Here is a 57,671-nt window from a genome sequence, read left to right as displayed (position 1 = left end):
GAGCCGGCGGCCGACACCCCGGCCGGCGCGGTCCGGATCGACGAACATCGTGTAGACCTTGTTGCCGTCCCGGGACACGGTGCCGACCACCCGCCCGCCCTGCTCCGCGACGAACACCTCCCGGACGGCGGCGAGTTCGTGGAAGCGGGCGGCGTCGAAGTGCGCGCACATCCGCTCGATCAGGTCGGCCGGGTAGTCGCGGCTGTTGACCTCCCGAAGGCACCTGGCGACGAGTACGGCAAGCAGCTCGGCGTCGGTTTCCCGGAAGGGCCGCACGGTCACCTCGGTCATACCCGTCCTCTCCTCCGGCCGCCATCGCCCCGCGTCGATCCTAGGTTGCCCTCCGACCGGCCGCCGCACCCGGAGCCGCCGCCGCGGCACGCCGGAGTGCCGGCCCGTGCCCGACCCGGCCGTGACTGTCGGTAGGCTTTGCGCACATGAGCCTGCCTCGCCCCGTCCTCGTGGTGGACTTCGGAGCCCAGTACGCCCAGCTCATCGCGCGCCGGGTTCGCGAGGCGAAGGTCTACTCCGAGATCGTGCCGCACTCGATGCCGATCGCCGAGATGCTGGCGAAGAACCCCGCCGCGATCATCCTCTCCGGTGGCCCGGCCAGCGTCTACGCGCCGGACGCGCCGCAGATCGACGCGGGCGTGTTCACCGCCGACGTGCCGGTCTTCGGCATCTGCTACGGCTTCCAGGCGATGGCCCAGGCGCTCGGCGGCACGGTCGCGCGGACCGGCAACCGGGAGTACGGCGGCACGCCGCTGCGCCCCCGCCTCCTCGACCCGGGTGTGCTGCTGCGTGACCTGCCGGCGGACCTGCCGGTCTGGATGAGTCACGGCGACGCCGTGACCGAGGCGCCCGAGGGCTTCACGGTGACCGCCGAGTCGGCGGGCGCTCCGGTGGCCGCCTTCGAGGACCTGGCCGGGCGCCGGGCCGGGGTGCAGTTCCACCCGGAGGTCGGGCACACCGCGCACGGCCAGGAGATGCTGACGCGCTTCCTGTACGACATCGCCGGCATCGAGCCGACCTGGACGCCCGAGAACATCATCGACGAGCAGATTGCCCGGATCCGCGCCCAGGTCGGCGACAAGGAGGTCATCTGCGGCCTGTCCGGCGGGGTGGATTCCGCGGTCGCCGCCGCGCTCGTACACAAGGCGGTCGGTGACCAGCTCACCTGCGTCTTCGTCGACCACGGCCTGCTGCGCGCCGGTGAGGCCGAGCAGGTGGAGAAGGACTACGTCGCCGCCACCGGCATCAAGCTGAAGGTGGTCGACGCCACCGACCGGTTCCTCGGCGCGCTGGCCGACGTGACCGACCCGGAGCAGAAGCGCAAGATCATTGGTCGGGAGTTCATCCGGGTCTTCGAGGCCGCCGCCCGCGAGATCGCCTCGCACGGCGACGTGGAGTTCCTCGTCCAGGGCACCCTCTACCCCGACGTGGTGGAGTCCGGCGGCGGCACCGGCACCGCCAACATCAAGAGCCACCACAACGTCGGCGGTCTGCCGGAGGACCTGAAGTTCGCGCTCGTCGAGCCGCTGCGCACCCTGTTCAAGGACGAGGTCCGCGCGCTCGGCCTCCAGCTGGGCCTGCCCGAGGCGATGGTCTGGCGGCACCCGTTCCCGGGTCCCGGCCTGGCCATCCGGATCATCGGCGCGGTCAACCAGGAGCGCCTCGACCTGCTCCGCGAGGCCGACCTGATCGCCCGCGAGGAGCTGACCTCCGCCGGCCTGGACCGGGGCGTCTGGCAGTTCCCCGTGGTGCTGCTCGCCGACGTGCGCAGCGTCGGGGTGCAGGGAGACGGGCGCAGCTACGGGCACCCCGTGGTGCTGCGCCCCGTCTCCAGCGAGGACGCCATGACCGCCGACTGGTCACGGCTGCCCTACGAGATCGTGGCCCGGATCTCCACCCGGATCACCAACGAGGTGGCCGAGGTCAACCGGGTGGTGCTGGACGTGACCAGCAAGCCACCGGGCACCATCGAGTGGGAGTGAGCGCCGCTCACACGGCCGGCGGCGGGCTGCTGTCGTGCGGGTTGTACGGCGGGCTCGGCGGCGCGTCGAACGGGGTCGTCGGCGGGTAGGGCGGCGTCGGGGCGTACCCCGGCATCGGCCCGCCCGGCGCAGGCCCGGCGGTCGGCGGCGGACCCGCCTGCGGCGCGACGCCCGCCGCGTGCGGCCAGGCCGGCGCGCCGGTGGGCTCCTCGGGCATCAGGAACCACATGATCGGGTACGCGAGCAGCGCGAGCCCGCCGGTGAGCAGGCCGGTGACCGCGAAGGCCACCCGGACCAGTGTGGGGTCGACGGCGAAGTAGCGGCCGACGCCGCTCGCGACCCCGGCCACCATGCGGTCGGTGGTGGGTCGACGGAGCTGCTTGTACGGGGCGTGGGGAGCGGTGGTCGATGTCATGCCTCCACGGTCCGCGCCGGTGCCCGCCCCGCCCTCGGTGACCGCCCGGATCCTTACCCTGACCAATCCCTGATCGGGGCCAGACAGTCAGGAATCCGACTCTTTTCCGTTCCGGTAACCCGGCGCGGGGAGAATTTGCTTCCGTGACCACCTTGCTGGAGCCGCTCCGCAGGATCGCGGCATACGCAGTCTGTGCTGATTCGACAGGCCGAGTCCTGCTGGTTCGCGCCTCGGAGCGCTCCGGCACCCCCGGCACGTGGTCCCTGCCCGGCGGGGCGGTCGACCACGGCGAGGACCCCAACCACACGGTGGTCCGCGAGACCGCCGCCGAGACCGGCCTGTCGGTCGCCGTCTCGGGCCTGGCCGACGTTCTCGCCGACATGCGGGCGCTGCCGGAGCGCGGCATCACCATCCACACCGACCGGCTGATCTACCAGGTGGCGGTCCGCGGCGGCACCCTCGCCGACCGGGTCGGCGAGCGTCCCACCGACCTGGCCCGCTGGTACACCCTCGACGAGGCGCGCGAATTGCCGCTGCGCTCGTTCACCGCGCGTGCGCTCGGGTTGCCCACGTCCTCCGCCGACGTGGTGCCCGACGAGGCGCCCGAGTTCCCCTCCTTCTACGCGGTGCCCGGTCCGGACGGGCTGCACCGGGCGCAGCGCTTCGCCGCGTACGCGGTGTGCACCGACCCGGCCGGTCGCGTGCTGCTCACCAGGGTTTCCGACGGCTACCCCGGCGCTGGCTGCTGGCACCTGCCCGGCGGCGGCACCGACTACGGCGAGCAGCCCGGTGCCGCGCTCATCCGTGAACTGGTCGAGGAGACCGGGCAGACCGGCCGTCTGGTCGAGCTGCTCGGCGTGGCCAGCCACCGGGACGCCGCGTCGCTCGGCCCGGAGGGCTACCCGATCGACTGGCACGGGGTGCGTGCCTTCTACCGGGTCGTGGTCGACCAGCCCAACCCGCTCACCGTGATCGACGTGGGTGGCTCCACCTGCGAGGCCCGCTGGTTCGCCCGCGAGGAACTCGGCGCTCTCCCCACCCACCACCTCACCGAGGTGACCGCCGAAGCGGTCCAGGCCGCCCAGCTCACCTGACCAGCCGGCCCCGTTCCACTCGGAGCGGGCTGACGGCCGCGGTCGGTTGGCCGGTGGGGTGGTGCGTGCTGGGCGGGCGCTCGGCCGGTGGGGTGGTGCGTGCTGGGCGGGCGTTTGACCGGTGGGGTGGTGCGGGCTGGGCGGGCGCTTGACCGGTGGCGCGTGGGGGCGGGCTTGGACGCTGGTGGTGCGTGCTGGCGGGCGCTTGACCGGTGGCGCGTTGGCGGCGGGCTTGGACGCTGGTGGTGCGTGCTGGCGGGCGCTTGGTTCGTAGCGCGTTGCCGGCGATGGTGTGTCTGGTGGTGGGCGTGCTGGCGGGGTAGGTCTTCGCCGGTAGTGGTCGCTGACAGCAGCGCGTCTGGCCCGGGTGCGAGTGCCGAGCGCCGGGCGTTGGATGGTTCGGCGGCAATCCGGACCTCGGAGAGACGTGGCTCGCGAGAAATCCCGACGAGCGGTACAAGCCGGATGATCACCCCCGTTTTGCTGATGTCGGGGTGTCCCAAGCTCCCGAATACCCCGACATCAATGAACCCGAGTCGATCATCGCTAGACGAGTCTTCCGCGGTGCGCCCCGCTGCCGGCAGAGCGACCTAACGCCCAAAACGGACAGCACTCGCGCGTTTCCTCGGACCCCGAGCGTCGATCATGAAGTTATTGTCAGGACACGCCGAGACGGACGGCAATAACCTCATGATCGACGCGGCTGGGCGGCTGGGCGGCTGGGCGGCTGGGCGGGGCGGCGGGTTGGCCGGGGCGGTCGGGTGGGTTGGCGGGGGAGCGGAGTTGGTGGGGATGGACTTTCTGCGGCGGGTTGGCGTTTTCGGAGTTTTGTGGGATTCGGACCGGGTCCTGGTGGTCCGGGACGGGGTCGGGGGTGAGTTCCCGGGGATCTGGCGGCTGCCCGGTGACGCGGTGGCGCATGCCGAGCACCCGGAACGCGCCATGGTCCGTGCGGTAGCCGAGCAGACCGGGTTGACCGTGGTGGTCGGCCGGCTCCGCACGGTGGTCGCCGACGTGGTCACCTATCCGGAGGGCGACGTCGCGCTGCATACCGACCGGCTGCTGTTCGAGCTTGCTGCGCAGCACGGCGCACTGCGCGACGGCGTACAGCCTCACGGCGTACCGGGCGACGCCGTATTGCGTGAAGGTGCGCCGGGCGACGGCGTTCTGCCTGGCGACGCATCGGGCGACGGCGTGATGGGCGACGTCGGTGGTGGCGCGGTGGACCGGGTGTGCTGGCTCACCCTGGCTGAGGCGGCGCGGGTGCCGCTGACACCGTTCACCGCCGGGGTGCTCGGTCTGCCGGTGACCCCACTGGCGCCCGGGACGCCTCAGGCGCGTGTGCCGTTTTCGCCGCCGCATCCCGACCGCAGGCTGCGCTTCGGGGCGTACGGGCTGGTCACCGACCCGGCTGGGCGGATCCTGCTGACCGAGATCGCGGCCGGTTATCCGGGGGCTGGCCTGTGGCACCTCCCGGGCGGGGGGACCGATCACGGCGAGCAGCCGGCCACCGGTCTGCTCCGGGAGTTGGTCGAGGAGGGTGGCCAGCGGGGCCGCGTGGAGGAGATCCTCGGCGTGAACAACCTGCACAACCCTGCCGCGCTCGGCCCGGAGGGTCGACCTCTGGACTGGCACGGCGTACGGGTGACCTATCGGGTGCTGGTGGACACACCCAGCGATGCGGTGGTCACCGAATCGGCCGGAGGTTCGACGGCGCGGGCTGGATGGTTCACCCGCGAGCAGGCCCTCGACCTGCCGTTGAGCGATATCGCTGCCTTGGCAATCGGACAGAGTGGCCGATAGCACTCCGCTCGATGAGCCGAGTTGGTGACCCTCCGGTACAGTCAATGGCGGGAATGATGGAGGAAACGGGCGATGAAGCCCGGGATGGGAATAAGCGAGCGGTTCGAGCGGTTTAGACCAGTTACAAGCACCGCCGGCAGCTATCGCCAAGCCATGTCCCCCTATGCGATGGTGTACTCCGCGCAAAACGGCTGCCGGGCCACGCACGGTCCGGCACGAGACAGCCGGACACCCGCCCCGTGGCGGCCAGCCGATCCGGTGATGGAGGAAACGTGCCGAGAGCCCCATGGCGCCGGCGTCGTACTACTGACAGTCCGCGCCCCGCAGGGCGTCGCTGGGCGGGCCCGTTGCGCCGCAGCAGCACATTCGCCCGCCAGGTGCTGTTGGTCCGGGTCGGTCGCCGTGACGGTGACCTGCACGTGACCGACCTGACCCCGACCGAGCACCGGTACGCCGACCGGCAGCGCCGCCGCTACGGCCTGGACCGGCTCAGCCGCCCGGCGTCCGGCGTCGGTCGAGCGGAGATCGAGGCGATCGTGCCGGTCAGTCCGGCGATGCCGCCCCTGGCGCACGCCGACGAGGCTTCGTCGCACTCGATCCCGCTGCTCCCCGGCGACCGCACAATTGCCCGCCGGATGAAGTTCGGCCTGGTCAACGCCTGCACGCTGGCCAGCCTGATGCTCGGCATGCTGGCGATCTTCCTGGCCATGCAGGGTGAGGTGCGCATCGCCGCGCTCTGCCTGATCGCCTGTGTCGCCTTCGATGGCCTGGACGGCGCACTGGCCCGACGGCTGGGCGTCGCCAGCCCGTTCGGCGCGCAGATGGACTCCCTGGCCGACATGTGCTCGTTCGGCCTCGCCGCGCCCGTGGTGGTCTACGCCTCACTCGCCGGCTCCGTCTCCACGGCGGCGGCGGCGGTGGCGTGTGCCCTGGTCGCGGCGTGCGCCGCGATTCGACTGGCCCGCTTCAACGTCTCGCCGAAGGACGGCAGGTTCTTCTGCGGCGTGCCCACCACCATGGCGGCCGCGGTGCTCGCCGTGACGGTGGCGATCGGCCTTCCCGTGCCCGGTGCTGTGCTGGTCGCGGGGGTCGCGCTGCTTGCCTTCGCGATGGTGTCGAGCTTCCCGTACGCCAAGCTCGCCCGCCTGGTGAAGCTGCCGCCGTGGCTGTGGCTGGCCCCGGTGATCGGCGCACTCATCGACATCCGGCTCACGTTCGCACTGATCGTGGTGGGCTACCTGGTCAGCGGGCCGGTGCTCTGGCTGCGGCAGCGTCGTACCGCCTGATTTTTCCGGCAACGAGAACGGGGCGCCGCGGTCAGCGGCGCCCCGTTTCCACGTTCGTGGGTCAGCGCCAGCGGGCGATGACCGTGGACCCGCCCACCACCTTGTCGCCCGGCCCGACCAGCGGGTCGGCGGCGTCGGCCGGAAGGTAGACGTCGGTCCGTGAGCCGAAACGGATCAGCCCGAAGCGCTCACCCTTGGCCAGCAGCGCGCCGATCGGCGCGCGCTGCACGATCCGACGGGCGATCAGCCCGGTGCGCTGCGCGACCACCACCGTGCCACGGGCGGTGTCCAAAACGGTGTACGCGGCGACGTTGTGCTCGGCGTCCGGCTTCATGGCGTTGACGAAGCCGCCGTCGGCGACGAAGTAGTCCACCACCTTGCCGGCGACCGGGGCACGGTTGACGTGCACGTCCAGCACCGACAGGAAAACCGCGACCCGCAGCCACTCGCCGTCGCCGAAACGCTCGTCGTGTAGTCGCTGCACCGACAGAACCTTGCCGTCCGCGCTGGCGACCACCGCGGTCGGATCTTCCGGTACGTCGCGCTCCGGGTCCCGGAAGAACGCGGCCACCGGCCCGGCGGCCAGCGCCGGTAGCAGCCAGAGCTTCGACGACGGGCGCACCACCCGGGCCAGCGCCGCGAGGCCCAGCGTGATGCCGGCAGCGGCCACGCCGTTGGAGTCGATGTGCATGCCGCGGGTCAGCGGCACGCTCGACGGCCGGTGCGCGGGGGCGAGCCTCTCGGCCGTGGCGGGGCTGGCCGGGGTGAAGCGCAGTCGGTAGACCCGTACCGGCGGCGAGTTGCGCAGCACCAGGTCGGCGCCGACGCCGTAGAGGGCGTCCTGGCGGGCCAGCTCCGCGGCGGCCCCGGTGGTCCGGCCGGGCGTGGCGGTGGTGGCCACGCTCAGGACCGCACCGTCGGACAGGAACTTGGCCAGGCCCTCAATGCCGCTGCGGGTCTCCTCGGCGGTGCCGCTGAACACCTCGCCGGCGATGACGACCCCGGCGGATTCGGCCTCCGCCAGGGAGTCGACGACCCCCACCCGGTCGGCGACCCAGCGGCCCTGGGCGTTGACGTGCTCGCGGAGCGCGGCAGCGCCGAGCGGCTCGGCGGGCACCACGGTTAGCCGGTCACCGGGGAGCAGCGCCTCGATCGCCGCGGCCAGCACCGCGGATTCCGGGCCGACCCCGACCAGCAGGGCGGCCTTGGGATCGTTGATCCGGGCCAGCTCGGCGACGAGCGTGCGGGCGGCTCGCTCGCCGATGCGGACCGGACCGGATCGGCCGGTCGTACGCACGGCGGGGGACTGGGTCATGTCGGGCGGGCTCCTGACGGGGGTAGAGACGGGAATCGCGGCGGGACCGCCATGGCGGGACGGGCCGGCCGGCGGAGGCGAGATCTCCACCGGCCAGCATATGCGTCCGTCCGGGCCATCGGCACCGCCGTGGCGGTGGAGCCGGCCTTGGCCGGGCCGCGCCCGAGGTCAGACCTCTCCCCGTCGGCCCTCCCGCCCGTCACCCGGTTGGTCGCCGGCCGGCTCGTCCGGATGGTCGGACCGGGCCGGCTCGTCCCCCTCCGGCGCTCGGTTGACGAGCGGGAGCGTCGGGTCGTCGGGCTGACCGGTGATCGGGGCGGTCTCCGGTTCCGCCGGCTGGTGAGCCAACCAGGCCGGGTGGATCACCTCGGTGGACGGCGCCTGCGGTGCCCGTACCTCGGTGGTGGCCGTCTCCGGGGTCGCTGGCGACGCGGGAGCGTCCCAGGTGGAACGTTCGGCCTCCCAGACCGGCAGTGCCGCACCGGAGGTCGGCATTCCGGGGACCGGAGCGGACACGCCGGAGACGGGCGCGGCAACCTCGGTGGCACCGACCTCGGCGGTCTGCTTCGGCGGGCCCGACTGACCTGAGCGCAGTGCGCCGACCAGCCCGAAGACCCCGATCAGGATGAGGGCGCTGGCCAGGAACCAACCGACCGCCGGTAGCGCGAACCCGAGTATCTGGGCGAGCAGCCACCAGGCCGACAGCGCCAGGAACACGAGCCCGAAGGCGAACGACACCAGATCCGTGCGGTGAGCCTTCACCGGGTCACCTCCAGGTTGCCAGCGTTGACGTGGATGTACAGGCGCAGCTTGCCGCCGCCGGCACCGTCGATTCCGAGGTCGGTGGTCTCCTGTAGGCGACCGTCCAGTCCGCCGGAACGGTTGCCGAAGATGGTGGCGTCGCCGGCGTTGACGTCGGCCACCGTGGTGACGTCCACGTTCGGTGGGACGACCACTGTCGCCTTGCCGAAGTTGATCGCAACCGTCACCTGGCTGTCCCGCTTCGTGAAGTCGATCCCGCGCAGGTCGAGTACGGCGTCACCGAAGCTGTTCTCGTACCGGTCGGCCAGATCGCGGTAGTCCGTGGGTGCCCAGGTCACCGCGCCGTCGACCCCGCGGATCCGGTCGTAGGACTCGGCGACCGTCCCCGTGCCCAGCGCCGCCGCGGTCACCAGACCGAGCGCGATGAGCCAGCGGGCCCGCCCGAACCAGGTGCCGACCAGCAGACCCAGCCCGATCGTGGCCAGCGCGGCCGCGAAGTACGCCGAGGCGCTGATGGCGAAGACGTCGAGCAGGTCGAGCAGGGCGACCACACCGAGGACCAGGAAGATCAGGGAGAAGGTCACCGCACCGAGCGGCGAACGCTCCTTGGGGCGCTTCGGCGGCTTCGGTGGCTTCGGCGGACGGGCAGCGGGCGGGGCCGGCGTCGCGTACGGGCCGTGCGGCGCGAACGGGGGACGGTATCCGGACGCCGGGGCGGCGGTCGGATAGCCGGACGGGTCGGCGGGTGCTCCGGTCACCGGTGCCGACGGCCACCCGGCCATGGTCGGGGCGGTGCCCGGCCAGTCCGTGGCGGGCGCCGGCCAGCCCGCAGCGACAGTCGTCGGGTCGGCCGGTTGCCCGGACACCGGGGTCGTTCCGGGGACCGGCTGCGCCGTGGCGGTGGACTGCGGAACGCCGGTCGGTGGCAGGCCGTACGCCGGGGTGGTGACGGTGGGCGCTCCTCCCGTGGTCGCGGTGGCGAATGCCGGAGCGCCGCCGGCCATCGGTGCGGTCGCCGGTGGGCCGCTTGGCGGTGCCACGCCGTACGAGGGCGCGGGCCAGGTCACCGGTGGGACCGGGCCGGGCGGGTTGCCGGAGGGTGCCGGCCCGGCCGGGGTGCCCGGCTGTGGGGTGCGGCTGTCCCGATTGAGCAGAAGCGCGCCGGCGACCAGGATGGCCGCGCCGAGCAGCACCGCGCGGAAGGCGTCGGTGACGATGTAGCCGAAGCTGGCGGCGACCAGGATGCCCAGGATGATGACGGTCACCGGCGACATGCTGGAGCGGCCGCGGCCGAGCATGGACTCGATCGGGGACGCGGTGTCGCCCTCGTTCGGGATGATCAGCCAGGCGGCGACGTACACCAGGATGCCGATGCCACCGAAGAACCCGAGCACCGCGAGCAGCACCCGCCAGAGCACCGGGTCGGTGTTGGTGGCTCGTCCGATCGCCGCGCAGACGCCGGCCAGATACCGGCCCTCGCGCGGTCGGACCAACCCGTACCGCGAGGTGAAACCGGTGCCGGCGAACGGCGGTGGCGGCGCGGACGGACCCGGACCGCCCGGTCCGGGTGGCGTGCCCGGAGCTCCGTAGCCGGTGCCGGCCGCGAACCCCGGCCCGTGGCCGCCGGTGGGCGGCGGGTAGCCGCCGGCCGGATCGGCGGGTGTGCCGCCGCTGTCCGGGCCGTAGCCGGTGGGCGGACCGAACGTGCGGGGCTCGGTCCATTCGGCGGGCGTCGTGGCTGGTGGGGGCGGTGCTGAACCACCCGGCTCCGCCGACCCCGGTCGGGGTGGCGGGGCAGCTTCCTCGGTCATGCTTCGATCCTGCTGCCAGGTGAACCCGAACGACCTCAGGACCCGACCCTGACCCCACCCTGAGATCCGGCCGCCGGAATGTCCGGGGCGTCCCCGTGGTCGTCGACGCCGCAGCGTGTGACGATCAGATCACCGACCTGCACCGACCCGCCACCGCGACCAGGGAGCATCCGATCAGCACCGTGATTCCGCCTCCGCGCCTCTACCGTGCTCCCGAGCACCGGATGGCCGCCGGCGTCGCCGCCGGTATCGCCGATCATCTCGGCATCTCGGTGCTGCGGGTGCGCGTCGCGTTCATGGTGCTCCTCGGCCTGAGCGGGCTCGGCCTGCTGCTCTACGCGGCCTTCTGGGCGGTGGTGCCGTTGCGGCCCGGTGACACCGCGATACCGCCCCGGCGCGACGTCGCCCAGCTCCTCCCGTTCGTGGGGATCGGGCTCGGCGTCCTGTTGATCCAGGTAATGGTCTTCGATTCGGTGGGCGCGGCCGGCACGGCCGGTTGGCTGGTGGCCATCATCGCGGTCGGTGCCGGGGTCATCTGGCACCAGTCCGCGCCGGAACGGCGGCGGCAGTGGGGTAACGCCATGCCGGTGCCCTGGCTCGGCGCGGTCGTCGAGGAGAGTGACCGGCGGGCGTTCGTGCTCCGGTTCATCGGCGGTGGGGTGCTGGTCGCGGTCGGCATCATCGGCGTCGCGGCGGTCTACTCGCCGGCACAGAACTTCGACGCGGTGATCAACGGCGTGATCTTCGCGCTGGTCGGATTGGCGGGGGTCGGCGTGGTCGCCGCGCCCGTGCTCTGGCGGACGTACAGCCAGCTCCGCTCGGAGCGCGAGGGGCGCATCCGTGAGCAGGAGCGGGCCGAGTTGGCCGCCATGGTGCACGATCAGGTGCTGCACACGTTGGCCCTGATCCAGCGCAACGCCAGCGACGTCAAGATGGTGCAGCGGCTGGCCCGAGGGCAGGAGCGTTCGCTGCGCAACTGGCTGTACAAGCCGACCGCGTCGCCGAGTGAGCGCTTCGCCGCCGCGCTGGAGCAGGCCGCCGCCGAGGTCGAGGACACCTACGCGATCACTGTGGAGGCGGTCGTGGTGGGGGACCGGGAGACCGACGAGAAGGTCGGGGCGCTGGTCGCGGCCGCGCGGGAGGCGCTGGTGAACGCGGCCCGGCACGCCGCCGTGCAGACCGTGTCGCTCTACGCCGAGGTGGAGCCCGATCAGGTCAGCGTCTTCATCCGGGACCGGGGCAAGGGCTTCGATCCGGATACCGTGGAGGACCACCGGCACGGCGTACGCGGCTCGATCATCGGGCGGATGAAGCGGCACGGCGGACGGGCCGAGATCCGGTCCGGCCCGGGGGAGGGGACCGAGGTCCGGTTGATACTGCCGATCTCCCGGGACTCGTCCGCAGCGGAGAGGAACAGATGACCATGGCCGAGCAGCCGACCGAGCACCTCGACCCGGCGGAGTCCCGCCCCGAGCGGCTCCGGGTGTTTCTGGTGGACGACCACGCCATGTTCCGGGCCGGGGTGCGCGCGGAGTTGGGCGCCCACGTCGAGGTGGTGGGCGAGGCGAGCACCGTGGCCGAGGCGGTCACCCGGATCGCGGCTGTCGGCCCGGACGTGGTGCTGCTCGACGTGCACATGCCCGACGGCGGCGGGCGCGCGGTGCTGGAGGCGATGCGGCGTACCCACCCGCAGGTCAAGTTCCTGGCGCTGAGCGTCTCCGACGCGGCGGAGGACGTGATCGGGCTGATCCGGGCCGGTGCGCGGGGGTACGTGACCAAGACCATCTCCCCGGATGAGCTGGCCGCGGCGATCCGCCGGGTGGCCGACGGCGACGCGGTGTTCAGCCCTCGGCTGGCCGGGTTCGTGCTGGACGCCTTCGCGGCCCGGCCGGACGCCCCGGTGGCCGACCCCGAGCTGGACCAGCTCACCAACCGGGAGCGGGAGGTGCTGCGGTTGCTGGCCCGGGGGTACGCGTACAAGGAGATCGCCAAGGAGCTGTTCATCTCCATCAAGACGGTGGAGACGCACGTGTCGAACGTGCTCCGCAAGCTGCAGATGTCCAACCGATACGAACTCTCCCGCTGGGCGGCGGACCGCCGGCTGGTGTGACCGCGCGTCACCGCGGCCGAGGATCAGACAAACGATCTCCGCGCACTCGTCCACCCAGCCGGTGATCGTGCCCGTGCAGTCGTAGTCGACCTGTCCGGACGGGTCGAAATGCGAGCGGGTTTGGGCGCCCTGACGGGCAGAGGTGGGCTTGGAGGCTGAGCGCGGGCCGGGACCGCTTCTGCGGGTGGCGCAACGTATTTCCTGCTCAGTGCTACCTCCGCCGACCGTTTTATGATCATTTTTCAAGTATCGGCAACGTGGCGGGCAACTAACGGCTTGATAACGGCACCTTCACGGAAGAGGCCAGTTGGTGTCACAGTGGCAGCACCTCACCATCGGTGTGTGGCACTCCGTACGGCCCATGACCATGTCCCCGCCCTTCGCGGCGGCTCGTGGCCGTGCCCTCCGCGTCGTGTCACGCCTCGTTGGCGGGGGAGCCCGGCGGATCGGAACATCAGGGGTGTCCCCAACTTCCCTGTGGTCCCGGCGACCCGCGCCCCGGGGTGGTCGGGCGGTGTCACCCCCAAAACGTGCGTGAAACCCACGACGGAACCTGGTTAGAAAGAGGAGGCCCCTCGGAATGAGAGTCTCGAAGCGGGCGACGAGCGCGATCGCGCTCAGCGCGGCTGCCGCGCTTGTCGCGAGCGGTTGCTCGAGCGGTGGCGAAGGCGAAACTGCCGCCAGCGGCGACGGCGCGATTGTCATCCACGGTGTCCAGCCGGAGAACCCGCTGGTCCCGTCGAACACCACGGAGACCGGCGGCGGCAAGATTGTCGACTGGCTGTTCACCGGCCTGGTCGAGTACCCGAACGACGGTGGGGCCCCGCGGAACGCGCTGGCGGAGTCCATCAACACCACGGACTCCAAGGTCTTCACGATCAAGATCAAGAAGGGTACGAAGTTCCACGACGGGACCGAGGTCAAGTCGAAGAACTTCGTCGACGCCTGGAACTGGGCCGCCTACTCGCCGAACGGCGCGCAGAACGGCAGCTTCTTCTCTGACATCCAGGGTTTCGAGCAGACCTACACCAGTGACCCGGATGGCGCGGACGGCCCGAAGAAGGCCCCGGCGCCGACGGCTGAGAAGATGTCCGGCCTGAAGGTCGTCGACGAGCAGACCTTCGAGGTCACCCTGTCGGCGCCGACCGCGGTCTTCCCGACCAAGCTCGGCTACAGCGCCTTCATGCCGCTGCCGGACGCCTTCTTCACGCAGAAGCCCGACGAGTTCGGCAAGAACCCGATCGGCAACGGCCCGGTGAAGTTCGTGTCGTGGGCCGACAACTCGCTCATCAAGCTGACGCGCTTCGACGACTACAATCTTCGCGACAAGATGAAGATCAAGGACGTCGACGTCAAGCTGTACCAGGACGAGACGGCCGCCTACGCGGACGTGCTCTCCAACAACCTGGACTTCCTGGAGTCCCTGCCCACCTCGGCGCTCGCCGGTGACAAGTGGAAGACCGACCTCGGTCCGCGGGGCCGCAACACCGTCACGCCGACGACCGCGCTGATCGCGTTCCCGATGTACGACAAGCGTTTCCAGAACGCGAAGCTGCGTCGGGCCGTGTCGCTGTCGATCAACCGGCAGGAGATCTCGGACAAGATCTTCTTCGGCACCCGTAAGCCGGCCGACAGCTGGGCGAACCCGCTGACCCCGGGCGCCAAGCCGGGTAACTGCACCGCCTGCAAGTTCGACCCGACCACGGCCAAGCAGCTGCTGACCGAGGCCGGCGGCTTCACCGGCGAGATGGTCTTCTACTACAACTCGGACTCCAGCCACAAGGACTGGATGGACGCGGTTGCGCAGCAGGTCAAGACCAACCTCAACATCGAGGCTCGGGCCGAGGGCGTGCCGACCTTCGCGGTCTTCCGCCAGAACGTCAACGCCCACGCGATGAAGGGCCCGTACCGCGCTGCCTGGCAGCAGGACTACCCGGACGTCGAGAACTGGATCAACCCGCTGTACGTGACGGGTGGCTCCTCGAACGACGGCCTGTACAGCAACCCCGAGGTCGACGCCCTGGCCAAGCAGGCCAGCGCCGCGCCGAGCCTGGAGGCCTCGCACGAGGCGTTCACCAAGGCCGTCGAGAAGATCGACCAGGACGTCCCGAGCATCCCGATCTACTTCTACGGCCAGCAGTCCGGCCACTCGGAGAAGATCAAGAAGCTCGAGCTGAACAACGTCGGCGAACTCGACATCACCTCGGTCGAGCTCTGATCCGAACGGTCTGACCCCGGGTCGGGCTCGCCACATCCGGTGAGCCCGACCCGGGGCCGTTCCGCGATTGGGTGTTACAACACTCCACTCGCACGTTGTCACCACCGTGTCGGCCGTCCGACGCGCCCCCTGTCTGGAGGACCACCCCATGGGCCGTTATCTGTTGAGACGGCTGCTCCAACTCGTGCCGGTGTTCATCGGCTCGACGTTCCTGATCTACGCCCTCGTCTGGGCCGTACCGGGCGACCCCTTCGCCGGTAAGTGCGGCGAGCGCCGCTGCCCGGACCAGTACGTGGCGTTCATGACCGAGAAGTACCACCTGGACCAGAACGTCTTCGTGCAGTACTTCAACTACATGAAGAACCTGCTCCAGGGTGACTTCGGTCAGACCTTCTCGCAGCGCGACATCGGCGGCATCATCGCCACGGCGTACCCCAACACGCTGAAGCTGGCCCTGGTCGCGCTCGCCATCGAGGCCGTGATCGGTCTCGGCGCCGGCGTCCTGACGGGCCTGCGCCGCAACGGTTTCCTGGACAACCTGGTCCTGGTCTCCACGCTCTTCCTGCTCGCGCTGCCGGTGTTCGTGGTCGGCTTCGTGCTGCAGTGGCTGCTGGGCGTGCAGTGGGGCATCATCAAGCCGACCGTCTCCTCCGAGATGCGGTGGTCCGAGCTGATCGTGCCGGGCTTCGTGCTCGGCAGCGCGTCGGTGGCGTACATCGCGCGGGTGGCACGAACGAGCATCGCGGAGAACCGCCGTGCCGACTACGTGCGCACCGCCATCGCCAAGGGTCTGCCGATGCGCCGGGTTGTCGGGGTGCACCTGCTGCGCAACTCGCTCATCCCGGTGGTCACCCTGCTCGGCACCGACCTCGGTGCCCTGATGGGCGGCGCGATCATCACCGAGGGGATCTTCGGCATCAACGGCATCGGCCGCGAGGTCTACCGCGCGATCATCACCAAAGAGAGCGCCACCGTGGTAGGGATCGTGGTCGTCCTGGTGCTGGTCTATCTCGTGATGAACCTGCTGGTTGACCTGCTCTACGCCGCCCTGGACCCGAGGATCCGCTATGAGTGACCCGAGTACCGCATCGATTGTCAGCACCCCTGCCGCGCACCCGACCGACTCTCCGGCTCCCGCCACCGCGGGCGCGCCGCAGAGCAACGAGAAGCCGCGTGGTCTGCTGGGTGACGCCTGGCGCGACCTCCGGCGTAAGCCGCTGTTCTGGGTCTCGGCCACGCTGATCGTGTTCTTCCTGCTGATGGCGGCCTTCCCGGCGCTGTTCGCCCCGGGTGACGCGGTCAACGGATCGCTGTCCCGCAGCCTCGACAAGCCGTCCGCCAATGGTTGGTTCGGCTACGACGTGCAGGGCCGGGACGTCTACGCCCGGGTCATCTACGGCGCGCGGGCGTCCATCATCGTGGCCATGCTCTCGGTGATCGGCACCCTGCTCCTCGGCGGAGCGATGGGCGTCATCGCCGGCTACCGGGGTGGCTGGGTGGACGGGCTGCTGAGCCGGATCGGCGACGTGTTCTTCGGTGTGCCGTTCGTGCTCGGCGCGATCGTCATCCTGACCACGTTCAACGGCTCGGGTTCCGGCAACAGCAAGGCCCAGATCATGGCCCTCGTGATCATTTCGCTGATCGTGTTGAGCTGGCCGGTCGTGATGCGGCTGATGCGCTCCTCGGTGCTCGCCACCAGGGACGCCGACTACATCATCGCGGCCCGCGCGCTGGGTGCCGGCAGCGGCCGGATCATCCTCAAGCACCTGCTCCCGAACTGCCTGGCTCCGCTGCTGGTCTACGGCACGATCATGGTCGGCTCGTTCATCGGTGCCGAGGCCACCCTGTCGTTCCTGGGTGTCGGCCTGAAGTCGCCGGTGGTGTCCTGGGGCATCATGATCAGCGAGGGCAAGGATTTCATCCGGGTCGCGCCGGGGCTGGTGTTCTTCCCCGCCGCGTTCCTCGTCGCCGCAGTGCTGAGCTTCGTGATGCTCGGTGAGGCGGTCCGCGAGGCCCTCGATCCGAAACTCCGCTAGGGGAGATCCAGTGTCCGACATTCTCGTGTCCGAGCAGTCCGCGCCGGGATCCGGCGGGTCCGGACGTCCCTCTGGCCGGCTGCTCGAGGTCGACGATCTGCGGGTGGAGTTCCGCACCCGGGACGGCGTCGCAAAGGTCATCAACGGAGTCACGTACCACGTCGACGCGGGGGAGACCCTCGCCGTGCTCGGCGAGTCCGGCTCCGGCAAGAGCGTCACCGCGCAGACCATCATGGGCATCCTCGACACGCCGCCCGGCTTCGTCACCGGCGGTCAGGTTCGCTTCAACGGCAAGGACATGCTCCGCATGTCCGACGAGGAGCGTCGCCGCATCCGCGGCGAGGGCATCGCGATGATCTTCCAGGATGCGCTCTCCGCGCTGAACCCCGTCTTCACCGTCGGGTTCCAGATCGCCGAGCAGTTCCGGGTCCGGCGGGGCATGGGTCGCGCCGAGGCCAAGAAGCGCGCGATCGAGATGCTCGACCAGGTCAAGATCCCGAACGCCAAGGGCCGGTTCAACAACTACCCACACCAGTTCTCCGGTGGTATGCGGCAGCGCGCGATGATCGCGATGTCGCTGGCGCTCGACCCGGAGGTGCTGATCGCGGACGAGCCGACCACCGCGCTCGACGTGACCGTGCAGGCCCAGATCATGGACCTGCTCGCCGAGCTCCAGCGTGAGCGGCAGATGGGCATGATCCTGATCACCCACGACCTCGGCGTGGTCGCCGACGTCGCGGACCGGATCGCGGTCATGTACGCGGGCCGGATCGTCGAGGAAGCCGACGTGTACGAGCTGTACGCCAAGCCGGCGCACCCGTACACGTTGGGTCTGATCGACTCGATCCCGCGCCTCGACGAGAAGGGGCAGCAGCTCCGGACGATCAAGGGCCTGCCGCCGAACCTGATGAACATCCCGCCGGGCTGCCCGTTCAACCCGCGGTGCCCGATGGCTCAGCCGGTGTGCCGGGAGAAACTCCCGCCGCTGCTGCAGATCGGCCCCGCCCGGGCCAGCGCCTGCCACTTCGCCGAGGAGCTGGTGAACCGTGTCTGAGAACATCCTCGAGGTCAAGGACCTGGTCAAGCACTACCCCGTCACGCAGGGTGTGGTGTTCAAGAAGACCGTCGGTCAGGTCAAGGCGGTCGACGGGGTCTCGTTCGGTCTGCGCGCTGGCGAGACGCTCGGTGTGGTCGGCGAGTCCGGCTGCGGCAAGTCGACGCTCGCCCGGGTGCTGATGAACCTGGAGAAGCCGACCGCCGGCAACGTGGTCTACAAGGGCCAGGACATCTCCAAGCTCTCCGGTGGGGCGCTGCGACGTCTGCGCCGGCAGATCCAGCTGGTGATGCAGGACCCGTACACCTCGCTGAACCCGCGGATGACGGTCGGTGACCTGCTCGGCGAGCCGTTCGAGATCCACCCGGAGGTGGCGCCGAAGGGCAGTCGCCGGGCCAAGGTCAGGGAACTGCTCGACCTGGTCGGGCTCAACCCCGAGCACATCAACAGGTACCCGCACCAGTTCTCCGGCGGTCAGCGGCAGCGCATCGGCATCGCCCGCGCGCTCGCCCTGCGGCCCGAGATCATCGTCTGTGACGAGCCGGTGTCGGCGCTGGACGTCTCCATCCAGGCTCAGGTGATGAACCTGCTGGAGCGGTTGCAGGGCGAGTTGGGGCTCTCGTACATCTTCATCGCCCACGACCTGTCCGTGGTTCGCCACCTGTCGGACCGGGTCGCGGTGATGTACCTCGGCAAGATCGTCGAGATCGGCACCGAGGACGAGATCTACGAGCGGCCGACCCACCCGTACACCCAGGCTCTGCTGTCGGCGGTGCCGGTTCCGGACCCGACGCAGCGGAACAACAAGACGATCATCCGGCTCACGGGTGACGTGCCGTCGCCGATCAGCCCGCCCTCGGGCTGCCGGTTCCGGACCCGCTGCTGGAAGGCGCAGGACGTCTGCGCCGAGCAGGTCCCGCTGCTGGAGATCCGGCGGGACTCGGACCACCCGAGCGCCTGCCACTTCGCGGAGCGGCGCGAGATCGTCGCCACCCACGAGGTCTGAGTCACCCGAGACCGCCTGCCGACGTCACCACGACGACGGCAGGCGGTTTCGTCTGTCTGTGACCCGACCAGACCGCTTCCCGGCCGGCTCGGGCGCACGCTCGCCATCGGGCTCAGAGGGGGCCGCGGCCGGCGCGGAGCAGCAGCAGGGCCAACTGGGTGCCGTCGGCACCGAGCGCGACGCGGAACCGCTCCAGGATCTTCCGCTCCCGGGAGAGCACCAGGCGCGTGCCGCCGGACGCCATCCGGGTCGCACCGACCTCCTGGGACAGGGCGGCCCGCTCCTGCCAGAGCGCGATCATCGCATTGTCGATCTCGTCGATCCGTTGCCTGATCTGCACGATTCGCGCCGAGGCGGTTGGTTCCTCGGTGCCGGTCCGCGCCTCGACCGGCCTGGCGTTGTCGACCGCCGCCGACGCGGGCACTGTCGCCTCGGTCCCGTTCGGCACGGGTTGCTCCGCCTCGGGCCGGGTCGGGCCGCCGCTCTGCTCCATCACGTCTGCCATCATCGGGTACCTCTCGCACGGTGGTGCCCGGTGCCCGGAACTCGGGACGGAAAAAGCCCCGGACTCCAGGAGCCCGGGGCTTTTGCAGGTCTGAATCGATCAGGCGCGACCTACGGCAGCCGGACTCCCGGTGCCATAGTAAAAGTGGTAGCGCGCAGCGATCACGCTGACGAGTATGCCGGCGTCGGCGCCGGCTGCGCAAGCATCCAGCGGTCCTTGCCCGCGCCTCGGCGCAGCGGTCGGGGGAGTGTCCGACCGGCGGCATAGACTTGTCGGGCGATGCATCCTCTCTTCGACATTCCCGCGTCCCCGCCTGCGCCGGAGTCCGCGCCGGCCCGCCCGCACCGACCCGGGCCGGCCCCCGCGCGCCTCGATCCGCAGCAGTTGCTCGCCGGGCTCAACGGGCCACAGCGCGACGCGGTCAGCCACGCCGGCTCGCCGCTGCTGATCGTGGCCGGTGCCGGATCCGGCAAGACCCGGGTGCTCACGCACCGGATCGCCTACCTGCTCGCCGCGCGGGACGTGCACCCCGGTGAGATCATCGCGATCACCTTCACCAACAAGGCCGCCGGCGAGATGAAGGAGCGCGTGGCCGCGCTCGTCGGTCCGCGGGCGCGCCTGATGTGGGTGTCGACGTTCCACTCGGCCTGCGTGCGGATCCTGCGTGCCGAGCACGAGCACGCCGGCCTCAAGTCGACGTTCTCGATCTACGACGCGGACGACTCCCGCCGGCTGATGCAGTTGGTGACCCGCGAGCTGGATCTCGACCCGAAGCGCTACCCGGCGCGGGGGCTGGCCGCCCAGGTCTCCAACCTCAAGAACGAACTGGTCGATCCGGAGCAGTTCGCCGCACGGGCCACCGGGCCCAACGAGCGGGCGCTCGCCGAGGCGTACACGCTCTACCAGCGCCGACTGCGTGAGGCGCACGCGCTGGACTTCGACGACCTGATCATGACCACGGTGCACCTGCTCCAGTCCCACCCGCACGTCGCGGAAAGCTACCGTCGGCGCTTCCGGCACGTGCTGGTGGACGAATACCAGGACACCAACCACGCCCAGTACATCCTGATCAAGGAGCTGGTCTCCGGCACCGAGGGGGTGGAGCCGGCCGAGCTGTGCGTGGTCGGCGACGCCGACCAGTCGATCTACGCGTTCCGGGGCGCGACGATCCGCAACATCCTGGAGTTCGAGCGCGACTACACCGACGCGCGGACGATCCTGCTGGAGCAGAACTACCGCTCCACCCAGACCATCCTCAACGCGGCCAACGCGGTGATCGACCGCAACACCTCCCGCAAGCCCAAGCGGCTGTGGAGCGAGGCCGGCGCCGGTGAGCAGATCGTCGGTTACGTGGCCGACACCGAGCACGCCGAGGCGGACTGGGTGGCCCGGGAGATCGACCGACTGGTCGACGCCGACGAGACCCGCCCCGGCGACGTCGCGGTCTTCTACCGCACCAACGCCCAGTCCCGCGTGTTCGAAGAGGTGTTCATCCGCATCGGCCTGCCCTACAAGGTGGTCGGCGGGGTGCGCTTCTACGAGCGCAAGGAGGTCCGCGACGCACTGGCGTACCTGCGTTCGGTGGTCAACGACGACGACACGGTGAGCCTGCGGCGGGTCCTCAACACCCCTCGCCGGGGGATCGGCGACCGCGCCGAGGCGTGTGTCGAGGCGCTCTCCAGCCGGGACCGGATCTCGTTCGGCGCGGCGTTGCGCCGGGCCCGGGAGGCGCCGGGCATCTCCAGCCGGGCGGCCAACGGCATCGCCGACTTCGTGGCGCTGCTCGACGGCGCCCGCGAGCTGTCCGAGACCGGCACCCCGGAGGAGGTGCTGGAGGCGCTGCTGACCCGCTCGGGCTACCTCACCGAGCTGGAGGAGAGCCTGGATCCGCAGGACGCCGGTCGGGTGGACAACCTCCAGGAGCTGGTGAGCGTCGCCCGGGAGTACACCGAGCGGATCGAGTCGCAGGGCGAGGAGGGGGAGCGGGCCACCCTGGCCGGCTTCCTGGAGCAGGTGGCGCTGGTCGCCGACGCCGACCAGATCCCCTCCGACGACCCCGACCACCAGGGCGTGGTCACCCTGATGACGCTGCACACCGCCAAGGGGCTGGAGTTCCCGGTCGTCTTCCTGACCGGGCTGGAGGACGGCGTCTTCCCGCACCTGCGCTCGCTGGGCGACACCCGCGAGTTGGAGGAGGAGCGCCGGCTGGCGTACGTCGGCATCACCCGCGCCCGACAGCGGCTCTACCTGTCCCGCGCGGTGACCCGCTCGGCCTGGGGGCAGCCGTCCTACAACCCGCCGTCGCGGTTCCTGGAGGAGTTGCCGACCGAGCTGGTGCACTGGGAGCGCACCGAGGGGTCGTACACCTCGTGGGCCGGCGGGGGCGGCGGCGTCGGCGGCCGCGCGGACCGCGCGCCCGGCGCGCGTGGCAACTTCACCGGGGGTACGCCGAAGGCGGCCCAGTTGGCACAGCGGCTCGGCGTGGACGCCAGCCGGCTGACCACGGCCAGTGAGCTGCCGCAGGGGCCGAAGGTTTCCGCGGGTGACCGGGTCAACCACCAGCGGTACGGGCTGGGGCGAGTGCTCGCCGTCGAGGGGCACGGCCCGGGTGCCCGTGCGCAGATCGACTTCGGCGACCAGACGATGTGGCTGGTGCTCCGGCACGCCCCGGTCGACAAGCTCTGACCCACCCGACAGCGCCGAAGGTATCGGGATGTGAACCAAGGTCTATTTTCGCTCCTGGACCGTGGCCGACACCGTATCCGGGCCGGATAGTGGACAGCGTGAGCCTGGAGATCAGAGGTATCTCGTACGTCGCTGGCCATACCTCCGGCGCGGCGCTGCGCCGGGACATGCGCGCCATCCGCGAGACCCTGCACTGCACGACGGTGATGGTGATCGGCACCGATACCCGGACGCAGATGGAAGCGGCGCGGAGCGCCCTGGACGTAGGGCTCGATGTCTACATCCGGCCGTATGTCGCCGACCGCCCGCGCCGCGAGGTCCTGGCCCATCTCACGGCGACGGCCACCGCGGCCGAGGAACTACGCGTCGAGTACCCGGGTCGAGTCACGCTGCTGGTCGGCAGCGAGTTCTCCCTCACCTCCCCGGGGATGGTCCCGGGACCGCGTGTCTTCATCCGGCTCCAGGTGCTGGTGCGGTGGCGACGCTTCTTCGACCGCCGGATCACCCGAAAGCTCAACGCCCTGCTCGGCGCCGCCCTGCCCATCGCCCGCGCCGCATTCCACGGGCCGGTCACCTACGCCGCGGGCTTCTGGGAGAAGGTCGACTGGTCCGGCTTCGACCTCGTCGGCGTCAACCTCTACCGCTTCGGCACCGACCCCGCCGTCTACCAGCAACGGCTGCGCGCCCTGCTGCACGAGGCGGACAAACCGGTGGTCATCACCGAGTTCGGGTGCGGCGCCCACCTCGGTGCCGAGCGCCGCGGGCCGGGCTCGTTCCGGATCGTGAACTGGTTCGCCCAACCGCCCCAGGTCAGGGACGGACACGTACGCGACGAGCCCACCCAGGCGGCGTACCTGGCCGAACTCATCGACCTCTACGCCGCGCACGGCGTACACGGCTGCTTCGTCTTCACCTTCGTCATGCCGGACTTCCCGCACCACCCGGACCCGCGTCGAGACCTGGACATGGCTGGCTTCGGCGTGGTGCGAATACCGTCCGATGACCCGTCCCGCTGGGAGCCGAAGGAGGCGTTCCACCAGGTGGCGCGGCGTTACGAGGCAGTCGAGCGCGGCGTCGCAGCCAGCGGCACGAGCTGACCGATGGATCTCTGCCTCAGCAGCCCAGGTCCACGCCGTGCGAGCGCATGAACGGGGCCGGGTCGATCTGGTTCCACATGCCCTGGTGCACCTCGAAGTGCAGGTGTGGGCCGGTGGCGTCGCCGGTGGCGCCCTCGTAGCCGATGACCTGGCCGGCCTTGACCGCCTGCCCCACGGTGACCGCGATGCGGCTCTGGTGGGCGTAGTGGGTCAGGTATCCGTTGCCGTGGTCGATGAAGACGGAGTTGCCGTACCCGTCGGAGGCGTCACCGGCCTGGGTCACGGTGCCGGCGGCCGCAGCGCGGATCGGCGTACCGGAGGGCAGCGCCAGGTCGATGCCGGCGTGCAGGGTGCCCCAGCGCTGCCCGTAGCAGGAGGTGACCTCGGCTCCCGGCATCGGGTTGACCCAGGCGGGCGTGGGCTTGGTGGTCTTCTTCGGCTTCGGCTTGGCCTTCGCGGCGGCTGTCTTCGTGGGTGCCGGACTGGCGCTGGTTGCCGAGGGGGTCGGTGTGGGGCTGACCGAGGGAGCGGCCGGGGTGCTCGACTCGCGAGTCGAGCGGTCGGCCCGGCTGGCGGCCTCGTTGCGGGACTGCGCGTCGAGGGAGACGGCGGCGGGTGCCGGCTGGTCGGTGCCGGTGGTGGCGACGACGACGCCACCGACGCCGAGGGCGAGCAGAGCGGCGGCGCCGAGCACGATGAGGCGGTTGCGCCGGCGGGGGAGTTCCGGCTGCCCGGTGGGAGCGGTGTCGGGGGTGTTCTCGTTCTGGACGGGGCTGTCTTCCTGCACGGCGGACCTTCACAGTCGAGGGGCACTTGACCTCGAAATACTGGTGTCGGGCCGGCCTGGAGGCGGGATGGGGACCGGGTGGCCGGGTGATGGAGGGCGGCTCACCTGCCCGGATATGACCCGCTCTGGGGCGCTAAGACCGGAAAAGTGATCATGCGGTCCAGTGTCGCCGCTCACAATCTCCACTGTGACCTGGCAGACATCAGCCAACGAAAAACCGCCCGGATCGACAGATCCGGGCGGTCAACGGTCGGTACGCAGCGTCAGGAGCCGGCTACCTCGCTGTAAATTGCCTCGACTTGCAGCTTGATGTCCACTCCGCGGTCCTGCAGGAACGGCACCGGGTCGATCGGCTTGCCCTTGACATGGATCTCAAGGTGCAGGTGGGTGCCGTAGGCGTGACCGGTCTGGCCGACCAGGCCGAGCTGGTCGCCCGCCTTGATCTGCTGGCCTTCCTTGACGCTCACCGCGGAGGAGTGGCCGTAGATGGCCTCGCTGCCGTCGGCGTGCTGAACGATCACGGCGTTGCCGTACCCGCCGAACCAGCCGGCCTTGGTGACCAGGCCGTCGTGGATCGCCACAAAGGGCGTGCCCTCGGCGGCGACCAGGTCGACGCCGGTGTGCATCTTGCCCCAGCGCATCCCGTAGGGGGAGTTGAAGTCGTAGCCCTGAAGCGGCAGCAGCCACACCTCGGGCTCGGCGCTGTCCTTGCTGCGGCTGTCCCGCGAGGCGCGGTCGGCGTTGTCCGCACGGGCCTTGAGGTCCTGGCTGCTGACCGACGCCTGCTTGAGCTCGTCGAGCACCTTCGGGCTGACGTCCTTGGCGTCCGGCAGGGCGCTGGCGCCGAGTGCGACGATGCCGGCCCCGACGAAAGCGGTGGTGACGACAGCGGCGTAACGGCTACGCGGTGGGGTGGGCACGCGGCGACGACCGCGATATCGATCGGGCTCAGACGACAGGCGCTGGCGCACGCACACCCTCCGTTGTCGGGGTTCCGAAGCGGCCGGTGGACGTTCGTGAAGCTCCGATGAACGTCCGCTGACCGCGTCGTCACCCGTCCATGGACCTGATGACAACCGTGGACACGTTAGCCAACCACCAGGGGAGTCACAAGCTAGAGCGAGAAATTGGCGTGTCGATCTGTCCGTTTGCGTCCATGATTGTCATGCATCGTGACGCCGAACGGTGCCCCGGATGCTGCCCGTTCGTCGCCGAGCGTGACCGGTCCGGCGGACTCGTCCGGCTTGACTGCGGGTCGCGCGGGGCGGCGTCGGTTCCGCCGCGCCGGATCCTCTCGGCGTGGCACCGGATCGCCTCGGCAGGGCCTGCCGGGCTGCGCGATGGTCGCACCACGCGGTTGACTGATCACGGACCCGGCTTCCGGCCCGGATTTCCCGGGCCGGGCCCGTCGGGTTACCGTTCGTTAAGGTGATGGCCGTGAAGCCGGTGAAAGGTGTGCGCTGATGAGCTCTCGAATTCGGGTCGTCGTCGCCAAGCCCGGTCTGGACGGCCACGACCGGGGAGCGAAGGTCGTCGCACGTGCACTGCGCGACGCAGGGATGGAGGTCGTCTACACCGGCCTGCACCAGACCCCCGAGCAGATCGTGGAGACCGCCATCCAGGAGGACGCCGACGCGGTCGGCCTGTCCGTCCTCTCCGGCGCGCACATGACGCTGTTCCGGCGGGTGCTGGAACTGCTCGGTGAGCGGGACGCCCGCGACATCGTCGTGTTCGGTGGCGGCATCATTCCGAACGGCGACATTCCCGAGCTGGAAAAGCTGGGCGTCGCGAAGATCTTCACGCCGGGCGCCACCACTCAGGCGATCGTCGAGTGGGTCCGAGAGAACGTCGCGCAGCCGGTTTCCTGAGGCTCGCCGCGACGGTCGGCTTCATGCGACCGGATTTGGGCACGGGGGAGGGGCCGGACGCACCCCTCACACGTCCGGCCCCTCTATGCACGATGCCCCGCCGCCACCCCTCGACCGACAGGGCATCGGCCGTATCCCGTCTTTGCGCTGCTCAGCGCTCCGACACCTGACTCAACGACGCCCCCACGGCCGGGTTACGCCACCGGGGCAACATCGCCCGGACGGTGGATCCGGACCGGGTCGTGGTCGGAAACCGGCCGCTCCCGATGTCCGGCTGTGCATTAGCGCACACCACGCACCCGCTCGGTTGCCGGCGGTGTCGACCTCGCTAGGCTGCGGCCAATGGCCTGTTTCAACTGATGACAGGCGTCAAACTGTTTTTGAACGCTGGTGGCGGCGCGACGGCGCGCCGCGGAGACGGGACGGGACGCGCAATCGTGGACCTGTACGAGTACCAGGGGCGGGACCTGTTCGAGCGGCACGGCTTGCCCGTGTTGGCCGGCGGCGTCGCCACTACCCCGGAAGAGGCCCGTGCGATCGCCGACCGCCTCGGCGGTCGCGTGGTCGTCAAGGCGCAGGTGAAGGTCGGCGGCCGCGGTAAGGCCGGCGGCGTCAAGCTGGCCGAGGGCGCCGAGGAGACGGTGGCCCGTGCCACCGACATCCTCGGCATGGACATCAAGGGCCACACCGTCCACAAGGTCATGATCACGGTGACCGCGGACGTGGCCGAGGAGTACTACTTCTCGTACCTGCTCGACCGGGCGAACCGCACCTTCCTCTGCATCGCCAGCGTGGCCGGCGGCATGGACATCGAGCAGGTCGCCGCCGACACCCCCGACAAGGTGGTTAAGGCCCCGATCGACGCCGTCAAGGGCGTGGACGAGGCCAAGGCTCGCGAGATCGTGACCGCCGCCGGTTTCCCGACCGAGGTCGCCGACCAGGTGGTCGAGATCGCCGTCGGCCTGTGGCAGGCGTTCGTCGCCGAGGACGCCACCCTGGTCGAGGTCAACCCGCTCGCCAAGAACGGCGACGGCCGGATGCTGCTGCTCGATGCCAAGATCAGCCTGGACGAGAACGCCGCGTTCCGGCACCCGGACCACGAGGCGCTCGTGGACCAGGCCGCCGTGGACCCGCTGGAGCAGGCCGCCAAGGCCAAGGACCTCAACTACGTCAAGCTCGACGGCGAGGTCGGCATCATCGGCAACGGCGCGGGTCTGGTCATGTCGACCCTCGACGTCGTCGCGTACGCCGGTGAGCGGCACGGCAACGTCAAGCCGGCCAACTTCCTCGACATCGGCGGCGGCGCGAGCGCCGCGGTGATGGCGAACGGGCTGGAGATCGTGCTCTCCGACCCGGCCGTGAAGAGCGTCTTCGTCAACGTCTTCGGCGGCATCACCGCCTGCGACGAGGTCGCCAACGGCATCATCCAGGCACTGGCCCTGCTGGAGCAGCGCGGCGAGCAGGTCACCAAGCCGCTCGTCGTCCGTCTCGACGGCAACAACGCCGAGGCCGGCCGGGCGATCCTGGACGGCGCGAACAACCCGCTCGTGCAGCGGGTGGACACCATGGACGGTGCGGCCGAGCGGGCCGCCGAGCTGGCAGCTGCGGGGGTCTGATCATGGCTATCTGGCTGACCAAGGACTCGAAGGTCATCGTTCAGGGGATGACCGGTTCCGAGGGTTCCAAGCACACCCGGCGGATGCTCGCCGCCGGCACGAACGTGGTGGGCGGCGTCAACCCGCGCAAGGCGGGCCAGACCGTCGACTTCGACGGCACCGAGCTGCCGGTCTTCGCGTCGGTCGCGGACGCGATGGCCGAGACCGGGGCCGACGTCACGGTCATCTTCGTGCCGCCGCAGTTCACCAAGGCCGCCGTGGTCGAGGCGATCGACGCCGCGATCGGCCTGGCCGTGGTGATCACCGAGGGCGTGCCGGTGCACGACACCGCGTCGTTCTGGGCGTACAACGTGTCCAAGGGTGAGCAGACCCGGATCATCGGGCCGAACTGCCCCGGCATCGCCTCGCCCGGCGCGTCCAACGCCGGCATCATCCCGGCCGACATCACCGGCTCCGGCCGGATCGGCCTGGTCAGCAAGAGCGGCACGCTGACCTACCAGATGATGTACGAGCTGCGCGACATCGGCTTCTCCACCTGCGTCGGCATCGGCGGCGACCCGATCATCGGGACCACCCACATCGACGCCCTGGCGGCGTTCGAGGCCGACCCGGAGACCGACGCCATCGTGATGATCGGTGAGATCGGTGGCGACGCCGAGGAGCGGGCCGCCGAGTTCATCAAGGCGAACGTCACCAAGCCGGTGGTCGGCTACATCGCCGGCTTCACCGCTCCGCCCGGCAAGACCATGGGTCACGCCGGGGCGATCATCTCCGGCTCGGCCGGCACTGCCGAGGCGAAGCAGGCGGCGCTGGAGGCGGTCGGCGTCAAGGTCGGCAAGACGCCGACCGAGACCGCCAAGCTGATGCGGGAGATCATGTCCGGCAACTGAGCCGGCCAGGCAACAGCGAAGGGGGTCGACCGGTCACGGTCGACCCCCTTCGGCGTACGCCTGTTCCTCGTGCGTCAGTCGTTGTTCCAGAACGGGTAGTTGCCGGTCGCCCGCAGGATCGTACCGCCGATGATGTTGATCACGCCGAACACGATGGCGAGGTAGCCCAGCAGCGGGGACTGCCCGTAGCGGCGGGCGTCCCGGATCGACAGGTAGCCGAAGATGATGCCCAGGATGCCGCAGCAGATCAGCCCCAGCACGATGCCCAGCACACCCCAGAGCGTGGTCCGGTCCCGTCCGCGCGCCGGTGGGGGCGGGGGTGGCGGGTATGGCGTCGTCACAGCTTCCTCCGGGCGGTCGTGGACGGCGAGCCGGCCGGACCACGACCGGCGGACCCGACCCGGGCGGTGGCGACTCGCGCCCCCTCTGGCCGAGGCTAGACCCGGACCGGGTCGCCGAGGCCCTGGTTCGGTCAACTCGTCGCCCTTTGGACGGGTTAACGGACTGCCACCGCCTTCACGACGTGCCAGAGTAGAGCGGATGTCCCCCGTCACCCCTGACCGTCCCAGCCGTCCCGGCGGTGTGCGCGCCGACGACCGGCCGGTCGACCGTGCCGCGCCGGCCCGACGGGTGCCCGCGTCCCGCTCGGGCGGATCGCCACGCGGGCGTGCGCCGCTGCCCGTCGCCGCCGGGGTGGCCGCCTGCTGGGCCGCGCTCACCTCCTACCTGCCGGTCGCCATCGTGCTCGGCCTGGTTCAGCTCGGCACGGATTCCAGCACTCTGACCAACACCCTGCGCACCGCGCTGGCCGGCTGGCTGCTCGGGCACGGCGTGCCGCTGCACACCGCGTCCGGTCCGCTCGGGCTCGCCCCGCTGGCGCTGACCGTGCTCGCGCTGTGGCGGCTGACCCGGGCCGGCGTGCACGTCAGCCGCGCGATCGGCGCCCGCGACACCCGCTCGCCGCGACGGGCGCTGCTCGCCGCGGGCGCGGTCGGCATCGCGTACGCGCTGCTTGGCGCGCTGGCGGCGGTGCTGATCGGCGCCAACGGACCGGATGTGTCGGTGGTCCGGGCCGGAGTGACGTTCGCGGTGGTCGGCACCCTCGCCGCGCTGGTCGGCGCGACCCGCGTCACCGCCGTGACCCGGCTGCTCGTCACCCGGCTGCCGGCCCCGGTGCGCGACGGTGTGCGCAGTGGTCTGGTGGCCGGGCTGCTGCTGCTCGGCGCGGGTGCCGGGGCGGCCGGCCTGGCGGTGGCCACCGGCGGCGGCGACGCGGCCGACATGATCGGCGCGTACCGGACCGGGGTCGCCGGGCAGGCCGGGATCACCCTGGTCAGCGCCGCGTACGCGCCGAACGCGGCGATCTGGTCGGCCAGCTACCTGCTGGGGCCCGGTTTCGCGGTCGGCGTCGACACCGCGGTCCGCACCAGCGAGGTGTCGGTCGGCGCGTTGCCGGCCGTGCCACTGCTCGCCGGTCTGCCGCGAGGTCCGGTGGACGGCCTCGGCGCTCTCCTGCTCGCGGTGCCCGTGCTGGCCGGGATGGTCGCCGGCTGGTTGCTCGCCCGCCGGGTGGCTCGACTCGCCGGGCCAGAGCGGGCCCCGCAGCGCTGGGCCGAGGTGCTGGTCCCAGCGGCGCTGGCCGGGCCGGTGGCCGGCGTGCTGCTCGGCGTGGCCGCCGCGGTGTCCGGCGGGTCGCTCGGCGCCGGCCGGCTGGCGCAGGTCGGGCCGGTGGGCTGGCAGGTCGGGGCGGTGGCGGCAGGTGTGATCGCGGTCGGCGCACTCCTCGGTGCCGCGGCCACCCGAGCGCTCACCCGCGCCCCGGCCCAGTAAGAGCGCTCACCCGCGCCCCGGCCCAGTAAGAGCGCTCACCCGCGTCCCGGCCCGGTAAGAGCGCTCACCCGCGCGTCCCGGCCCGGTAAGAGCGTTCACCCGCGCGCCCCGGCCCAGTAAGAGCGTTCACCCGCGTCCCGGCCCGGTAGGCCAGGCCCCGGCCGCGTCTTCGTGCGGGTGAACGAGCGCGGGGCGCCCCGGACGAATCCGGAGCGCCCCGTCGACAGCGAGCCTTGTCAGGCCTGGCCAGGCAGCGTGACCTGTGCCACGACGAACAGGATGATCAACACGATGCCGAGCGCGACGGCGACCGCGCCGCAGATCAGGCCGGCCTTGGCCTGCCCAGCGTTGTTGGCCTGGCCCTGAGCGACCTTCTGCCGGGCGAGGTAACCGGTGACCACTGCCGCGATGCCGACCGGGATGCCCAGGTAGAAGCAGCAGAGCAGCGGGATCGAGGCGATACCGAGGATCATCGACACCAGGCCGAGGGTGTTGTTCTGCCCCTGCGCCTGCGGGTACCCGGCGTTCGGGTACCCCGGGGCGCTGCCGTACTGGGGCTGCTGCTGGGCGTACGGGTCCTGGTACGCCGGCGGCTGACCGTACGGCTGACCCGAGGTGGGCTGCTGGCCGTACGGGGCCTGCGGTTGGCCGTACGGGTCCTGCTGGCCGTAGGGCTGACCCGAGGTGGGCTGCTGGCCGTACGGGGCCTGCGGTGCCGCGTACGGGTCCTGCTGGCCGTACGGGGCGGCTGGCGGCGGAGGTGCGGTCGGGTCCTGGTTGGGCTGCTGGCCGTACGGGTCCTGACCGGGGTTACCGGGCTGCATTCGAAAAGCTCCTTGGACTGGTTCCGTCAGTTACTGCTGTGTGTTTCCATCCATGATCGCGTTCAGTCCTCCCGATGCCCAGTGCGGCAACCGGTAGACATTCTTCCCGAAGCGCAGGAAAAGGCAGTTCTTGCTCAACTCCGCGGGTCGGGCCAGCGCCGTGGCGCGGGTTGGCGGGACGTTCGGCCCGAGCGAGCGGCAGCGTACCGGGTCGATGCACGTCGACGCTGTCGAAGATCGGCGCACCGCCCAGCGGAGGGGCATCCTGACCTGCCCGATAGGGTGGCCCGGTGACCGAGCCCGCGCCTGTCGCCCGCATCGTCGTCCTCGTCTCCGGCTCCGGGAGCAACCTTCAGTCGCTGCTGGATGCCGCCGCCGACCCCGCGTACGGCGCACAGGTCGTCGCGGTCGGCGCGGACCGCGACGGCATCGCGGGCCTGGACCGGGCCGACGCGGCCGGGGTGCCGACCTTCGTCGAGCGGGTCCGCGACCACGACACCCGGGAGGACTGGGACGCCGCGCTCACCGCGCACGTCGCGAAGCACCAACCCGACCTGGTCATCTCCGCGGGCTTCCTCAAGCTGGTCGGCCCGCACTTCCTCGCCGCCTTCGGCGACCGCTACCTGAACACCCACAACACCCTGCTGCCGGCGTTCCCCGGCATCCACGGTCCGCGGGACGCCCTCGCCTACGGCGTGAAGCTCACCGGGGCCACCCTCTTCTTCGTCGACGCCGGCATGGACACCGGGCCGATCGTCGCGCAGGTCGCGGTGCCGGTGCTCGACGACGACGACGTCGACACGCTCACCGAGCGCATCAAGGAAGCCGAGCGGCGCCAGCTCGTCGAGCAGGTCGGTCGCCTGGTCCGCGAAGGCTGGACCATCACCGGAAGGAAGGTCACGGTTCCGTGAGCCCCACTCAGGACGGGCGCCGCCCGATCAGGCGGGCGCTGGTCAGCGTCTACGACAAGACCGGGCTGGTCGAGCTGGCCCAGGCCCTGCACGCAGCCGGCGTGGAGATCGTGTCCACCGGCAGCACGGCGGGCACCATCGCCGCCGCCGGAGTACCGGTGACGTCGGTGGAGACGGTGACCGGGTTCCCCGAGGTGCTCGACGGCCGGGTGAAGACCCTGCACCCGAAGGTGCACGCGGGTCTCCTCGCCGACCTGCGCAAGGACACGCACGTGGCGCAGCTCGACGAGCTGGGGGTGGCGGCGTTCGACCTGCTGGTCTCCAACCTCTACCCGTTCCAGGCGACCGTCGCGTCCGGCGCCGGCGTCGAGGAGTGCGTGGAGCAGATCGACATCGGTGGCCCGGCCATGGTGCGGGCCGCTGCCAAGAACCACGCCTCGGTCGCCGTGCTCACCGACCCGGCCGGTTACCCGGCGCTGCTCGGCGCGCTCAGCGAGGGTGGCTTCACCCTGGCCCAGCGTCGGGCGCTGGCCGCCCGGGCGTTCGCCGACATCGCCGAGTACGACGTCGCGGTGGCCCAGTGGTGTGCCCAGGAGCTGGCGCCAGCCGACGACTCCTGGCCGCAGTTCGCGGGGCTGGCGCTGCGCAAGTCGACGGCACTGCGGTACGGCGAGAACCCGCACCAGCCGGCGGCTCTCTACACCGACCCGGACGCCCCCGCCGGGCTGGCCCAGGCCGAGCAGCTGCACGGCAAGGAGATGTCGTACAACAACTACGTCGACGCGGACGCCGCGTGGCGGGCCGCGAACGACTTCGCCGACCAGCCGGCTGTGGCGATCATCAAGCACGCCAACCCGTGCGGCATCGCGGTCGGCGCGGACGTGGCCGAGGCGCACCGCAAGGCGCATGCCTGCGACCCGGTGTCGGCGTACGGCGGGGTGATCGCGGTCAACCGCCCGGTCTCGGTCGAGATGGCCCGGCAGGTCGCCGACATCTTCACCGAGGTCGTGGTCGCACCCGGCTTCGACGACGGCGCGGTGGACGTGCTGCAGGGCAAGAAGAACATCCGGCTGCTGCGGGCGCCGGCCTGGACGCCGGCGCTGGTGGAGTTGCGGCAGGTGACCGGTGGCGTGCTGGCTCAGGTCGCCGACCGGGTGAACGCTCCCGGCGACGACCCGGCGAACTGGCAGTTGGCGACCGGTGAGGCCGCCGACGAGGAGCTGTTGCGGGACCTCGCGTTCGCCTGGCGGGCGGTCCGCGCGGTGAAGAGCAACGCGATCCTGCTCGCCAAGGACGGCGCCACCGTCGGCGTCGGCATGGGTCAGGTCAACCGGGTCGACTCGGCGCAGCTCGCGGTCACCCGCGCCGGTGCCGACCGGGCCCGTGGCTCGGTCGCCGCCTCGGACGCGTTCTTCCCGTTCGCCGACGGCCCGCAGATCCTCATCGACGCCGGCGTCCGCGCCATCGTGCAGCCGGGCGGCTCCATCCGCGACGAAGAGGTCATCGAAGCAGCCAAAAAGGCCAACGTAACGATGTACCTAACGGGAACCCGCCACTTCTTCCACTAAACAAACCCCCGCCGGCCTCACCGGCCTCTCACCGCGGGCCTCACCGGCCTCTCACCGCGGGTCTCACCGGCCTCTCACCGCGTTGATCATGGAGTTATTGTCCCGACACGCCGGTCGGAAGGACAATAACTCCATGATCAACGGCGGCCGGTGACCGGCGACCGCCGGCGAGGGCCGGCGAGTAGCCAGGCCGGGCGAGGCCGGACCGGCCGGTCGGGTCAGGCCGGGAGGGTTGGGCGGAGTTCGGCGAAGTGGCAGGCCGACGGGTGCGGGTCGGCTGCTCTTGGGACCGTTTGCGGGTCTTGCGTGGCGCAGATGTCCTGGGCCTTCCAGCATCGGGTCCGGAAGTGGCATCCACTCGGCGGATCGGCCGGGCTGGGCACGTCGCCGACCAGCCGGATCATGTTGCGCTGATCGCGGGCCTCCGGGTCCGGCACCGGCACCGCGGAGAGCAGAGCCTGGGTGTACGGGTGGGTGGCCCGCTCGTAGATCTCGTCCTCGGTGCCGATCTCGACGATCCGGCCGAGGTACATCACCGCGACCCGGTCGGCGATGTGCCGCACCACGGACAGGTCGTGGGCGATGAAGATGTACGAAAGCCCCAACTCGTCCTGGAGCTGCTTCAGCAGGTTGATCACCTGAGCCTGGATGGAGACGTCCAGCGCCGACACCGGCTCGTCGCAGACGATCACCTCGGGCCGCAGGGCGAGCGCGCGGGCGATGCCGATGCGCTGCCGCTGACCGCCGGAGAACTGGTGCGGGTACCTGTTGATGTGCTCCGGGTTGAGCCCGACCAGGTCGAGCAGCTCCTGGACCCGCTTCTGCTTGCTGCCCTTCGGCGCGGCATCCGTGTGGATCTCGAACGGCTCGCCGATGATGTCGCCGACGGTCATCCGCGGGTTCAGCGAGGTGTACGGGTCCTGCATCACCATCTGCATGTTGCGGCGTACCCGACGCAGCTCGCCCCCGGAGGCCTTGAACAGGTCGCGACCTTCCAGAGTGGCCCGGCCGGAGGTGGGCGTCTCCAGTCGCATCAGCAGCCGGGCGAGGGTGGACTTGCCGCAGCCGGACTCACCGACCACACCCAGCGTCTCGCCCCGACGCAGCTCGAAGCTCACCCCGTCGACGGCCTTGACCGCGCCGATCTGCCGCTGGAACAGGACTCCCTGCGTGATCGGGAAGTGCTTCACCAGGTTGTCGACGGAGAGGATCGTCTCGCCGCGGACCTTCGTGGGGTTAGCGGGCGACGCTGTCATCACGGACCTCCTGCGCGAAGTGGCAAGCGCTGGTCCGGCCGTCGCCGAGGACCAGGTCGTGCGGTACGACGTCCACGCAGACCTGCTGGACGTACGGGCACCGGGGGTGGAACGGGCAGCCGGACGGGATCTGCATCAGGTTCGGCGGCAACCCCTTGATCGTCGACAGTTCCGCGCCGCGGACGTCCAGGCGCGGGATCGACTCCAACAAACCCTTGGTGTACGGGTGGGCGGGCGCCTTGTAGAGCGAGCGGACGTCGGCGTGTTCGACGATCCGGCCGGCGTACATGACCGCGATCCGGTCCGCGACACCGGCGACCACACCCAGGTCGTGGGTGATCAGGATCATCGCCATGTTGCGTTCCCGGCGCAGGTCGGCCAGCAGGTCCATGATCTGGGCCTGGACGGTCACGTCGAGCGCGGTGGTGGGCTCGTCGGCGATCAGCACCTTCGGGTCCAACGCCAGCGCCATGGCGATCATGACGCGCTGCCGCATGCCGCCGGAGAACTGGTGCGGGTAGTCGCCGATCCGCTTGGCGGCCCCCGGGATCTTGACCAGGTCCATCAGTTCGATGGCGCGACGCCGGGCGTCGGACCGGGACATGCCGGCGCGCTGGCGCAGCGTCTCGCCGATCTGCCAGCCGACCGGGAAGACCGGGTTCAAAGCGGAGAGCGCGTCCTGGAAGATCATCGCGATCTCCTGGCCGCGGATCTGCCGGCGCTGCTCCTCGGAGCGGGTGAGCAGGTCCTCACCCTGGTAGAGGATCTGGCCGGAGCGCACGAACGCGGGCGGGGTGTCCAGGATGCCCATGATCGCCTGAGCGGTGACGGACTTGCCCGAGCCGGACTCGCCGAGCACGGCAAGCGTCTCGCCGGCGTCCAGGTGGTACGACACGCCGTTGATCACCCGGGCGACGCCCTCGTTGGTGCGGAACTCGACGTGCAGGTCCCGCAGCTCCAGCAGGTGGCCGCCCTCTGGCGTGGCGGAGGCGGGCGTCGGTTGAACGGTCATGGCTGTGCCTGCCTTTCGCTCGCGACTGCGGGGCTCGCTTCGCTCACTTCTCGCGCTCGCACGAGTCACCGCAGCTTCGGGTCGAAGGCGTCACGGATCGCGTCGCCGAGCATGATGAACGCCAGCACGGTCAACGCGAGGAATGCCGACGGGACGATCAGCGGTGTGGCCGCCTCCCGCATGTGGATGCGGCCGGTGTCGATGTCCTGACCCCACGAGATGGTCGGCGCCTTAAGGCCGATGCCCAGGAAGGACAGCGTCGCCTCGGCCGCGATGAACGAGCCGAGCGCGATGGTCAGCACGACGATGACCGGGGCCAGCGAGTTCGGCAGGATGTGCCGCCACATGATCCGGCTGTTGCCGGCGCCGAGCATCCGGGCCGCCGAGACGTAGTCCTGCTCCTTGGCGGTGATCACCGAGGACCGGACCACGCGGGCGGCGGTGGTCCAGCCGAGCAGGGCCAGCACGAAGACGACCGCGCCGATCCGGGCCCACTGGCTGTCGCTGGACACCCGCTTGAGCAGCACGATCGCGGCCAGCAGCAGCGGGATGCCGAGCACCACGTCGATCACCCGGGACAGCACCGCGTCGACCCAACGGCCGAAGTAGCCGGCCAGCATGCCGATCACCAGCGCGATGATCCCGGTGCCGAGCGCCGCGAGCGCGCCGACCAGCAGCGAGGCGCGGGTGCCGTAGACCGCCCGGGAGTACGTGTCGCAGCCCTGGAAGTCGTACCCGAAGATGGCCCCGCCGGACGGCCCGGCGTGCTGCCGGGAGAGCAGGCAGTCGTTCGGGTTGTTGGCGGTGAACACCCCGGGGACCAGCGCCATCAGGGTGAAGATGACGACAAGCGCCAGCGAGATCCAGAAGATCGGGTTGCGGCGCAGATCGCGCCAGGCGTCCCCGGCCAGGCTGCGGGGCTTGTTCGCGGCGCCGACCTGATTGGGTGTGCCCGGCTCACCCGAGGGGCCACGGCGGGCGGCCTGGTTCTCGCTGGCCGCCACCGTCTCAAAGTCACTCATGCCGCCACCTCGCTGCGCTCACTCATAGCGGATCCTCGGGTCGAGTACGGCGTACAGGACGTCCACCACCAGGTTCGAGACCAGGTAGACCACGACGAGCACGCTGACGATGCCCACCACCAGGGGGCCGTCCTCGGTGCGGATGCCACGGAAGAGGTTGAAGCCCACGCCGGGGATGTTGAAGACGCCCTCGGTGATGATCGCGCCGCTCATCAGGTTGCCCAGTTCCACGCCGAGGAAGGTGACCACCGGGATGAGCGAGTTGCGCAGCACGTGGACGACGACGATGCGGCGCTTGACCAGGCCCTTGGACCGGGCGGTCCGGACGTAGTCCGCGCGCAGGTTCTCCGCCACCGAGGCCCGGGTGAGCCGCAGCGCGGTGGCCAGCGACAGCGAGCCGAGCACGATGCCCGGCAGGAGGAGTGCGTAGAACGTCGGGTCGGAGCCGGCGGTGGGTGGGAAGAGCTGCCACCTGACGCCCAGGAAGTACTGCGCCAGGGGTGCCAGCACGATGGTCGGGACGCCCAGCACCAGCAGGGTCAGCACCAGCGTCGAGTTGTCGAAGATGCTGGCCCGGCGGATGCCGGCGAGCACACCTGCGGTGACCCCGAAGATGATCGCCACGGCGAGCGCGATGAGCGCCAGCCGGACAGTGACCGGCCAGGCCTGCTGGAGGATGTCGCCGATGTTCCGACCGGTGAGCGACTCGCCCAGGTTGCCCTGGAGCAGGTTCTTCACGTAGTCGAAGTAGCGGTAGAAGAAGCCGCCGACGCCGGTGGCGTCCAGGTGGTACCTCTCGGTCAGGTACGCCCGTTGGGCCGGCGTCACCGGCCGCTCACCGGCGAGCGCCTGGATGGGGTCGCCCTGCCCGGCGAATGTCAGCGCGTAGACGATCAGGGTGGTCCCGAAGAACGCCAGGACCATCTGCAGTAGGCGCCGCAAGATGTAGCGGAACATGCTTAGCAGTCTCTCCGGAAATGTGCGAAAGGGTCGCAGGACGGCATCTCTGGTCGTACCCGAAATATCCGAGACGTGCCGTCCGGCCCGGGGAAGCCGGCACCACCGACGCCGGGTCCGCTCCTGCGACCCGGCCCGGTGGTGCGGTCGGGCCACCCGAGCGACGCCCGGGTGGCCCGCACCATGGTCAGCTCAGCTGGCCGCTTCGATCTTGACGAGGTTGACCCGCTGGAACAGGTCCATCTGCACGTTCTTGACCTTGGTCGAGTGACCGAACACGTTCTCGCCGAAGCGGAGCGGGATCACCGGCATGTCCTTGGCCAGGATGTCCTCCGCCTGCTGGTACTTGGCGATCGCCTCGTCCTGCGTCTTGGCGGCGGAACCCTCCTTGACCAGCTTGTCGAACTCCGGGTTGCTGTAGCCGTAGTAGTTCGACGAGCCGTTGGTGCTGTACAGCGGGCCGAGGTAGTCCTCCATGGTCGGGTAGTCCATGACCCAACCCATCCGGAACGCACCCACCGGCGTCTTCTTCTCGACCTTGGTGAGCAGGTCGGCGAACTTCGGCTCGGCCGAGCCGACGGCGTCCACACCCAGGTTGGCCTTGAGCTGGTTGACCGTGGCGTCGACCCAGTCCTTGTGACCGCCGTCGCCGTTGTAGGAGATGACGATCTTCTTCGGGCCGCCCGCGGCCTGGTAGAGCTTCTTGGCCTCGGTCGGGTTGAACTCGCCGGCCTTGCCCGCGGTGTTCTCCCGGTAGCCCGGCAGGACCGGTGAGACGAAGGAGCGCGCCGACGTCTGCGAGCCCTTGAAGACCGACTTGGTGATCTCGTCACGGTCGATCGCCATCGAGATGGCCTTGCGCACGTCCGGGTTGGCGTAGTCCTTGTCGAACGTCGGGAACGCGAGGAACTGGAACGACGACATCGGGCTGGTCTGGTACCGGTCGCCCAGGTCGCTCGGCGCGGTGCTCAGGCTCTCGGTCGGGATCGTCGGCAGCACGTCCAGGTTGTCCGCCTGGACGTCCGCGTAGGCCGCGGTGAGCTGCTGGTAGATCCGGAACTCAATGTCCTTGACCTTGGGCTTCTCACCCGGGTACGCGTCGTAGCGCTCGACATCGATCTTGCTGTCGTGCTGCCAGGTGCCCTTCATCTTGAAGGGGCCCTGACCGATCGGCGCCTGCTCGAAACCGTCCTTGAGCACACCCGGGGCCGAGAACGCGGCCTTCGGCAGCGGGAAGAACGCGTTGTAGCCGAGCGTGGTCTTGAAGTCGATGTACGGCTCGGACAGCGTCACGGTGAACGTGGCGTCGTCGACCTTCTTGAGGCCGGACATCTCCTTGGCCTTCGGCGCCTTGCCCTGCAGGTCCGCGTAGCCAGCGACCTTCTCGAAGAAGTAGTTGCTGTCCTGACCGTTGGGGGCGTACGCGCCGTAGTTCCAGGCGTTGATGTAGTCCTCGGACGTGACCTTCTCACCGTTGTGGAAGGTGAAGCCGTCCTTGAGCTTGATCGTCCAGACCTTGTTGTCGGACGAGGTGATCGACTGCGCGGCGACCTCGTACGGCTTGTTCTGGGCGTCGTAGTCGACGAGCGGGCTGAACAGGCCGGCGAGCACCTGTGACCCGGACGTCTCGGTGGTGTTCGTGGGAACCAGGTGCTTCGGCTCGGCGATCTGAATGCTGACCGCCGACGTGCCGCTGCCGCTGGATCCACCGTCTCCGCCGCTGCCGCAGGCCGCGAGGCCCAGCGTCACCGCGAGCGGGAGGGCGGTCCAGGCGGCGAGTCTACGAACTCGCATTGAGCCTCCTCATCTCCTCACGCTGCGCAGTCAGGCCCGACGCTGGGTTACGCTGCGCAACAAGCGGCAACGGTAGGTCGGCGACCGGCCGTCGGCAACGAGGCGGTTGCGGGTGGGTAACGGTCCGGCACGGCAGGCCTTGCCGAAGGTCGGCCGATCTGCTAGCAAATTTCGGTGTAAACGTCTTTCACCTGCAAGAATTCGGCCGGTCAACAAGCCCACTGTGCCGGCATCGGCCAGCCTGGTGCCCTCTCGGCTTGCCATCCTGTACCTGCCGCACTCGGCCGCCCTGTCTGGTTCGACGGTGACCAAGTCCACGATTCGTGACTGAGAGTGACTAGCGCCACGTAACTGAAAGTCACAAGCTGTCGCCGGGGGCGGAGCCGGTGGCGCCGGAGGTCGTCCGAACGCCGGAGCGGTGGCCGTGAGACGATCTGGTGGTGACGGCGACGCTTCTGGACGGCAAGGCAACCGCGGCGGAGATCAAGGACGAGCTGCGGATACGGGTGAAGGCACTCGCGGAACGCGGCATCACCCCAGGGCTCGGCACGGTCCTGGTCGGGGCGGATCCGGGCAGCCAGGCGTACGTCAACGGCAAGCACCGCGACTGCGCCGAGGTCGGCATCGCCTCGATCCGGCGGGAGTTGCCCGCCGACGCCACCCAGCAGCAGGTCGACGACGTGCTGGCCGAGCTGAACGCCGACCCGGCGTGCCATGGCTACATCGTCCAGCTGCCGCTGCCGGCCCACCTCGACACCCAGCGGGTGTTGGAGTCGATCGACCCGGACAAGGACGCCGACGGCCTGCACCCGGTCAACCTGGGCCGGCTGGTGCTCGGCTACGACGGCCCGCTGCCCTGCACCCCGCGCGGCATCGTCGAGTTGCTCCGCCGCCACGACGTGGCCCTGCGCGGCGCCACCGTGGCCGTGGTCGGTCGGGGCAACACCGTCGGTCGGCCACTCGGCCTGCTGCTCACCCGTCGCAGCGAGAACGCCACGGTCACCCTGTGCCACACCGGCACCCTCGACCTCGCCTCGCACACCCGGGCCGCCGACATCGTCATCGTCGCCGCCGGCGTACCGGGGCTGCTCACCGCCGACATGATCAAGCCGGGCGCGGTGGTGGTCGACGTCGGCATCACCCGGGTGATCGGCGCGGATGGCAAGGGCCGCTACACCGGCGACGTGGACCCGGAGGTGACCGAGACGGCCGGCGCCCTGGTCCCGATGCCCGGCGGTGTCGGGCCGATGACCCGGGCCATGCTGCTCACCAACGTCGTCGAGCGCGCCGAGCGCGACTGACCCCGCGCGCCGGCAGCGCCCAACCAGGACGGCGGTGACGTTCGCCCCATCCCGGCGATGGCCGCCGCCCCTGGCCTGATCGGTGCCAGGATGACTGATACGGTCCGGAAAACCGACTGGTATCAGGGAGTGGGACGACCATGGGTAAGAAGGTCACTGTCGTCGGGGCTGGCTTCTACGGCTCCACCACCGCACAGCGCCTGGCCGAGTACGACGTCTTCGACACCGTAGTGATCACCGACATCGTGGAGGGCAAGCCCGCGGGCCTCGCGCTCGACCTCAACCAGTCCCGGGCCATCGAGGGCTTCGAGACCAAGGTCGTCGGTGTCACCACCGGCCCCAACGGCGAGGGCTACGAGCAGATCGAGGGCTCCGATGTCGTCGTGATCACCGCTGGTCTGCCGCGCAAGCCCGGCATGAGCCGGATGGACCTGCTGGAGACCAACGCCAAGATCGTCCGTCAGGTCGCCGAGAACGTCGCCAAGTACGCCCCGAACGCCGTCGTCATCGTGGTCTCCAACCCGCTGGACGAGATGACCGCGCTGGCGCAGCTCGCCACCCAGTTCCCGAAGAACCGGGTGCTCGGCCAGGCCGGCATGCTCGACACCGCCCGGTTCAGCAACTTCGTCGCCGAGGCGCTGAACGTGCCCGTGGCGTCGGTACGCACGCTGACCCTGGGCTCGCACGGCGACACCATGGTCCCGGTCCCGTCGAAGAGCACCGTCAACGGCAAGCCGCTGCGTGACGCGATGCCCGCCGAGCAGATCGAGGAACTGGTCGTCAAGACCCGCAACGGTGGCGCCGAGGTGGTCGCGCTGCTCAAGACCGGTTCGGCGTACTACGCCCCGTCCGCCGCCGCGGCCCGGATGGCGAAGGCCGTCGCCGAGGACTCCGGCGAGGTCATGCCGGTCTGCGCCTGGGTCGACGGTGAGTACGGCATCTCCGGTGTCTACCTCGGTGTCGAGGCCGCGATCGGCGCCGAGGGCGTCAAGCGGGTCGTCGAGACCGACCTGGACGCCGACGAGCGCGCCAGCCTCCTGGCGGCCGCCGAAGCCGTCCGCGCCAAGCAGGGCGACGTCTCCAGCATGTAGTTCCCCGCTCCACCGCACGAAGGGCGCGCCGGCTTTCGCCGACGCGCCCTTCGCCGTCCACCCCCGGCCCGCCCAAACCTGCGTTGATCATGGAGTTATTGCCAGTTTCATCGGCGAGTCGGGGCAATAACCTCATGATCAACTTGGCCGCGCGTGGGGGCGAGGGTGGTCTCGCCGTCGACCACCCGGAGCTGGCCGGCGGCGCGCAACGGCGCGACCAGGCCGGCCGGCAGTGCCGGATTGAGTGTCTCCGCCGCGTCGAGCTCGGCCCGCTGCACCAGGTAGCTCGCGTTCGGGAAGTACGGCCGGCCGGGGGTGCCGGTCACGGCCCAGCCGATGTGGTCGGTGTGCAGGTGGGTGAGCACGACGGTGTCGACGTCCGCGGGGTCGATGCCGGCGGCGGCCAGCTCGGCGGGCAGTCGCCCCGGTACGGGCGCCCAGCTCGCGGCCAGTGAGTCGGCCGGGCCGATGCCGGCGTCGACAAGGGTGACCGGCCCGTCCCCGGAACGGATCGCGAAGCTGCGAAACGGCAGCCACCACTGCCCGTCGGCGGTCACCGCCCCCGGGTCGCGTCGGTCGGCCTCCCGCCAGTGGGCCGCCGTGGCGTGCGGAAACGCCTCGGTGCGAGGTTGGAAGAAAGCTCCCTCGGCGTCGATGAGCGCGGTGACCGTGATAGACCCGAGGGTGCGGCTCAGTGGCATCGGGCGATGGTGCCAGGGAATCCTGTGCCGTGCAGCCCGCTTCCACCGGCCGACCGAGGCCGGGTGGGGGCTGCCCGTCCAATTGCAGTACGCTCGTACTGCTTGAGCACGTGTCCCCCGAGAGGAGCGCCGGCCGATGGCGAAGATCAAGGTAAACAACCCGGTCGTGGAGCTCGACGGCGACGAGATGACCCGGATCATCTGGAAGCAGATCCGGGAGCAGCTGATCCTGCCCTACCTCGACGTCGACCTGCACTACTACGACCTGTCGATCCAGCACCGCGACGAGACCGACGACCAGGTCACCGTTGACGCCGCCAACGCCATCAAGGAGCACGGCGTCGGCGTCAAGTGCGCGACCATCACCCCGGACGAGGCCCGGGTGGAGGAGTTCGGCCTGAAGAAGATGTGGCGGTCGCCCAACGGCACCATCCGCAACATCCTCGGCGGCGTCGTCTTCCGTGAGCCGATCATCATGTCCAACGTGCCGCGGCTGGTCCCCGGCTGGACCAAGCCGATCATCATCGGCCGGCACGCCCACGGTGACCAGTACAAGGCCACCGACTTCGTCGTCCCCGGCCCGGGCACGGTGACCATCACCTACACCCCCGCCGACGGCGGCGCGCCGATGGAGATGGAGGTCGCCAACTTCCCCGGCGGCGGCATCGCCATGGGCATGTACAACTACGACGAGTCGATCCGGGACTTCGCCCGGGCGTCGTTCCGGTACGGGCTGGACCGCAACTACCCGGTCTACCTGTCCACCAAGAACACCATCCTCAAGGCGTACGACGGCCGGTTCAAGGACATCTTCGCCGAGGTGTTCGAGACCGAGTTCAAGGACGAGTTCGCCGCCGCCGGCATCACCTACGAGCACCGGCTCATCGACGACATGGTCGCCGCCGCGCTCAAGTGGGAGGGTGGCTACGTCTGGGCCTGCAAGAACTACGACGGTGACGTGCAGTCCGACACCGTCGCGCAGGGCTTCGGCTCGCTGGGTCTGATGACCTCCGTCCTGCTCTCCCCGGACGGTCGTACCGTCGAGGCCGAGGCCGCGCACGGCACGGTCACCCGGCACTACCGGCAGTACCAGAAGGGCGAGAAGACGTCGACGAACCCGATCGCGTCGATCTACGCCTGGACCCGGGGCCTGGCCCACCGGGGCAAGCTGGACGGCACCCCGGCGGTCACCGAGTTCGCCAACACGCTGGAGCAGGTCATCGTCGACACCGTCGAGGGCGGCCAGATGACCAAGGACCTGTCGCTGCTCATCTCGCGCGACGCCCCGTGGCTGACCACCGACGAGTTCATGAACGCGCTCGACGAGAACCTGGCCCGCAGGATCGCCGCCTGATTCAGGCGTACCGCGTCATCGGAGCCCGCCGGCGTCTCAGCCGGCGGGCTTCGGCGTGTCCGGGGCTGACGCGCCGGGTGGCGTCACCGGCGTCGGCGCGCCTCGTTGACCAGGATGGACGAGATGCCAGTCGCGTCCGAGGAAGGTTGACCCACGGTCGACCCGCGGCACCCGTGCGCCGATCAGCCAGCCTTCCCGGCTGTGCCGTGCACAGCCAGCCGTCCCTTCCCTGCGGGGGGCCCTGTCCCGGGCCCCCCGCGCCCTGTTTCCGTCGCTCACCCGCAGGGCCGGAAAGCAGCCCGGCTCAGACGGCGCGCAGCAGTTCGGCGGCCCGCTCGGGGGAGATGTCGTTGATGAAGACACCCATCCCGGACTCGGACCCCGCAAGGTACTTCAGCTTGTCCTTGGCCCGCCGGATGCTGAACAGCTGCAGGTGCAGGTGGCCCAACTCGCGGTCGATCCGCACCGGCGCCTGGTGCCACGCCGAGATGTACGGCATCGGCATGTCGAACAGACCGTCGAAGCGGCGCAGCAGATCCAGGTAGAGCGGCCCGAAGGCATCCCGCTCGCTGTCACTGAGCGCCGGAATGTCGGGTACCACCCGGTGTGGCGCGACGTGCACCTCGAACGGCCAGCGGGCGGCCGCCGGGACGAACGCCGTCCAGTGTTCGTTCTCGGCGACCACCCGGTCGCCGGTCGCGCGCTCGGCGGCCAGCACGTCCGCGTACAGGTTGCCCCCGCCGGTCCGTTCCGCGTGCCGGCGCGCCGCGGCCAGCAGCGCGCGGGTGCGCGGCGTCACGAAGGGGTACGCGTAGATCTGCCCGTGCGGGTGGTGCAGCGTGACACCGATCTCGACGCCCCGGTTCTCGAAGCAGAAGATCTGCTCCACGCCGGGCAGTTCGCCGAGCACCTCGGTGCGGTCGGCGAGCGCGTCCAGGACGGTGCGGACCCGGCTCGGCGGCAGGCTGGCGAAGGAGGCGTTGTGGTCCGAGGTGAAGCAGACCACCTCGCATCGGCCGACTCCCGGTCGGACCGGCGTGAACGGGGTGATCTCGCCGGGCTCCTCGGCGACCCGGCCACTGAGCGACGGGAACCGGTTCTCGAAGACCACCACGTCGTAGTCGGGCGCGGGGACCTCGGTCAGCCGATCACCCACCGACGGGTCGAGGGGGCACTCGTTCGCCGGGGGGAGGAAGGTGCGGGTCTGCCGATGCACGGCCACCGCCACCCACTCGTCGGTCAGCGGGTCGTAGCGCAGTTGCGACGCGGGGGGCGGCGGCGGCAGGTCGCGGCGGTCCGGCTGGTCGCGGACCGCGTCGTCGCGCTCGTCGAAGTAAATCAGTTCCCGGCCGTCGGCCAGGTCGATCGCGGTGCGTTTCACTGCGCCGCCCCCTCACTCGTCGGCGTGCGCGTCGCGCGGCCCGCCCCGGTCGCCTCTACCATGATCAATTCGCCCACCTGTTCGCCGAGTACCCGTCGTGCGGGCGCAGGCAACCGGTCGTCGCTGACCAGTACGTGTGCTGCCGCCAGCGCGACGATCGAGGAGATGCCCACCGTGCCCCACTTGGTGTGGTCGGCCAGCACCACCAACCGGTCCGCCGCGGCCACGAGCGCCCGGTCGGTCTCCGCCTCCATGAGGTTCGGGGTGGTGAAGCCGGCCCGCTCGGTGATGCCGTGCACGCCCAGGAAGAGCAGATCCAGGTGCAGTGCCCGGATCGCCCCGACCGCGAGTGGGCCGACCAGTGCGTCCGACGGCGTACGGACGCCCCCGGTGAGCACCACCGTCTGGTCCGGTCGACCACCGGCGTGCAGGATCTCGGCCACCGGCAGCGAGTTGGTCACCACGGTCAGGCCGGGGACGTCCACCAGCTTGCGGGCCAGCTCGGCGGTGGTGGTGCCGGCGGAGAGCGCGACCGCCGCGCCCGGCCGGACCAGTTGGGCCGCCCGCTCCGCGATGGCCGCCTTCTCCGCCAGTTGGCGGACCGACTTGGCGGAGAAACCCGGCTCGTCGGTCGAACTCGGCCCGGCCGCCGTGGCGCCGCCGTGCACCTTGGCCAGCAGGCCACGCTCGTGCAGCGCCTCCAGGTCACGACGGATGGTCATGTCGGAGACGCCGAACTCGGCTGCCAACTCACTCACCCGGACGCCGCCGGTGGACCGTACCCGCTCCAGGATGGCCGCCTGCCGCTGCTGAGCGAGCATTCGCCGTGCCTCCCGGAGGTCCCCGTACTCTCACGCGGTCAAACGTGTTCCAACAAAGACGAACACTAGCGCGGAGCGGGCGGCGGCCGGACAGCGGCTACGGAAACGCCTCAGGAAGAGGCGATCTTCAGCTCCACCCAACCGGTCTCGGTGAGCTGGTGCAACACGGCCTGGACGGCGTCCGCGACGCTGAGATCGGTGGTGTCCAGCACCAGGTCGGCGTCGCTCGGCTCCTCGTACGGGTCGTCGATGCCGGTCATGCCGGTGAGCAGGCCGGCCCGCGCTCGCGCGTACAGGCCCTTGCGGTCCCGGCGCTCACACACCTCCAGCGGAGTGGCGACGTGCACCAGCACGAAACCCGCCCCCGCGGCCAGGGCCATCTCGCGGGCGGCGGCACGGGCCGCCGCGTACGGGGCGATCGGGCAGCAGATGCCCACCCCCCGGTGCCGGGCGATCTCGGCGGCCACCCACCCGATCCGCCGGACGTTCATGTCCCGGTCGGCCTTGCTGAAGCCCAGCCCGGCGGTGAGCTCCCGGCGCACCACATCCCCGTCGAGCAGGGTCACCGTGCGGTCGCCGCTCTCCCGCAACGCGTCCGCCAGCCCGCGCGCGATCGTCGACTTGCCGGAGCCGGAGAGGCCGGTCAGGAAGACCACCAGCCCCCGGTGCCGGCGCGGTGGCCGGGCCCGGGCCAGCTCCCTCGCCACGGCCGGCGGGGTGTGCCACTCCGGCAGGGGGAAGCCCCGATCCAGCAGGTCCTCGATCTCCTGCTGGGTCAGCGCGAGCCGACGGTTGCGCGGGGGGATGTCCTCCCGCCAACGCCACTGCCCGTCCCTGTTGTCGTAGGCGAGTTCGCGTGGCACCAGCACCCGCAACCCGGCACCGGAGAGCATCTCCCCGGTGGAGAGCAGGTGGGTGACCCCGTACGCGGCGGAGACCCGGGCGCGCAGCAGCGCGTCGCTGATCTCCTCCCGACGATGCGACAGCGGCACCGCGATCACGGTGGCGGGCGGCATCCGGTCCCGGGCGGCGAAGATGATGCGTACCAGCGCCTCGGGCGGAAGCCCTCCGACGCCGCCCTCACCGACCGGGATCATCACGAGCAGGTGCGCGGCCAGCGTGCGGGCGGCGTGGGCGATCTGAGCGAGCTGGGGGCGGTGCAGCGGCCGGTCGGCGATCACACCGAGCACCCGGCCCGGGGGCAGCAGCGCGCGGACCTCCTCCGGGCTGCGACGCAGTCGCTGGAACGGGCCGTGGCCACCGTCGCCCAGCCGCCGGACCTGGCCGCCGACCCCGGCCACGCCCTCGCGCACCGGCCAGACGTCCGCCACGTCCAGGGCAGCCGCCGGCGCGCCCTCGCCGTCGGTCAGCACCAGCGCCCGGCGGGCCGGGTCGCGCGGATCGAAACCCTGAGCCAGGGCGGCCGGCACCTGGAGGGTCACCGCGACCTGCCACGGAGTGCCGTCGGCCAGTTGGCCGCGCCGGCTGACCGACACCAGGTCGGCACGGGTCATGAAACCGGTCAGGGGGGTGTACGCGCCGGTCAGCAGCAGCTCCAGGTCAGCGAGCTCACCGGGACGCGGCGTGTACGCCGGTGCGTCCTGCAGCACCTCGTCGGGCAGCACCCAGCCGTTGCTCATCCACACCCCCCACTCGCTGACCGGCACACAGTTTCGCAGCCGACCGTCGATCGGTCGAGGCCGCCACTCCACGATCCGGTCGGGCGGATCAACACCGGATCCGCCGACCCCGCCGACTTCACCCCGAACCGGTTGTGGTCGGCGTGGAGGACGAACTCGCTCGACATCCAGGTGACGCGGGCACGACTCCCGACAGGCCGGGAGATGAATGGTGTCACCCCGGAGCGGCGTTTCCCGAGGCGGGGTCGCGCCGGACGCGCTACCGGCGGCAACGGTTCCACCACCCTCGGCGGGGGGACCTTAAGGGTCCGTCGGGGCAAGGATCAGGGGAGCGCCGGGGGCGCGCCGGTGTCCGTGGTGGGCGTCGACTCCCTAGGCTGGCAGCGTGACACTGATCGCGACCCAGTCGCTCACCAAGACGTACGGAGGTCGGGTCACCGCGCTCGCCGACCTCACCGTCGCCGTCGAGCCCGGGATCATCGGCCTGGTGGGCGCGAACGGCGCCGGAAAATCCACGCTGATCAAGATCCTGCTCGGCCTGATCGCCCCGACCAGCGGTCAGGTCTCGGTGCTCGGCATCGACCCGTCCGCCGACCCGGCGGCGGTTCGTGCCCGCGTCGGTTACATGCCCGAGCACGACTGCCTCCCACCCGACCTGTCCGCCGCCGAGTTGGTCACCCACCTCGGCCGGATGAGCGGCCTGCCCCGCACCGCCGCCCGCGAGCGAGCCTCGGAGGCCCTGCGGCACGTCGGGCTCTACGAGGAGCGTTACCGCCCGGTGGGTGGCTACTCCACAGGCATGAAGCAGCGCGTCAAGCTGGCCCAGGCGCTTGTGCACGACCCCGATCTGCTGCTGCTCGACGAGCCGACCAACGGTCTGGACCCGGCCGGCCGGGACGCCATGCTGGCGTTGGTGCACCGGATCGGCACCGAGTTCGGCATCTCCGTGCTGGTCTGCTCGCACCTGCTCGGCGAGGTCGAGCGGATCTGCGACACGCTGATCGCCATCGACGGCGGCAAACTGCTGCGCGCCGACCACATCTCCGCGATGACCACGGCCACCGACGTGCTCGCCGTGGAGGTCAGCGAGGGCACCGAGGAGCTCGCCGCCCGGCTCGCCGAGCTGAAGCTGCCGGTCGCGCGGGACGGGCGACTGCTGCTCGTGCCACTCGCCGACGACGGCACCTACGACCTGATCCTCGGCGCGGTCGCCGAACTGGACCTGCCACTGCACCGACTGGACCAGCGCCGGCACCGGGTGGCCGAACTCTTCGCCACGAGGGAGCTCTCCCATGCCTGAGTCGACCGCAGCCGCCGTGCGCCCCGCGCCGACAGGCGTCATCCACGACATCGGCTACCAGCGCTACGAGGGTCCGAGGCAGGGCCGCCGGCAGGTCTTCGGCGCGCTCTACGGGCACGGGCTGCGCACCGTGTTCGGCTTCGGGCGCAGCGCCAAGGCCAAGATCTTCCCGTGGCTGGTGGTCGGCATCGTCGCCCTGGTCGCGGTGGCCCTGGCCGCGATCCGCAGCCAGATCGGCGAGCCGGTCGCCACGTACGCCCAGTTCGCCGACGCGATGAGTTGGCTGGTCATCTTCTTCGTCGCGGTGGCCGCGCCGGAGTTGGTCTCCCGGGACCTGCGCAGCGGCGTACTGCCACTGTATTTCTCCCGACCGCTGCCCCGCAGCGACTACGCGCTGGCCAAGCTGCTGGCGCTTGTCACGGCACTCTGGCTGCTGCTCGGCGGGCCGCAGTTGCTGATGTTCCTGGGTGCCGCGTTCACCACCAAGCAGGGCATGCGCGGGGTCTGGAACGAGCTGCTCGACCTGCTGCCCGGCCTGCTCTACGCCGGGCTCTGGGCGGTGGTCTTCGCCTCGATCGGCCTGCTGGTCGCCTCGCTGACCGGCAAGCGGGCCTTCGCCGCCGGCGGCGTGGTCGCGGTCTTCCTGATGACCACACCGATCGTGGGCGTACTGAGCATCCTGCCGTCGCAGACGGCCAACGAGCTGGCCGGGCTCGCCTCGCCCTCCACGCTGGTGCAGGGGGTGGGCATCTGGTCGCTGGGTGACCTGCTGGTCGAGGGCGATCCGGGCGAGATGCTGATCGGCGGATTCGGCCCGGTCTACGCCCTGGCCGCGGTGCTGTTGGTCGCCGGCGCGACCGCCCTCCTGCTGGTCCGCTACCGGAAGGTCGCCTCCTGATGAGCACGCTGAACCTGACCGGGGTGTCCCGGTGGTACGGCAACGTGGTCGCGGTCAACGACATCAGCATGGCCCTGGGGCCGGGCGTGACCGGGCTGCTCGGCCCGAACGGCGCCGGCAAGACCACGCTGCTGCACATGATGGCCGGGTTCCTCTCCCCGTCGCGCGGCACGGTGACGCTGGACGACGAGCCGACCTGGCGCAACCCGGACGTCTACCGACGGTTGGGGCTGGTCAGCGAACGGGAGGCGGTACAGGGCTTCCTCACCGCGTACGAGTTCGTGCTGGCCAGCGCGAAGCTGCACCGGCTGGCCGATCCGGCGGCGGCCGCCCGGCGGGCGATCGACCTGGTCGAGCTGGAGTCGGCGCAGAGCCGTCGGATCGGCACGTACTCCAAGGGCATGCGCCAGCGGGCCCGCGTGGCCGCCGCGTTGGTGCACGACCCGCAGGTGCTGCTGCTCGACGAGCCGTTCAACGGGATGGACCCGCGCCAGCGGCTGCACATGATGCAGTTGCTGCACACGCTCGGCGACGCCGGCCGGACCATCCTGTTCAGCTCGCACATCCTGGAGGAGGTCGAGCAGGTCTCCGGGACGGTGCAGGTGATGGTGGCCGGGCGGTTGGCGGCTTCCGGCGACTTCCGGACCATCCGCCGGTTGATGACCAATCGCCCACACGTCTTCGCGGTGCGGTCCACGGACGACCGGGCGCTGGCCGTCGCGCTTATCGCCGAGCCGTCCGTCAGTGGGGTCGAGCTGGACCCCACCGGCCTGACCGTGCGGGCCGGTGACTACGGCGCCTTCACCCGGGCACTGCCCCGGATCGCGCTCAAGCACGGCATCCGGGTGCGCCAACTGGTGCCGTCCGACGAGTCTCTGGAGAGCGTCTTCTCCTACCTGGTGGAGGCCTGACATGTCGACAATTACCTGGATCACCGCGCGTGGGCTGTTCGGCAGGCGTCGGTTCCTGCTGCTGCTTCCGCTGCCGTTGGTGCTGCTCGGGCTGGCTGTGCTCTGCCGGTCGCTCGGAGTGGACCCGGGCGAGTGGGGGCCGCCGGTGCTGGTCGGCCTGGGGCTGGCCGTGGTGCTGCCGGTGGTCGCGCTGATCATCGGCACGGGCGTGTTGGGCGCCGAGATCGACGACGGCACTGTCGTGCACATCCTGACCAAGCCGCTGCCGCGCTGGCAGATCGTGCTGCCGAAGCTCGCGGTCGCCGCCGGGGTCAGCGCGGCCACCGTCGCGGTGCCGCTCTACGTCGCGGGCGTGCTCGCCAATTCGGTACGTCTCGGACTGGCGTTGGCGGTCGCGGCGACGCTCGGCGCGCTGGCGTACTCGGCGTTGTTCCTCGCCCTCAGCCTGGTCACCAGGCGGCCGGTGCTGCTCGGCCTGGTCTACGTGCTGATCTGGGAGGGGCTGCTGGGCAACTTCGTCAGCGGCACCAAGGTGCTCTCCATCCAGCAGTACGTGATCGCCCTCACCGACCGGATCGCCCCCACCGGGTTGTTGGAGACCACCGTGTCGGTGCCGGTCGCCTCGGTGATGACCGCGTTGGTCAGCGTCGGGTTCACCGTGCTGGCCATCGACCGTCTGCGTTCGTTCAGCGTGGCCGGCGAGACGAGCTGAGACCAGTGCCCAACGGTGATCCGGCCAGCCACACCTCGGCGGTAGGGCTGGCCGGATGGACCGGCCGGCCCCCGTCGGGCCAGGCTGTTGGGTGTGAGCGTCGAAGCGGAGCGGACGTCGTTGGCTGAGCCGTACTCCCGGAGCAGCCGGCCCTGGCTGACCAGTCTGGCAGTTGCCGGGCTGGCCTGCGCCACGGTCGCGACGGCTGCCCAGGGCAGCGGGCAGTTCCACTGGTGGGCCGTGTTCATCCTGATCCCGGCCGCGTTGATCGCGGCCAGTGGCGGCCCGTTGCTGGCTCGGGGCGGCGGCCGGGCCTTCGCCGGCTACATGCTCGCCTGCGTCGGCACCATCGTGTTCGCGGTGGGCGCGCTGCTGATGTTCGGTGTCATGGGGCGGGGTTGGCCGTTGCTCGTGGTGCTGCCCTGCCTGGCGGTCGCCGGCACCTACGGTTGGCGGGCGGCCCACCCGCTGGCCCGCGGCCTGCACCGGGCGGTGGCCCTGCTCGCGCTGACCGGCGCGATGCTCGGGCTGACCCTGCAAGCGATCCGGGTGAACCTGATCGACCTGGAGACCGGTTGGTGGGGTGCGTTCATGATGCTGGCCGGCGCCATCGTCCTGGGCAACGCGGGCGAGCTGACCCGACACCGGATGCCGTACCGCCTCCAGGCGATCACCCTGCTGGTGGGGCCATCCGTGGTCGCTTTCCTGCTCGGGCTGCGTTTCCTGCGCGGCTGGTGACGCCCGTCCGCCGCCGCCCCGGGGGGTGGCGGCGGCGGACGCGGCTCAGAACGCGCAGGCGACGACGAGTTCCGGGGTGCGGTCGGGGAGCAGGTCGAGTTTGCCGATCCGACCGGCCGCCCGGAGGTCGTCGGCGACGAGGGTGAGCTGCTCCAGGAGGGCCGCCGGGCCGAGCGCCTCGGCCAGCGGCACCTCCGCCCTCATCGACAGCTTCCGCTCCGACTTGGCCCGGCGCACCTGACTCAACGCGTCGCCGGCGAGCCGCAGCAGGGCCGGGTCACCCGAACCCTCGATCGACCGGGCCACCTCGTAGGTGGTGGGCCACGTCGCGCGGTGCACCGAGCCGTACCGCCACCACGACCAGATTTCCTCGGTCACGTAGGGCAGCACCGGGGCGAACAGTCGGAGCTGCACCGAGAGCGCCGAGGCCAGCGCCGCCCGCGCCGAGTCCGCAGCCGCGCCGGTGCCGTACGCCCGCTCCTTGACCAACTCGATGTAGTCGTCGCAGAACCGCCAGAAGAACGCCTCGGCCGCCTGCAACGCGGCGGTGTGGTCGTACGCGTCGAGGGCGGTGCTCGCGGCGGTGACCACGGTGGTCAGTTCGGCGAGCATGGCCCGGTCCAGTGGCGTGGTCGCCGACAGCTCCAGGTCGCGGCGCGGCGTCAGACGCGCCGAACTGGAGTTGTCGTCCGGGGCGCGGAGCGCGTCCGCAGCCCCCAGCCCGAGCACGAACTTGGACGCGTTGAGCAGTTTCGTGGCCAGTCGTCGGCCGATCTTGATCTGCGCCGGGTCGAAGGCAAGATCCATGCCGGGCTTGCCGCTGGCCGCCCAGTAGCGCACCGCGTCCGAGCCGTGCTGCTCCAACAGGGCCAGCGGGGTGACCACGTTGCCCTTGGACTTGGCCATCTTCTTGTGGTCCGGGTCGAGGATCCAGCCCGAGAGCACGGTGTCCCGCCAGGGCAGCACCCCGTGCTCGAAGTGCGAACGGACCACGCTGTCGAAGAGCCAGGTCCGGATGATCTCCTGCCCCTGCGGGCGGAGGTCCATCGGAAAGACCTGCGCGAACAGCTCCGGGTCGGTCTCCCAGCCACCGACGATCTGCGGGGTCAGCGACGAGGTGGCCCAGGTGTCCAGCACGTCCGGATCACCGATGAAACCGCCCGGATGGCCGCGCTGCGACTCGTCGTACCCGGGCGCCGGATCGCTGGATGGGTCGACCGGCAGCGCGGACTCGTCCGGCGTGAGAGGGTGGGACCAGTCCGGCTCGCCAGTGTCGTCGAGCCGGTACCACACCGGCACCGGCACCCCGAAGAACCGCTGCCGACTGACCAACCAGTCGCCGGTCAGGCCGCCCACCCAGTTGTCGTAGCGGTGCTTCATGTGCGCCGGCACCCAGTGCAGCTCCTCGCCCCGGGCCAGCAGAGTGGCCCGCAGGTCGGCGTCCCGCCCGCCGTTGCGCAGATACCACTGTCGAGTCGAGACGATCTCCAGTGGCCGGTCACCGCGCTCGTAGAACTTGACCGGATGGGTGATCGGGCGTGGCTCGCCGATCAGGGCACCCGCGTCGGCCAGCATCCCGACGATCTCCCGGCGGGCGCCGTTGACGGTCTGCCCGGCCAGCGCCGCGTACGGCTGCGCCGGCACCCCGGCCGGCGGCTCCGGAAGCAGCCGACCGTCGCGGCCGATGACCACCCGGGTGTCGAGGTCGAGATCCCGCCACCACGTCACGTCGCTCAGGTCGCCGAACGTGCAGACCATCGCGATGCCGGTGCCCTTGCCCGGCTCGGCGAGCGGGTGGGCGCGCACCGGCACCTCGACGTCGAACAGCGGGCTGCGGACGGTCGCGCCCACCAGGTCGGCGTACCGCTCGTCGTCGGGGTGACAGACCAACGCCACGCAGGCGGGCAACAGCTCCGGTCGGGTGGTGTCGATCTGCACCTCGCGCCCGTCCGGGCCGGTGAACCGCAGCCGGTGGTAGGCGCCGGGGCGTTCCCGGTCCTCCAACTCCGCCTGGGCGACGGCGGTGGCGAAGCCGACGTCCCAGAGCGTCGGCGCCTCCGACTGGTACGCCTCGCCGCGCAGCAGGTTGCGCACGAACGCCCGCTGACTTGTGGTCCGGGCGATCCGGCCGATCGTCGTGTACGTCAACGACCAGTCCACCGAGAGCCCGAGCCGTCGCCACAGCGACTCGAAGACCTGCTCGTCGGTGGCCGTCAGCCGTTCACACAGCTCGATGAAGTTGCGCCGGGAGAGCGGGGTGGGGTCGCGGCGGGCCGCGTCGTCGACCGGAGTCGCCGGTGGCCGCCACACCGGGTCGTACGCCAGCGCCGGATCGCAGCGCACCCCGTAGACGTTCTGCACGCGACGCTCGGTGGGCAGGCCGTTGTCGTCCCAGCCCATCGGGTAGAAGACAGCCTTGCCGCGCATCCGCTGGTATCGCGCGACGATGTCGGTGTGCGTGTACGAGAACACGTGCCCCATGTGCAGCTCGCCCGATACGGTCGGCGGCGGGGTGTCGATCGCGTACACGTCTTTCCTACGACCATTCCGGCTCGGCACGTCTGACGCCGCGCCGCGACCCGGAACGGTCGGCTTCGAGCGGTCGAACGCGTACGTGCCCTCCTCTTGCCAGCGGCGTGCCCAGCTCTCCTCGAGCCCGTCCAGGGTCGGACGCTCGGGGACGCCGGCGCGGGCCGTCCTCGCCGTATCGGTCATCCAGCGATCGTAGGCATCTTCGGGGGGACGGACCACGCAGTTGCGGATCGCTGGTTCAGATCAGCGAGTCGCGCCACTGCCGGTGCAGGGCCGCGTACCGGCCGCCGGCCTCGGCCAGCACGGCGGGCGCGCCGTCCTCGACGACCTTCCCGTCGTCGAGGACGAGCACCCGGTCGGCGGTCTCCACGGTGGAAAGTCGGTGCGCGATCACCAGGGCGGTGCGGTCGCGCAGGATCGTGCCGAGCGCGTGCTGGACCAGCCGTTCGGTCGGCACGTCGAGCGACGACGTCGCCTCGTCCAGGATCAGCACGCTCGGGTCGGCCAGGAACGCCCGGGCGAACGCGACGAGTTGGCGCTCCCCGGCGGAGAGCCGGCCACCGCGACGGTGCACCTGGGTGGCGTACCCCTCCGGCAGGGCGGCGATGAAGTCGTGCGCGCCGATCGCCCGCGCGGCGGCCTGGACGGTCTCGTCGTCCGCGCTCGGGCGGCCGAACCGGATGTTCTCCGCGACGGTCCCACTGAACAGGTGGTTCTCCTGCGTCACCAACACCACGGCGCGGCGCAGGTCGGCGTCGCAGACGTCGCGCAGGTCGACCCCGTCGAGTTGGACCGTGCCGGTGTCCGGGTCGTGGAAACGGGCGACCAGCTTGGCGATCGTCGACTTGCCCGCGCCGGTCGGCCCGATCAGCGCCACCGTCTGTCCGGCCGACACGGTCAGCTCCAGCCCCCCGAGGATCGGTGTGCCGGCACGGTATCCGAAGGAGACCGCCCGGAAGGTCACCGCACCGCGCCCGGGTCCGGTCGGCAGTGGTGTGGGCCGGGCCGGCTCGGCGACGGCCGGCCGTTCGTCGAGCACCCCGGCCAGCTTCTCCAGGGCCGCGGTGGCCGACTGGAGGGAGTTGTAGAACTGGCTCAGCTCCTGCATCGGCTCGAAGAAGCGACGCAGGTAGAGCAGGAACGCGGCGAGCACACCGACCTCGGTCTGGCCGTCGAGCACCCGCCACCCGCCGTAGCAGAGCACCGCCGCCACGGTGATGTTGCCGATCAGCTTGATCGCCGGCGAGTACGTGGCGATCAGTCGGAACGTGTGCAGGCTGGTCCGTCGGTAGTCGTCGCCGAGCGCCACGAAGATCCGTTGGTTGCGCGGCTCCCGACGGAACGCCTGCACCGCCCTGATGCCCCGCATCGACTCGACGAAGTGCACGATGACCAGCGCGACGGCGTCCCGGGTCCGCCGGTACGCGCTCGCCGACGACCGGGCGAACCAGCGGGAGAGCCAGAACAGGAACGGGAAGGCGAGCAGCGTCACGGCGGCCAGCGGCAGGTCCAGCCAGAGCAGGATGGCGGCCACCGACAGCATCGACAGCCCCGCCATCACCAGGTTGTCGATCCCACCGTCGACCAGTTCGGCGATCGAGTCCACGTCACTGGTGAGGCGGGAGACCATCCGGCCGGAGGTGTACCGCTCGTGGAAGCCCACGGACAGCCGCAGGAAGTGTCCGAACACCCGCCGCCGCAGGTCGAGCAGGACGGCCTGGCCGATCCGGGCGGAGAGGGTGAGGAACCCGCGCCGGGCCGCGTACTCGGTCAGCGAGGCGACCACGAACGCCCCGGCGACGGCGACCAGCGGGCCGGGGTTGCCGGCGCGTAGCGGCGCGATGGTCCGGTCGATGCCGATCATGACCAGGTACGGGCCGGCCATCGCGGCGGCGTTCTGGGTCAGCAGCAGGCCGACTGCGGCGACGAGTCGCCTCCGGTGTGGTCGGAGCTGTTCGGCGAGCAGTGCCCGGCTGAGCCGGCGCAGCCGGGCCACTGCCTCGGGGCTGGTGTCCTCGGCTCGACTGCGGTCCGCCTCCGGGTCGGTGGCGGTGCCGCGCCAGCGGGTGAGCTCGGGCTCATCCTCGGGCGGCGGGTCGGTCTGCTTCGGCACGTTCACGAGCGCACCAGCCCCCACCCGTCGGAGGGGAACGGGCTCGGGCCGGCGGCTTCCGCCGTCGGTGGATGCCCGGTGGGTGGGTCGGCGGCCAGCAACGCCCGGTACGCGGGAACTGTGGCCAGCAGGTCGGAGTGCCGGCCCACGGCCGTGATCCGTCCGTCTTCGAGCAGCGCGACCCGGTCGGCCAGGGCGATCGTCGACGGCCGGTGCACCACCAGCAGCGCGGTGCTGTCGCGCAGGACCCGTCGCAGAGCCGCCTCGACCAGCGCCTCGGTGTGCACGTCGAGAGCGGACAGCGGGTCGTCGAGCACCAGCACCGCCGGTCGGCCGAGCACGGCCCGCGCCAACGCGAGCCGCTGACGCTGCCCGCCGGAGAGGGAGATCCCCTGCTCGCCCACCCGGGTGGCCAACCCCCACGGCAGCTCGTACGCGAAGTCGGCCTGGGCGAGCGCGAGGGCCGCGCGGACGTCGTCGTCGCCGGCGTCGGGGTGCCCCAGGGTGAGGTTCTCCCGCACCGACATGGAGAAGAGCGTGGGCTCCTCGAACGCCACCCCGACCAGCCGGCGCAGCGAGGCCAGCCGTAGTTCGCGCAGGTCGTGCCCGTCCAGGGTGATCCGGCCGGTGGTCACCTCGTGCAGCCGGGGCA

General features: G+C 70.7%; 48 protein-coding genes and 1 pseudogene (2 of these 49 only partly in view). 27 read left to right on the top strand and 22 right to left on the bottom strand.

Annotation, left to right across the window (positions count from 1 at the left end):
- Positions 1–291, bottom strand: partial view of a GNAT family N-acetyltransferase gene (locus AB0C25_RS31470; RefSeq protein ID WP_357378025.1) — the 5' portion only. The gene continues 165 nt to the left of window position 1, outside the view; only the first 291 of its 456 coding nucleotides appear in the window; the start codon lies at positions 289–291; its stop codon lies off the left edge, out of view.
- Between the two features lie 146 nt (positions 292–437).
- On the opposite strand from AB0C25_RS31470, the gene guaA reads away from it, so the two are divergent.
- Positions 438–1,994, top strand: a complete 1,557-nt coding sequence (gene guaA / locus AB0C25_RS31465; RefSeq protein WP_357378023.1) for a glutamine-hydrolyzing GMP synthase — start codon at positions 438–440, stop codon at positions 1,992–1,994.
- A 7-nt stretch (positions 1,995–2,001) separates the two neighbouring features.
- Here the strand turns inward: guaA and AB0C25_RS31460 are convergent, their stop codons facing one another.
- Positions 2,002–2,409, bottom strand: a complete 408-nt coding sequence (locus AB0C25_RS31460; RefSeq protein ID WP_357378021.1) for a PspC domain-containing protein — start codon at positions 2,407–2,409, stop codon at positions 2,002–2,004.
- 143 nt (positions 2,410–2,552) lie between these two features.
- Here AB0C25_RS31460 and AB0C25_RS31455 point away from each other — a divergent pair, with 143 nt between their 5' ends.
- From AB0C25_RS31455 to AB0C25_RS31445, 3 genes are all read left to right on the top strand, one after another.
- Entirely contained in the window at positions 2,553–3,503 is a 951-nt protein-coding gene (locus tag AB0C25_RS31455) for an NUDIX domain-containing protein (RefSeq protein ID WP_357378019.1), read from the top strand.
- Between the two features lie 792 nt (positions 3,504–4,295).
- Complete coding sequence (locus AB0C25_RS31450; RefSeq protein WP_357378059.1) at positions 4,296–5,306, top strand: NUDIX domain-containing protein; 1,011 nt, start codon at positions 4,296–4,298, stop codon at positions 5,304–5,306.
- Positions 5,307–5,653: 347 nt separating this feature from the next.
- Entirely contained in the window at positions 5,654–6,592 is a 939-nt protein-coding gene (locus AB0C25_RS31445) for a CDP-alcohol phosphatidyltransferase family protein (RefSeq protein WP_357378017.1), read from the top strand.
- Between the two features lie 61 nt (positions 6,593–6,653).
- On the opposite strand, the gene AB0C25_RS31440 is transcribed toward AB0C25_RS31445, so the two are convergent.
- From AB0C25_RS31440 to AB0C25_RS31430, 3 genes and pseudogenes are all read right to left on the bottom strand, one after another.
- The gene (locus AB0C25_RS31440) at positions 6,654–7,907 is read right to left on the bottom strand and encodes a phosphatidylserine decarboxylase (protein WP_357378015.1); all 1,254 of its coding nucleotides are present in this window, start codon (positions 7,905–7,907) and stop codon (positions 6,654–6,656) included.
- A gap of 567 nt (positions 7,908–8,474) precedes the next feature.
- Positions 8,475–8,669 (bottom strand): annotated as a pseudogene (locus tag AB0C25_RS31435) (hypothetical protein); the annotation flags it as partial.
- Complete coding sequence (locus AB0C25_RS31430) at positions 8,666–10,480, bottom strand: PspC domain-containing protein (RefSeq protein ID WP_357378013.1); 1,815 nt, start codon at positions 10,478–10,480, stop codon at positions 8,666–8,668. The gene AB0C25_RS31430 and the pseudogene AB0C25_RS31435, both read right to left, overlap by 4 nt.
- 182 nt (positions 10,481–10,662) lie before the next feature.
- Between AB0C25_RS31430 and AB0C25_RS31425 the strand changes: the two genes are divergently transcribed.
- The 7 genes from AB0C25_RS31425 to AB0C25_RS31395 all read left to right on the top strand — a co-directional run bounded on the left by AB0C25_RS31425 (position 10,663) and on the right by AB0C25_RS31395 (position 18,904).
- Positions 10,663–11,901: a PspC domain-containing protein gene (locus AB0C25_RS31425; protein ID WP_357378057.1), complete on the top strand. Its 1,239-nt coding sequence runs from the start codon at positions 10,663–10,665 to the stop codon at positions 11,899–11,901.
- 2 nt (positions 11,902–11,903) lie between these two features.
- Positions 11,904–12,590, top strand: coding sequence for a response regulator transcription factor (locus AB0C25_RS31420; protein WP_357378055.1), 687 nt, complete (start codon positions 11,904–11,906; stop codon positions 12,588–12,590).
- 580 nt (positions 12,591–13,170) lie between these two features.
- Positions 13,171–14,808 carry an ABC transporter substrate-binding protein gene (locus tag AB0C25_RS31415; protein WP_357378011.1) on the top strand — a complete coding sequence of 546 codons (1,638 nt, stop codon included), beginning with the start codon at positions 13,171–13,173 and terminating at the stop codon, positions 14,806–14,808.
- Positions 14,809–14,956: 148 nt separating this feature from the next.
- Entirely contained in the window at positions 14,957–15,883 is a 927-nt protein-coding gene (locus AB0C25_RS31410) for an ABC transporter permease (protein WP_357247074.1), read from the top strand.
- Positions 15,876–16,844 (top strand): ABC transporter permease, encoded by a 969-nt coding sequence (locus AB0C25_RS31405; RefSeq protein ID WP_357378008.1) that lies wholly within the window; start codon positions 15,876–15,878, stop codon positions 16,842–16,844. Before AB0C25_RS31410 ends, AB0C25_RS31405 begins: the two co-directional genes overlap by 8 nt.
- A gap of 25 nt (positions 16,845–16,869) precedes the next feature.
- A complete protein-coding gene (locus AB0C25_RS31400) occupies positions 16,870–17,898 on the top strand; it encodes an ABC transporter ATP-binding protein (RefSeq protein WP_357378053.1) in 1,029 nt (342 codons plus the stop codon).
- A complete protein-coding gene (locus tag AB0C25_RS31395; RefSeq protein ID WP_357378006.1) occupies positions 17,891–18,904 on the top strand; it encodes a dipeptide ABC transporter ATP-binding protein in 1,014 nt (337 codons plus the stop codon). The genes AB0C25_RS31400 and AB0C25_RS31395 overlap by 8 nt, the downstream gene beginning before the upstream one ends.
- Before the next feature lie 112 nt (positions 18,905–19,016).
- Here the strand turns inward: AB0C25_RS31395 and AB0C25_RS31390 are convergent, their stop codons facing one another.
- On the bottom strand, positions 19,017–19,412 hold the full coding sequence (locus tag AB0C25_RS31390) for a chorismate mutase (RefSeq protein WP_357378004.1): 396 nt from the start codon (positions 19,410–19,412) through the stop codon (positions 19,017–19,019).
- A 276-nt stretch (positions 19,413–19,688) separates the two neighbouring features.
- Here AB0C25_RS31390 and pcrA point away from each other — a divergent pair, with 276 nt between their 5' ends.
- A complete protein-coding gene (pcrA, locus tag AB0C25_RS31385; protein WP_357378002.1) occupies positions 19,689–22,094 on the top strand; it encodes a DNA helicase PcrA in 2,406 nt (801 codons plus the stop codon).
- Between the two features lie 98 nt (positions 22,095–22,192).
- The gene (locus AB0C25_RS31380) at positions 22,193–23,191 is read left to right on the top strand and encodes a hypothetical protein (protein WP_357378000.1); all 999 of its coding nucleotides are present in this window, start codon (positions 22,193–22,195) and stop codon (positions 23,189–23,191) included.
- Between the two features lie 16 nt (positions 23,192–23,207).
- Here AB0C25_RS31380 and AB0C25_RS31375 read toward each other — a convergent pair whose 3' ends face one another.
- Together AB0C25_RS31375 and AB0C25_RS31370 are read right to left on the bottom strand one after the other, a co-directional pair.
- On the bottom strand, positions 23,208–23,978 hold the full coding sequence (locus tag AB0C25_RS31375) for a M23 family metallopeptidase (RefSeq protein ID WP_357377998.1): 771 nt from the start codon (positions 23,976–23,978) through the stop codon (positions 23,208–23,210).
- A gap of 263 nt (positions 23,979–24,241) precedes the next feature.
- Positions 24,242–24,949 carry a M23 family metallopeptidase gene (locus tag AB0C25_RS31370; protein ID WP_357377996.1) on the bottom strand — a complete coding sequence of 236 codons (708 nt, stop codon included), beginning with the start codon at positions 24,947–24,949 and terminating at the stop codon, positions 24,242–24,244.
- A gap of 492 nt (positions 24,950–25,441) precedes the next feature.
- Here AB0C25_RS31370 and AB0C25_RS31365 point away from each other — a divergent pair, with 492 nt between their 5' ends.
- The 3 genes from AB0C25_RS31365 to sucD all read left to right on the top strand — a co-directional run bounded on the left by AB0C25_RS31365 (position 25,442) and on the right by sucD (position 28,352).
- A complete protein-coding gene (locus AB0C25_RS31365; protein WP_088987674.1) occupies positions 25,442–25,846 on the top strand; it encodes a cobalamin B12-binding domain-containing protein in 405 nt (134 codons plus the stop codon).
- A 437-nt stretch (positions 25,847–26,283) separates the two neighbouring features.
- The gene (gene sucC / locus AB0C25_RS31360) at positions 26,284–27,462 is read left to right on the top strand and encodes an ADP-forming succinate--CoA ligase subunit beta (protein WP_357377994.1); all 1,179 of its coding nucleotides are present in this window, start codon (positions 26,284–26,286) and stop codon (positions 27,460–27,462) included.
- A gap of 2 nt (positions 27,463–27,464) precedes the next feature.
- A complete protein-coding gene (sucD, locus tag AB0C25_RS31355) occupies positions 27,465–28,352 on the top strand; it encodes a succinate--CoA ligase subunit alpha (protein WP_357247041.1) in 888 nt (295 codons plus the stop codon).
- A gap of 74 nt (positions 28,353–28,426) precedes the next feature.
- On the opposite strand, the gene AB0C25_RS31350 is transcribed toward sucD, so the two are convergent.
- Positions 28,427–28,693, bottom strand: coding sequence for a DUF4190 domain-containing protein (locus AB0C25_RS31350; protein ID WP_357377992.1), 267 nt, complete (start codon positions 28,691–28,693; stop codon positions 28,427–28,429).
- A gap of 199 nt (positions 28,694–28,892) precedes the next feature.
- On the opposite strand from AB0C25_RS31350, the gene AB0C25_RS31345 reads away from it, so the two are divergent.
- Positions 28,893–30,182, top strand: coding sequence for a DUF6350 family protein (locus AB0C25_RS31345; protein WP_357377990.1), 1,290 nt, complete (start codon positions 28,893–28,895; stop codon positions 30,180–30,182).
- A 236-nt stretch (positions 30,183–30,418) separates the two neighbouring features.
- Here the strand turns inward: AB0C25_RS31345 and AB0C25_RS31340 are convergent, their stop codons facing one another.
- Complete coding sequence (locus tag AB0C25_RS31340; RefSeq protein ID WP_357377987.1) at positions 30,419–31,006, bottom strand: DUF4190 domain-containing protein; 588 nt, start codon at positions 31,004–31,006, stop codon at positions 30,419–30,421.
- Between the two features lie 290 nt (positions 31,007–31,296).
- On the opposite strand from AB0C25_RS31340, the gene purN reads away from it, so the two are divergent.
- Together purN and purH are read left to right on the top strand one after the other, a co-directional pair.
- Positions 31,297–31,917 (top strand): phosphoribosylglycinamide formyltransferase, encoded by a 621-nt coding sequence (gene purN / locus AB0C25_RS31335; protein ID WP_357377985.1) that lies wholly within the window; start codon positions 31,297–31,299, stop codon positions 31,915–31,917.
- A complete protein-coding gene (gene purH / locus AB0C25_RS31330) occupies positions 31,914–33,485 on the top strand; it encodes a bifunctional phosphoribosylaminoimidazolecarboxamide formyltransferase/IMP cyclohydrolase (RefSeq protein ID WP_357377983.1) in 1,572 nt (523 codons plus the stop codon). Before purN ends, purH begins: the two co-directional genes overlap by 4 nt.
- A 218-nt stretch (positions 33,486–33,703) precedes the next feature.
- Here the strand turns inward: purH and AB0C25_RS31325 are convergent, their stop codons facing one another.
- The 5 genes from AB0C25_RS31325 to AB0C25_RS31305 all read right to left on the bottom strand — a co-directional run bounded on the left by AB0C25_RS31325 (position 33,704) and on the right by AB0C25_RS31305 (position 39,526).
- Positions 33,704–34,741, bottom strand: a complete 1,038-nt coding sequence (locus AB0C25_RS31325) for a dipeptide ABC transporter ATP-binding protein (RefSeq protein ID WP_357377981.1) — start codon at positions 34,739–34,741, stop codon at positions 33,704–33,706.
- The gene (locus tag AB0C25_RS31320) at positions 34,722–35,753 is read right to left on the bottom strand and encodes an ABC transporter ATP-binding protein (RefSeq protein ID WP_357377979.1); all 1,032 of its coding nucleotides are present in this window, start codon (positions 35,751–35,753) and stop codon (positions 34,722–34,724) included. The genes AB0C25_RS31325 and AB0C25_RS31320 overlap by 20 nt, the downstream gene beginning before the upstream one ends.
- A gap of 65 nt (positions 35,754–35,818) precedes the next feature.
- Positions 35,819–36,775, bottom strand: a complete 957-nt coding sequence (locus tag AB0C25_RS31315; protein ID WP_357377977.1) for an ABC transporter permease — start codon at positions 36,773–36,775, stop codon at positions 35,819–35,821.
- A gap of 18 nt (positions 36,776–36,793) precedes the next feature.
- Positions 36,794–37,732 carry an ABC transporter permease gene (locus tag AB0C25_RS31310; RefSeq protein WP_357377975.1) on the bottom strand — a complete coding sequence of 313 codons (939 nt, stop codon included), beginning with the start codon at positions 37,730–37,732 and terminating at the stop codon, positions 36,794–36,796.
- A gap of 192 nt (positions 37,733–37,924) precedes the next feature.
- Positions 37,925–39,526, bottom strand: a complete 1,602-nt coding sequence (locus tag AB0C25_RS31305) for an ABC transporter substrate-binding protein (protein ID WP_357377973.1) — start codon at positions 39,524–39,526, stop codon at positions 37,925–37,927.
- Positions 39,527–39,966: 440 nt separating this feature from the next.
- Here AB0C25_RS31305 and AB0C25_RS31300 point away from each other — a divergent pair, with 440 nt between their 5' ends.
- Both AB0C25_RS31300 and AB0C25_RS31295 read left to right on the top strand, forming a co-directional pair.
- On the top strand, positions 39,967–40,827 hold the full coding sequence (locus tag AB0C25_RS31300; RefSeq protein WP_357377971.1) for a bifunctional methylenetetrahydrofolate dehydrogenase/methenyltetrahydrofolate cyclohydrolase: 861 nt from the start codon (positions 39,967–39,969) through the stop codon (positions 40,825–40,827).
- A gap of 140 nt (positions 40,828–40,967) precedes the next feature.
- Entirely contained in the window at positions 40,968–41,918 is a 951-nt protein-coding gene (locus tag AB0C25_RS31295) for a malate dehydrogenase (protein ID WP_357247006.1), read from the top strand.
- A 107-nt stretch (positions 41,919–42,025) separates the two neighbouring features.
- Here the strand turns inward: AB0C25_RS31295 and AB0C25_RS31290 are convergent, their stop codons facing one another.
- Complete coding sequence (locus AB0C25_RS31290; RefSeq protein ID WP_357377969.1) at positions 42,026–42,619, bottom strand: MBL fold metallo-hydrolase; 594 nt, start codon at positions 42,617–42,619, stop codon at positions 42,026–42,028.
- 136 nt (positions 42,620–42,755) lie between these two features.
- Here AB0C25_RS31290 and AB0C25_RS31285 point away from each other — a divergent pair, with 136 nt between their 5' ends.
- Positions 42,756–43,973, top strand: coding sequence for an NADP-dependent isocitrate dehydrogenase (locus tag AB0C25_RS31285; protein ID WP_357377967.1), 1,218 nt, complete (start codon positions 42,756–42,758; stop codon positions 43,971–43,973).
- Between the two features lie 304 nt (positions 43,974–44,277).
- On the opposite strand, the gene galT is transcribed toward AB0C25_RS31285, so the two are convergent.
- From galT to cysC, 3 genes are all read right to left on the bottom strand, one after another.
- On the bottom strand, positions 44,278–45,354 hold the full coding sequence (gene galT / locus AB0C25_RS31280) for a galactose-1-phosphate uridylyltransferase (RefSeq protein ID WP_357377965.1): 1,077 nt from the start codon (positions 45,352–45,354) through the stop codon (positions 44,278–44,280).
- Positions 45,351–46,175 carry a DeoR/GlpR family DNA-binding transcription regulator gene (locus AB0C25_RS31275; protein WP_357377963.1) on the bottom strand — a complete coding sequence of 275 codons (825 nt, stop codon included), beginning with the start codon at positions 46,173–46,175 and terminating at the stop codon, positions 45,351–45,353. Before AB0C25_RS31275 ends, galT begins: the two co-directional genes overlap by 4 nt.
- A 110-nt stretch (positions 46,176–46,285) precedes the next feature.
- Complete coding sequence (gene cysC, locus AB0C25_RS31270; protein ID WP_357377961.1) at positions 46,286–47,815, bottom strand: adenylyl-sulfate kinase; 1,530 nt, start codon at positions 47,813–47,815, stop codon at positions 46,286–46,288.
- A 385-nt stretch (positions 47,816–48,200) separates the two neighbouring features.
- On the opposite strand from cysC, the gene AB0C25_RS31265 reads away from it, so the two are divergent.
- The 5 genes from AB0C25_RS31265 (at position 48,201) to AB0C25_RS31245 (ending at position 52,374) form a co-directional block, all read left to right on the top strand.
- On the top strand, positions 48,201–49,115 hold the full coding sequence (locus AB0C25_RS31265) for an ABC transporter ATP-binding protein (RefSeq protein ID WP_357377959.1): 915 nt from the start codon (positions 48,201–48,203) through the stop codon (positions 49,113–49,115).
- Positions 49,108–50,013 (top strand): ABC transporter permease subunit, encoded by a 906-nt coding sequence (locus AB0C25_RS31260; protein WP_357377957.1) that lies wholly within the window; start codon positions 49,108–49,110, stop codon positions 50,011–50,013. Before AB0C25_RS31265 ends, AB0C25_RS31260 begins: the two co-directional genes overlap by 8 nt.
- Positions 50,013–50,924, top strand: coding sequence for an ABC transporter ATP-binding protein (locus AB0C25_RS31255; protein ID WP_357246986.1), 912 nt, complete (start codon positions 50,013–50,015; stop codon positions 50,922–50,924). The genes AB0C25_RS31260 and AB0C25_RS31255 overlap by 1 nt, the downstream gene beginning before the upstream one ends.
- Position 50,925: 1 nt before the next feature.
- Positions 50,926–51,636, top strand: a complete 711-nt coding sequence (locus AB0C25_RS31250) for an ABC transporter permease subunit (protein ID WP_357246983.1) — start codon at positions 50,926–50,928, stop codon at positions 51,634–51,636.
- A gap of 93 nt (positions 51,637–51,729) precedes the next feature.
- Entirely contained in the window at positions 51,730–52,374 is a 645-nt protein-coding gene (locus AB0C25_RS31245; RefSeq protein WP_357246980.1) for a hypothetical protein, read from the top strand.
- A 45-nt stretch (positions 52,375–52,419) separates the two neighbouring features.
- Here AB0C25_RS31245 and valS read toward each other — a convergent pair whose 3' ends face one another.
- The 3 genes in view from valS to AB0C25_RS31230 are tightly spaced (at most 55 nt apart) and all read right to left on the bottom strand, a layout consistent with a single transcriptional unit that may run on beyond the window.
- On the bottom strand, positions 52,420–55,089 hold the full coding sequence (gene valS, locus AB0C25_RS31240; RefSeq protein ID WP_357377954.1) for a valine--tRNA ligase: 2,670 nt from the start codon (positions 55,087–55,089) through the stop codon (positions 52,420–52,422).
- Between the two features lie 55 nt (positions 55,090–55,144).
- Entirely contained in the window at positions 55,145–57,019 is a 1,875-nt protein-coding gene (locus AB0C25_RS31235; protein WP_357377952.1) for an ABC transporter ATP-binding protein, read from the bottom strand.
- Positions 57,020–57,021: 2 nt separating this feature from the next.
- Positions 57,022–57,671: the 3' portion of an ABC transporter ATP-binding protein gene (locus AB0C25_RS31230; RefSeq protein WP_357377950.1), read on the bottom strand. It continues 1,207 nt past the right edge of the window; 650 of the gene's 1,857 nt are visible here — the last part of the coding sequence; its start codon lies off the right edge, out of view; it ends in the stop codon at positions 57,022–57,024.

Source organism: Micromonospora sp. NPDC048839, from assembly GCF_040649915.1.
GTDB lineage: Bacteria > Actinomycetota > Actinomycetes > Mycobacteriales > Micromonosporaceae > Micromonospora.
Note: the sequence above shows the minus strand (reverse complement) of the source record. Positions and strands in the feature narration are given on the sequence as shown.

Bases quoted from the DNA above. Each gene is read 5' to 3' on its own strand.
- guaA (WP_357378023.1), top strand. From the start codon at position 438: ATGAGCCTGCCTCGCCCCGTCCTCGTGGTGGACTTCGGAGCCCAGTAC.
- AB0C25_RS31460 (WP_357378021.1), bottom strand. From the start codon at position 2,409: ATGACATCGACCACCGCTCCCCACGCCCCGTACAAGCAGCTCCGTCGA.
- AB0C25_RS31450 (WP_357378059.1), top strand. From the start codon at position 4,296: ATGGACTTTCTGCGGCGGGTTGGCGTTTTCGGAGTTTTGTGGGATTCG.
- AB0C25_RS31440 (WP_357378015.1), bottom strand. From the start codon at position 7,907: ATGACCCAGTCCCCCGCCGTGCGTACGACCGGCCGATCCGGTCCGGTC.
- AB0C25_RS31430 (WP_357378013.1), bottom strand. From the start codon at position 10,480: ATGACCGAGGAAGCTGCCCCGCCACCCCGACCGGGGTCGGCGGAGCCG.
- AB0C25_RS31420 (WP_357378055.1), top strand. From the start codon at position 11,904: ATGGCCGAGCAGCCGACCGAGCACCTCGACCCGGCGGAGTCCCGCCCC.
- AB0C25_RS31415 (WP_357378011.1), top strand. From the start codon at position 13,171: ATGAGAGTCTCGAAGCGGGCGACGAGCGCGATCGCGCTCAGCGCGGCT.
- AB0C25_RS31410 (WP_357247074.1), top strand. From the start codon at position 14,957: ATGGGCCGTTATCTGTTGAGACGGCTGCTCCAACTCGTGCCGGTGTTC.
- AB0C25_RS31405 (WP_357378008.1), top strand. From the start codon at position 15,876: ATGAGTGACCCGAGTACCGCATCGATTGTCAGCACCCCTGCCGCGCAC.
- AB0C25_RS31390 (WP_357378004.1), bottom strand. From the start codon at position 19,412: ATGATGGCAGACGTGATGGAGCAGAGCGGCGGCCCGACCCGGCCCGAG.
- pcrA (WP_357378002.1), top strand. From the start codon at position 19,689: ATGCATCCTCTCTTCGACATTCCCGCGTCCCCGCCTGCGCCGGAGTCC.
- AB0C25_RS31365 (WP_088987674.1), top strand. From the start codon at position 25,442: ATGAGCTCTCGAATTCGGGTCGTCGTCGCCAAGCCCGGTCTGGACGGC.
- sucD (WP_357247041.1), top strand. From the start codon at position 27,465: ATGGCTATCTGGCTGACCAAGGACTCGAAGGTCATCGTTCAGGGGATG.
- AB0C25_RS31345 (WP_357377990.1), top strand. From the start codon at position 28,893: ATGTCCCCCGTCACCCCTGACCGTCCCAGCCGTCCCGGCGGTGTGCGC.
- AB0C25_RS31340 (WP_357377987.1), bottom strand. From the start codon at position 31,006: ATGCAGCCCGGTAACCCCGGTCAGGACCCGTACGGCCAGCAGCCCAAC.
- AB0C25_RS31325 (WP_357377981.1), bottom strand. From the start codon at position 34,741: ATGACAGCGTCGCCCGCTAACCCCACGAAGGTCCGCGGCGAGACGATC.
- AB0C25_RS31320 (WP_357377979.1), bottom strand. From the start codon at position 35,753: ATGACCGTTCAACCGACGCCCGCCTCCGCCACGCCAGAGGGCGGCCAC.
- AB0C25_RS31315 (WP_357377977.1), bottom strand. From the start codon at position 36,775: ATGAGTGACTTTGAGACGGTGGCGGCCAGCGAGAACCAGGCCGCCCGC.
- AB0C25_RS31310 (WP_357377975.1), bottom strand. From the start codon at position 37,732: ATGTTCCGCTACATCTTGCGGCGCCTACTGCAGATGGTCCTGGCGTTC.
- AB0C25_RS31305 (WP_357377973.1), bottom strand. From the start codon at position 39,526: ATGCGAGTTCGTAGACTCGCCGCCTGGACCGCCCTCCCGCTCGCGGTG.
- AB0C25_RS31295 (WP_357247006.1), top strand. From the start codon at position 40,968: ATGGGTAAGAAGGTCACTGTCGTCGGGGCTGGCTTCTACGGCTCCACC.
- AB0C25_RS31290 (WP_357377969.1), bottom strand. From the start codon at position 42,619: ATGCCACTGAGCCGCACCCTCGGGTCTATCACGGTCACCGCGCTCATC.
- AB0C25_RS31285 (WP_357377967.1), top strand. From the start codon at position 42,756: ATGGCGAAGATCAAGGTAAACAACCCGGTCGTGGAGCTCGACGGCGAC.
- AB0C25_RS31275 (WP_357377963.1), bottom strand. From the start codon at position 46,175: ATGCTCGCTCAGCAGCGGCAGGCGGCCATCCTGGAGCGGGTACGGTCC.
- cysC (WP_357377961.1), bottom strand. From the start codon at position 47,815: ATGAGCAACGGCTGGGTGCTGCCCGACGAGGTGCTGCAGGACGCACCG.
- AB0C25_RS31260 (WP_357377957.1), top strand. From the start codon at position 49,108: ATGCCTGAGTCGACCGCAGCCGCCGTGCGCCCCGCGCCGACAGGCGTC.
- AB0C25_RS31255 (WP_357246986.1), top strand. From the start codon at position 50,013: ATGAGCACGCTGAACCTGACCGGGGTGTCCCGGTGGTACGGCAACGTG.
- AB0C25_RS31250 (WP_357246983.1), top strand. From the start codon at position 50,926: ATGTCGACAATTACCTGGATCACCGCGCGTGGGCTGTTCGGCAGGCGT.
- valS (WP_357377954.1), bottom strand. From the start codon at position 55,089: ATGACCGATACGGCGAGGACGGCCCGCGCCGGCGTCCCCGAGCGTCCG.